Consider the following 56709-nt stretch of genomic DNA (forward strand, 5'->3'; position numbering starts at 1 on the left):
CCCCGCCGGCGCCCCCCGCCCCCCCGCGCGCCCGGCGCGCCCCCCCCCCCCGCGGTGCCCGCCCCCCCGCGGGCCCCCCCCCCCCCCCCCCCGCTCGTACGGGCCGCCGCCGTTTCGCGCCGGGCGCGGGCCCGGTCAGGCCTTCTTGACCACGCTCGACTTGAGTTGCATGGCGCCGAACCCCTCGATCCGGCAGTCGATGTCGTGGCCGTCGACGCCGTCGACCAGGCGGATGTTGCGGACCTTGGTGCCCGCCTTGATGCCGGAGACACTGCCCTTGACCTTGAGGGCCTTGACGACGGTCACGGTGTCGCCGTCGCTGAGCACGTTGCCGACCGCGTCCCGGATCACTCGCTCGCCCGGGCCGGCCGGTTCGGCGGCGCCGCCTGCCGCGGGCATCCACTCGTGGCCGCACTCCGGGCAGACCATGAGGGCGTTCATCTCATAGGTGTACTCGCTGGAGCACGACGGGCACGGGGGGAGGTGGTCGCTCATGCGCGCGGGCTGTCCTCTCGGGTCGGGCCGGGGGTCGGCGGCTCGCCAGCATGTATGAAGTTGAAGAATTTTTCAAATCGCTTGTTCGACGGCATTCGACCGCGGACGGTGACGTTTCCGGCGGGGCGTGCGCGCAGGCCGTGGACGCGGGTGTCCGATGACTGGTATCCAGGCCACTGGCAGCGCGACTGGCGGCCGGTCGGTTCCCACCGCCTCCTCGCGGGCTCACCGGCCCACAGGCGGACGGGTGTTGAGGCCGGGCCAGGACGTACAACCAGGAAAGCGGAGACGATGCGCAGAGTTCTGATCGTCGGCGCCGGGCAGGCCGGCCTCCAACTGGCCCTGGGGCTCCAAGCCCACGGCTACGACGTGACGGTGATGACCGACCGCGACGCGGACGCGGTCCGGGGCGGCCGGGTGCTGTCCACCCAGTGCATGTTCGACGCCGCGCTGCGGACCGAACGCGACCTCGGCCTGGACCTCTGGGCGGACACCGCACCCCGGATCGAGGGCCTCGGAGTCTCCGTCGCCGGGCCGGGGTCCGCGCGGGTGATCGACTGGGTCGGGCGCCTGGACGCGCCCGCGCAGTCCGTCGACCAGCGGCTGAAGATGCCCACCTGGCTGGAGACCTTCGCCGGGCGCGGCGGCCGGGTGGTGATCCGCCCGGTGACCGTCGTCGACCTCGAACACCTCTCCGGCTCCTACGACCTGGTCCTGGTCGCGGCCGGCAAGGGCGACCTGGCCGCGATGTTCGAGCGCGACCACGAGCGCTCCCGGTACGACCGGCCGCAGCGCGCGCTGGCCGCCAGCTACGTGTACGGGCTCGGCCCGCGCCCCGAGTACGACTTCCATGCCGTCCGCTGCGACGTGGTGCCCGGCGTCGGCGAACTGTTCGTCATGCCGGCGCTGACGGCCGCCGGCCCGTGCGACCTCCTGCTCTGGGAGGCCGCCCCGGGCGGCCCGGCGGACGCCTTCGACGGGGTCCGCGACCCGGCCGAACACCTGCGGGTGACGCTCGACCTGATGAAGACCTTCACTCCTTGGGAGTATGACCGCGCTCGGGCCGGAATCGAACTCACCGACGCCGGCGCCACCCTCGCCGGGCGCTTCACCCCCGTCGTGCGCCACCCGGTCGGCGAACTGCCCGGCGGCGGAGCGGTGCTGGGCGTCGCGGACGTCGTCGTCCTCAACGACCCGATCACCGGCCAGGGCTCCAACAACGCCGCCCGGTGCGCGGCCGGCTACCTCGACGCGATCCTCGCGCACGGCGACAAGCCGTTCGACCGCGACTTCATGCGGGCCGCCTTCGACCGCTTCTGGCGGACCGCGCGCCCCAGCACCGTCTGGAGCAACGCGATGCTTGCGCCGCCGCCCGAGCACGTGCTGCGCCTGCTCGGCGCCGCCGGTCGACTCCAGCCCGTTGCCGACCGGTTCGCCAACGCCTTCGACGACCCGGCCGACCTGGAGCAGTGGTTCCTCGACCCCGCGAAGGCGGCCGCCTACCTGGACTCGTTCGCACCACAGGACTGACCGGTGCGGACTGGCCGGTGCGGATCGGCCGGTGCGGATCGGCCGGGGCGCCCGAGCGGGACGACGGGCCCCGTCCGGTCAGCGGGAGTGGGCGGCGAGGCTGAGCAGCAGGTGGGCGGATTCGGGGTGGTGGAAGTCGGAGTGGGCGCCCGCCGGGTTGAGGCGGGTGGCCAGGCCGCCGCGGTAGACCCGGGCGGCGTCGATGTTGACGATCGGGTGGTCCAACTCGGCGTGCGGGTACGGGGAGGCGGTCGGGCGCAGCCGGGTGCTGAACTGGGAGACGGGGGCGGCGCCGGTGCCGGAGTGCCCGATGCCCGGGCGGCCCTCGGCGCGCAGGTGCCAGAAGCCGGTGGCGCGGTCCCAGCGGGAGTGGGTGAGCACCAGCGGGCCGCGCAGCGGGGCGCCGGGCCGGCCGGGGCCGAGGAACAGCCGGGGGAAGAGGTGGGTGAAGGCGTCGCGGGGCGCGGCCATCTGGAAGATCAGCGCGCTGTCGACGGTGAACGGCCGGGTGGGGTCGCCCGGCCGGCTCCAGCCCAGGACCGGCGGTCCGGCGGGCCGGTCGGCCGCGTACTGGACGGCCTCGCAGAGGAAGCGGCCGCCGAAGGAGTGGCCGACCAGGTGCAGGTACTGGCCGTTGCGGTTGGCCAGGACGCGGGCCGCGGCCGGGTCGCCGCGGTCGGCGTCCAGGTAGCCGAGCAGGTGGCCGAGGACGCGCCCGGCCTGCCCCTGGGCGCTCATGGCGTGCGCCCGGGCCCGGATCCGGCGGTAGCCGGCCGGCGAGGGCAGGCTGGAGGACGGCCAGCGCACCACCACGCACCACGGGCGGAACCCCTTGGCCAGCGCGGGGTAGGAGGTCGGTGCGGACCGGTGCAGGGCGGCGGCCTCGGTGAGCAGGGCGGCGGCCGAGCGGTCGGCGGCGGCGGGGCTGGTCTGCCAGCCGTGGACGTAGACGTAGACGTCGGTCGCCCGCGGGGGGATGCGCAGGTGCCGGGCGAGGTGTTGGGCGATCCGGGCCTCGGGCACCGGCGTGCGGGTGCCGGGGACGAGCAGCCGGCCCTCCTCGTCCAGGTCGACGGTGGCGGTGGCGATGGGCGTGGGCGCCGTCACGGGGTCAGCTCCAGGATGCTGTCGAGGCCGCAGTGCAGGGAGTAGGTGAGCGCCAGCGGGTTGCGGTACTCGCGGGCGAACCGCCGGACCAGCTGCTGGGTGATCTCGCCCGCCGTGAACTCCCCGGTGAGGTAGAGGTCGAGGAAGGCGAAGGCGTACTCGGCGGCGAAGACCTGCGGGATCTCGATCTGCGGGCCGAGCACGCCGTTGGCGCCGAGGTCGACCAGTGCCCGGCCGAGGTGTTCCAGTTCGGCGGCCGTGGACTGCCCGGTGTGGCAGGCGTTCAGCAGCACGAACGGCCGGAACATGGCGTCCGGCGCCTCGGCGTGCCGCCGGCGGTGGCGGCGCACCAGGTCGGCGTCGATCTGGCGGTCGTCGGAGAGCCGGACGGCGAGCTGCTCGTACGGGGAGTCGCCGGCGACGAACTGGCCGTGGCACCAGAAGTACATGACGTCCTCGTCCAGCACGGCGGAGGACAGCGCCTTGAGCAGCGGTTCGGACTCGGTGCGCACGGTCAGCTGGGAGCGGTCCTCCAGCAGTTTGCGGACCTCGGGGGCCCGGCCGACGTCGGTGAGCTGGTCGTCGGTGTTGAGGCTGGTGACGGGCCTGGTGCGGGCCGGGTACGGCGGCTGGATCGGCGGGTAGCCGGCGCCGGTCTGCTCGACCTGGTGGCGGTGGCCGAGGAAGTCCGCCCACGGGTCGGCGCGGCCGCCGTCGACGGCGAGCATCGGCCAGGGCAGGTGGAGGTCGGAGTCGAAGCTGATCCGCAGCGAGCCGTGTTCGGTGAGCGTCCGGGTGAGGTACTCGCGGAAGACGGTGAGCTCGCGCTCCGGACCGTCGAGCATCACCTCCAGGAAGTACCGTCCCTCCTCGGCCAGTTCGGCGACCTGCCGCTCGGCGACGCCGGCCAGCCGGTTGAAGTCGACGGCCTGGGCGAAGGGGTAGCCGCCGATCGGCTCGGGGTCGTACTGGACCAGGCGGTCGCGCCAGACGGTCCGCAGCCGGGAGGCCCGGGCGAGCAGGGCGGGGGCGGACACCTTCAGCTCCGCGCGGTGGGGGCGGGACCAGGGCGTGCGCTCGCCGGGCCGGAAGGCGGAGACGAACAGGTCGTCGCGGTGGCGGCGCAGCGAGACCACGAGGTCCAGCGGGGCCGGCTCCTTGGCCTGCGGGGCGTCCGGCGCCTGTTGCCGGGGGAGCCGGGTGAAGTCGGCGGAGGGGTTCTGGCGGATCTCGACGAGGAGGTCCCGGGCCACGCGTTACTCCTCGTCCTGGGCGGTGTCGGCGGTGTCGGCGATACGGGCGACGGCGGGGCCGGGCGGGACGTCGACGACGGCGGACAGGTCCTGGAGCACGGCGCCGTGCCCCCGGTCGTAGACGGTGATCCGGACGGTGTGCGGCCCCGGCACGGACGGGGTCAGCGCGAAGCGGACGGGTTCCCCGGCGGGGCTGTAGTCGGCGACGGGCGGATCGAGCACGGCGTCCGAGGCGGCGACGGCCACCAGGCGCAGGCCCGGCAGCTCGCCGGGGTCGCTCTGCGGCACCTCGGGTTCCAGCCGCAGTTCCAGGTGCACGGTGGCCCGCACCGCCGGCTCGTCGAGCAGAGTGAGCCGGGGCCGCCAGGCCGTCCTGGCCGGCGCGGGCGCCGGGGGGAGGTGCCGCGACCCGCGCGAGCGCCGGATCAGCGCGGCCGGTTCGGACGGTTCGGACGGTTCCGACCCCAGCTCCGCGCGGACGGGGGTGGACGGCAGCGACTCCGGCCCGCCGCCGTCGAGCGGGGCCGGCGACTGCGTCGCGCCGTCGTCGAGTCGGGCCAGGGCCGTCCGGCTCTCCGCGGCCAGCGGATGGCCGTGGCCCAGCAGGGTCCGGCGCGTGGTGTGGACGGCCGCCAGCAGCTCCCGGGCGGCGTCCCGGCGCCCGCTCGCGGCGAGCGCGGCGGCCAGGCCGACGGCCAGGGTGGGGAACACCGGGAGCAGCCCGGGACGCAGGGTGCCGAGGCTGACGGCGACGTCGTCGGCGTGCCGGTGCCCGGTCAGCAGTGTTCCGGCCGGGAGCCGGTCGGCGACGATGCCCTCGTAGACCCGTACCGCCCCGACGGCGTCGCCGGCCCGCAGCCGCGCGTGGGCGAGGCTCTGGCGGATGCTCAGGGTGAGGGGGTTGCGCGGGCCGTGGCTCGCGGCGCACTCCTCGGCGAGTTCCTCCAGCCGGACGACGGCGCGCAGCGGCCGCGGGCCGCAGGCCAGCAGCAGCGCGTGGGCCTCGCGGGCGATGAGGGTGGCGTCGTCGGTGCCGCCGAGGGCGTCGTCCGCGCGGGCGGCGAGGGTGGCGGCCAGGCGCACCGCCGCGTCGTGCTCCCCGTCGAGGTGGCGGGCGACGGCGAGGACGCACCCGGAGCGGACGAGGCCGGGCAGGGCTGGGCCGGCCGGTCTGGTCCAGTCCGCCGTCAGGGGCGACAGTTCGGCGATCGCGCCCTCGTGGTCCCCGGCGAGCAGCAGGGCCTGGGCGAGGCCGTACCGCACGGCGTGGGCGAGCAGGTGCTCCGGGCCGAGGGCCGATTCGGCGGCGGCCAGCGCCTCCCGGTAGCAGTCGGCGCCCTCCGCGTATCGGCCGGCCTCGACGAGGTTGAGCGCGATGCTGTCCAGGTCGTCGAGAGTGTCGAGGGCGTCGAGGGCGTCGGGGGCGTCGGGGGCGTCGGGAACGTCGGGGTGTTCGGCACCGAGGATCCGGGTGCGGTCGGCCAGCACGGCGCGGTAGAGCGCGTCGGCGCGGTCGTGCTCCCAGCGGCGGCGGTGGGCGTGGGCGAGGTCGGTGCACGCGGTGAGGGTGGCGGGGTGGTCCTGGCCGTGTAGGCGCTCGTGGTCGGCGAGCAGCATCAGCCGTTCGACGATCTCCTGCCGCTGCCGGCCGGCGCGGGCGTGGACGGAGGCGAGGCCGGAGCGCTCGCCGAGGGTGTCCGGGTGGTCCGCGCCCTGGACCCGGGTCCGGTGGGCGATCAGCTCGGTGAACAGGGCTGTGGCGCGGTCGAGTTCGCCGGTGGCGAGGACGGCCTCGGCGAGCTGGGAGAGCTGGAGGAGGGTGTCCGGGTGGTCGGGGCCGTGAAGGCGCGCGCGGTCGGCGGCCAGCGCCTCCCGTTCGGCCTCGGCCTGGTGCAGGAGGCCCGCGAGCCGGCGGTCCTGGGCGAGGCTGCCTCGACAGGCGAGGGTGTCGGGGTGGTCCGGGCCCTGGAGCCGGATCCGGTCCCGCAGCAGTGCCTCGTCGAGTTCCGTCGCGGGGCGGTGGTCGCCGCCCGACCGGTACGTCCAGGCCAGCAGGAACCGGGCGCCGAGGGCGTCGGGGTGGTCCGGTCCGAGCGCCCGCTCGGTGTCGGCGACCAGGGGCGCGGCCAGGTCGAGCGCGCGTTGGAGGTCGTAGCCCGCGCGGTACGAGGAGGCCTGCCACCAGCGGGCGTTGAGGGTGTCCGGGTGGTCGGCGCCGAGCACCCGGGCCCGGTCGGCGGCGACGGCGCCGAAGGCCTCGGCCGCGCGGCGCTGGTCGTCCGCGTCGCGGTGGGCGGCGGCCTGCCACCACCGGGTGGTGAGCGTGTCCGGGTGGTCCGGGCCCTGTGCCCGCTCCTGGTCGGCCAGCAGCGCCGTGTACAGCTCGGCGGCGGCGGGGTGGTCGCCCGTCGCCACCACCGACCGGGCGAGGCCGAGCCGCGCGTCGAGGGTGTCGGGGTGGTCCGGTCCGAGCGCCCGCTCGTAGTCGGCGATCAGGGCCCGGAACAGGCCGACCGAGCGGTCGTGCTCGGCCGCCTCGCGGCAGGTCCGGGCCAGGCCGAGCCGGGTGTCCAGGGTGGCGGGGTGGTCGGGGCCCTGGAGCCGGGTGCGGTCGGCCACCAGCGCGCAGTGCAGCTCCGCGGCGCGGCGGTGCTCGCCCGCCTCGGCGTGCGCCCAGGCCAGGGAACCGCGGGCGTCCAGGGTCAGCGGGTGGTCGGCGCCGTGGATCCGGGTGCGGTCGGCGGCCAGGGCCTCGTAGCGGGCGATGGCGCGGCGGTGGTCGTTCGCGCTGGAGGTGGCCCAGGCCAGGCCGGAGCGCGTGGCCAGGGTCTCGGGGTGGTCGGCGCCGCGGATCCGGGTGTCGTCGGCCACCAGTGCGTCGAACAGCTCCACCGCACGGCGGTGGTCGCCGGCCCGCTGGTGACCGTTCGCCTGCCACCAGCGGGCGGTGAGGGTCTGCGGGTGGTCGGCGCCCAGGATCCGGGTGCGGTCGGCCGCCAGCGCGTCGTACAGCTCCACCGCGCGGCGGTGCTCGCCGGCCCGCTGGCAGTCGTGTGCCAGCCACCAGCGGGCATTGAGGGTGTCCGGGTGGTCGGGGCCCTGGATTCGGGCCCGGTCCGCGATGAGCTCCCGGTGGAGCTCCAGCGCCCGGCGGTGCCGGCCGGCGGCGGTGAGCGCCTGCGCCAGCGCCAGGCGGGCGCCCAGGGTGGCGGGGTGTTCCGGCCCGTGGACGCGGGTGTGGTCGGCCACCAGGGCTTCGGACAGCGTGACGGCCCGCCGGTGGTCGCCCGCCTCCCGGCAGCTGTCGGCGTGCCACCAGCGGGTGTTGAGCGTCTCCGGGTGGTCGGGGCCCTGGAACCGGGCGCGGTCGGCCGCCAGCGCTTCGTACAGCTGCGCCGCGATCCGGTGCTCCCCGGCGTCCCCGTGCGCGGAGGCGAGCCACCACCGGGTGCTGAGGGTGCGGGGGTGCTCCTCGCCGTACAGCCGGACGCAGTCGGCGACCAGGTCCGCGTACAGCTCCAGGGCGCGCGGGTGGTTGCCGCTCTCGTCGTGGGTCCGTGCCAGCTGGAGGCGGGCGCCGAGGGTGGCGGGATGCCCGGCGCCGAGCACCAGGGCCAGGTCGGCCAGTACCTGTTCGCGTTCGGCGAGCGCCTCCCGGATCCGTCCCGCGCTCTGGAGGGCGTAGGCCAGGCCGGTGCGGGCGTTGAGGGTCTGCGGGTGGTCGGGGCCGTGGACCCGGCCGTAGTCGGCCACCAGCCGTTCGCGCAGTTCCACGGCCTGCCGGTGGTGCTCCGCCGCGCCGTGCAGCCAGGCCTGCCAGCCGCGGGTGTGGAGGACGGCGGGGTGGTCGGCGCCGAGCACCCGCAGCCGGTCGGCGACGAGTCGGTCGCACAGCTCCGCCGCGTGTCGGTGGTCGCCGGCGTCGCCGAGGGCCCGGGCCAGGCTCAGCCGGGCCTCGAAGGTCTCGTGGTGGTCGGGGCCGTGGACCCGCTCGCGGTCGGCGAGGAGCCGCCGGCAGTCGGCGAGCGCCGCGCGTGGGCGCCCGGCCAGCAGCAGGGTGCGGGTGAGGTTGGACCGTTCGTCCAGGGTGTCCGGGTGGTCCGGGCCCTGGACGCGGGCGCGGTGGGCCACCAGGCCTTCGAACTCGGCCAGTTCGCGGTCGGTCCGGCCCGCGACGCGCAGCGCGTAGGCGAGGTCGCTGCGCTCCTCCAGCGTGCCGGGGTGGTCCGGCCCCTGGGCGCGGGCGCGGTCGCGGACCAGCGCCCGGTGTTCGTCCACCGCCGTCCGGAGTTGGCCCGCCTCGCGGTGGGCGTGGGCGAGACCCCTGCGCGCGTCCAGCGTGTGGGGGTGGTCGGGCCCGAGGACGCGGGTGTAGTCGCCGACCAGATCGGTGAACCGGGTGACCGCCGAGGCCGGGTGCCCGGACTCGCAGTGGGTTGCCGCCAGCCGGCCGCGCGCGAAGAGGGTCTGCGGGTGGTCCGGGCCCTGGACCCGGACGTGGTCGGCGACCAGCGCCTCGTACCCGGCGACCGCGGCCCGGTGGTCTCCCGCGACGAGGTGGGCGGCCGCGAGCCAGTCGCGGCTGGTCAGGGTGTCGGGGTGGTCGGCGCCGAGCACCCGGGCCCGGTCGGCCACCGCCTGCTCGTACAGGGAGATGGCCAACCGGTGCTGACCGGCGGTGAGTTGGGCGTACGCGAGCCCGTTGCGGTGGGCCAGGATGTCCGGGTGGTCGGGGTCGTCCAGGACCCGGCCGGCGTCGGCCAGCAGCCGCTCGAACTCCGCCACCGCCGCCTGGTGCCGACCGGCCACCTGGAGGGCGTAGGCCAGGCCCGCGCGGCTGGTGAGGGTCTCCCGGCTGTCGGCGCCGAGCACCCGCGTCCGGTCGGCCACCACTGAGTGGAACTCCTCGACGGCACGGTGGTGTTCACCCGCCTTGCGGTAGGCGTGGGCGAGCGTGCTGCGGTCGGCGAGGGTGGCCGGGTGGTCGTGGCCCTGGAGCCGGGCGCGGTCGGCCACCACCGCCCGGCAGAGCGCGACGGCGCGGGCCGGGTCGCCGGCCCGGGTGTGGAGCTCGGCGAGCCGGCCCCGGGAGGCCAGCGTGTCGGGGTGGTCGGAGCCCAGCAGGCGGGTCTGGCCGTCGGCCATCGCGGTGACCAGCGGGATGGCGAAGACCCGCTGGGCCCGGTCGGTCAGCTCGCCGGCGGCCAGCCGGTACAGCGCGACGGTCTGCGGGGTGGGGTGCTCGGACGGGCCGCCGGCGGCCAGCTCGCGGATGTGCGGCAGCAGCGCCCGGCGCAGCCGGGGCCCGGCGGTCGGCCAGAGCCGGGCGGCGGCCTCGGCGAGCTGCTGTTCGGCGCGCCGGCGCAGTGGCCGGGCGCCGTCGGAACGGCGCAGCACGCCCTGGAGCAGGCGGTGCACGGTGACGGTGTCGCCGAGGGTGATCAGGTTGTAGTCGGCGAGCAGCCGCAGCGCGGAGTCGACCTCGGCCGGGCGGCGCGCGCCGAAGGGCGTCAGGACTTCGCGCGGCAGCGCCTCGGGGGCGTACCAGGCGAGCGTGCGCAGCAGCTCGACGGCGAACGGGGTGGTGGCCTGGACGGTGCGCAGGGTGGTGTGCCAGAGCCGGGAGACGGTGGCCACCGCGCCGGAGCCGGTACCGGAGCCGGAGCCGGAGCCAGTACCGAAGCCGGAGTCGGCGTCAGGGCCGGCCGGGCTGCTGGTGCGCAGCAGCTCGCGGTAGGCGGCGAAGGTCGTGCCGGTCTGCTGCACGTAGGCGCCGGCCTGGGCGAGGGCGAGCGGGAGGTGGCCGAGTTCGTCGGCCAGGGCGAGCACCTCGGCCTGTTCGGCCCGCGCCCCGGGGTGGGCGGTGCCGCAGAGCAGCCGGGTGGCTTCGGCGGCGTCGAGGACGTCGATCCGTACCGGGCGGATGCCGGGGTGCCAGCCGCCGGCGCGGCGGCTGGTGACCAACTGGTGGCCGCGGCCGAGCAGTCGGCCGAGATAGGGGGTGAGGTGGACCGGGTCCTCGGCGTTGTCGTAGACGAGCAGCCAGCGGTCGTGGGCGCGCAGCCAGGCGAGCGCCCACTCGACCTGCTGGCCGGGCGGGGCGGTGAGGGCCCAGGTGGGGTGGAGGTGGACGGCGAGGTCGGCGAAGGCCTCGGCGAGCTGCTCCTCGGACTCGGCGGCGATCCACCAGATCAGCCGGTAGTGCGCGGCCTCGGCGTAGGCGTAGTGCAGCGCGACGGTGGTCTTGCCGACCCCGCCGAGACCGTGCAGCGTGGTGGCCTGGGTGACCAGCCCGCTGCCGTCGCCGTCCGACAGCGCCTCGGCGATCGCCCGCAACGCGCCGTCGCGGCCCACGAGCCGGTCCGCGGCGCGGGGCGGCAGGTTGGGCGCGGGGGCGCTCGCCTCGACGGTCAGCGCGGCCCGCGCCGCCTCGGGCGGCAGTACGGCCGCCCGCTGCTCGGCGTGCGGGTTCCCGGCGGTGGCGGGCGAGGCCGGGCGGCGCCGCTGGTCGAAGGCCTCGTGGTCGGGCAGGCCGCCCTCGGGCCGGACATGCGTCGTCCTGGACATCAACACTTCGGCGCCCTCACCCCCACGTACGGTTCCGCCCGCCCACCGTAGTCGCGGGCGGGCGCCGTGTCATCGGATCCCGCCGCCCGCTCGGAGGCGGGTACGCGCCCCTGTCGGTACCGGACGGTAGCGTACCCGGATGATCATGCACACCGTTCCCACCTGGCAGGTCACCGAGACGGACGGCCTGGAGACGTCCTGGATCGAGCTCGGTGCCGCCGCCCTGCACGCCCGCGGCCGGGTCGCCGCCGCGCGGCCCGCGCCGTACTGGCTGACGTACGAACTGGAGACCGGCGAGGGCTTCGTCACCCGGCGGATGCGGGTCCGGGCCGAGACCGCCGACGGCGTCCGCGAGCTGGAACTGCGTCAGGACGGCGGCCGCTGGAGTGTCGACGGCGTGGAACGGCCCGACCTGGCCGGCGCGCTGGACTGCGACCTCGGGCTCTCCCCGGTGACCAACACCCCGCCGGTGCTGCGCCACGGCCTCCACCGGGGCCCGGGCGAGCGGCACTTCGTGATGGCCTGGATCCGGGTGCCCGACCTGACGGTGCACCCCTCCCGCCAGACCTACACCCACCTCGGCCTGGACGGCGGGCGGGCCACCGTCCGCTACGCCTCCGGGGACTTCCGCAGCGACCTCGTGCTGGACCGGGACGGCCTGGTCCTCGACTACCCAGGGCTGGCCGGCCGGATCGCCTGACGGCCGGGCGGGCGTCAGTCCGCCAGGCCCAGCGGGTCCGGGGCGGGGGCGAGCAGTTCCGGCCCGTTGGCGCGGACGCTGTTGACGGCGGGGGAGACGGCCCGCACCCGCAGGGCGCCGTCGGTGGGGCGGCGCAGCAGGTGGTGGAGTTCGCCGGAGTCCGTGAGATCGGGGGCGAGCCAGGCGGACAGGTCGGCGGGGGCGATGGTGAGCGGCATCCGGTCGTGGACGCGCCCGGCGCTGTCGGTGGCGTCGGTGGTGATGACGGTGACGGTGGCGAGCCAGGCCGCCGGGTCGTCCTCGGGCCGGGTGCGGTCGCGCCAGAACTCGTACAGGCCGGCCATCAGCATGACCGAGCCGGTGCTGAGGAAGTACGGCTGCTTGTACTTCTTCCGGTCGGCCGCGGCGGGGACCTCGCGCCACTCGAAGTAGCCGTCGGCGGGGATGACGCAGCGCCGCGTGGTGAAGGCCTTGCGGAAGGCGGGCTTGAGGTGGACGGTCTCCGAGCGGGCGTTGATCATGCGCGCGCCGCCGGAGGGGTCCTTGGACCAGGACGGCACCAGGCCCCAGCGCAGCGGGCGCAGCTGCCGCAGCAGCTCGCCGCTCTCCCGGTCGACGCGTTCCAGGACGGCGGGTACCGGGTCGGTGGGCGCCACGTTCCAGCTCGGCGCGAACGACTCGGCCGGATCCCAGCGCAGTTCCCCGAGCAGGGCGACGAGGTCCTGGGGCGTGGTGGTGGAGACGAAACGACCGCACATGCTCCCCACCCTGCCACCAGCGGCCGACAACGCACGGTCGGTACGCGGTCAGTACGCGGGGTGGCGGCCCGGGGTGTGGCCGAAGGTGCGGCGGAAGACGTCGATGAAGGCGCTCGCGGAGGACCAGCCGCAGCGGTGCGCGACCGTGGTGACGGGCAGGCCCTCGGCGAGCAGCACCAGCGCGTGGTGCAGCCGCAGCTGGGTGCGCCACTGCGGGAAGGTCATGCCGAGGTCGGCGCGGAAGAGCCGGGAGAGCGTGCGGTCGCTGGCGCCGACCTCCCGGCCCAGTTCGGCGAGGGTGCGCTGGTCGGCCGGGTCGGCGCGGAGCCGGTCGCAGACCGCGCGCAGCAGCGGTGTGGCGGGGGCGGGCAGGTGCAGCGGCTGCTGCGGGGAGGCGCGCAGCTGGTCGAGCAGGACGGCGCGCAGCCGGGCCCGTTCGGGGCTGCCGTCCTCGGGGGTGCGGGTGTAGGCGACGATCAGCTCGCGCAGCAGCGGTCCGACGGCGAGCACGGTCGGCCGGTCCAGGCCGAGCGGGTTCTCGGTGGCGGGCAGTCCGACCAGGTGGAGGTCCAGCTCGCCGTGGGCCTGGTGGGCGTGCACGGTGCCGGCCGGGACCCAGATGGCGCGGGTGCCGGGGGCGACCCAGGAGCCGGCGTCGGTGGTGATGGCGAGCACGCCGCTGGCCGCGTAGGCGATCTGGTGGTCGTCGTGGCGGTGGGCGTCGATCCCGGCGCCGGAGGCCAACAGCAGGACGCGGGTCGGGGCGACGGGGTCGTGGCGGATGTTCGGCATCACCTGGCAGATTATCGGAAGCCCGACAGGTGCCGCTGCGCCGAACATGTCGGCATGCCGAAGACAACGCCGGACAACCTGCCGATCACGACGCCCAGTGCGTCCACTACATCCAGCAGTACATCCAGTACATCCAGTACGCCGAGTACGCCTGACAATCCGAGGAGCACACCCGCCAAGCGGGACTCCTCGATCACCCTGCTGTCCCTCGGACACGCCTGCGTGGACGTCTACCAGGGCGCGGTGGCCGCCCTGGTCCCGTTCTTCGTGGCCGAGCGCGGCTACGGCTACGCCGCCGTCTCGGGCGTGGTGCTCGCCGCCTCCCTGCTCTCCTCGGTGGCGCAGCCGCTGTTCGGCGCGATCACCGACCGCCACCCGCTGCCCTGGCTGCTGCCGGTCAGCACCTTGGTGGGCGGCGTGGGCATCGCGCTCAGCGGGGTGAGCGGCTCGTACCCGCTGACCCTGACCTTCGTGGCGCTGTCCGGGGTCGGGGTGGCCGCGTACCACCCGGAGTCCGCCCGGGTGGCCCGGCTGGCCGCGCGGGACGGCCACCGGGGGATGGCCTGGTTCTCGCTGGGCGGCAACCTGGGCTTCGCGGCGGCCCCGCTGCTGGTCTCCGTGGTGGTCTCGGGCGGCGGCCTGCGGCTGACCCCGCTGCTGGTGCTGCCGGCGCTCGCGGGCGCCGTCCTGTGCCTGCCGGTGCTGCGCGAGCTGGAGCGGCGGCGGGCCGCAGGGACGGCTTCGGCGCCGGTGGTCGGGGCCGACGACCGGGCCTCGTTCGTGCGGCTGTCGCTGGCCGTGGTGTTCCGCTCGATCGCCTTCACGGGCCTGAGCACCTTCCTCGCGCTGTTCGCCACCCAGCGGGTCGGCGGCGGTACGGCGGCGGGCACCGCGGCGCTGGTGGTGCTGTACGCGGGCGGCGCGGTGGGTTCGGTGCTGGGCGGCGCGCTGGCGGACCGCTGGGGCCGGGTCGCGGTGGCGCGCTGGTCGTACCTGGTGGCGGCGGTGGCCGTGGCGGGCGTGGTGCTGGTGCCGGGCCCGGCGCTGTACGTCTTCGTGGCGCTGACCTCGGCGGGCCTGTACGTGCCGTTCTCGTTGCAGGTCACGCTGGGGCAGGACTACCTGCCGTCGCGGATCGGCACCGCCAGCGGGATCACGCTGGGCCTGACCGTCAGCATCGGCGGCCTGGCGAGCCCGGTGATCGGTGGCCTCGCCGACGCGACCTCGCTGCGCACCGCCCTGCTGCCGCTGGTGCTGATGCCGGTGCTGAGCTGGCTGCTGTTCCGCACCCTGCCGGAGCCGGTCGCGCCCGTCGCGCCTGCTGCTGCGGCCGAGCCCGAGCCGGGTCCGGCGGCTACGCGGTGACGGTCGCGACGACCGCGGCGTAGGCGTCGAACAGCCGGGGCGCGCCCGGCCCGGGGTCGGCGAGCAGCAGCGCCCAGCAGCGGGCGACGAGTTCGCGGGCCGCGGTGCCGGGCCAGGGCTGTGGCAGGAGTTCCGGCGGCAGCAGCGGGTCGGGCCCCATGGCCTCGGTGAAGGAGGCGGCCAACTCCAGGGCGACGGTGAGCAGTTCGGGGCCGTTGAGGCCCTTCTCCAGTCGGGCGAGGCGGTCGGCCGCGACCTCGGCGAGCCGCTGGTGGCCCTCGGCGACCTGGTCCAGCGGCCACCAGCGCCGGGCGAGCGCGCGGGGGTCGTCGGTCTCGCCGGTGCGCAGGCCTGGACATCTGCGACGACTGGGAACCCACCGTCGCCATGCTGGGGAGGTCAGGACACGACGCCCCAGCCCTGTCCGGGGGCGGCGCCGTCGGCCGCGTCCGTGGTCACGGTCGAACCCGCCGTGCCGGTACGGGCGTTGAGGACCAGGCCGGTGGCGACGTTGGTGATGGTGAGCGTGCCGGTGGCGCCGTCCTGGGTGACCCGCCACTCCTGCCAGCGGTTGCCGGGCGAGTAGTCGAGCAGGTAGGCGCTGTTGCCGGGGTCGGTGCCGGCGGCGAGCACGGTGTGCGCGTGGGTGGCGGTGGCGCAGTTGTCGGCGATCCGCACGGTGCCGTCCGGGTTGCTGGTGAAGGTCCACTGCTCGGAGGTGTGCGTGGGCCACCAGGTGTTGACGTCGGCGACGGCGCCGAGCGGCGAGCTGCAGGTCCCCGCCACTTCCAGCACCAGGCCGCCACTGCCGCCGGCGCCGATCGCGTGGTAGCGGCCGTCGTCGACCACCGCAGCCGGCCCGGTGGCCGGCCGGGCGCTGAGCCGGTACAGCGCCACGCCGTGCGGGGCCACCGAGGCGCCGAGCGTGCCGGTGACGGTCGAACTCGCGCCCGTCCACAGCTCCTTGGCGGTGTAGCCGGGCCCGGTGAGGCCGAGTTCGCCGAGGCTGGTGCTCACCGTGCGGCTCGCGGCCGGGTCCTGGTTGACGAGCAGCACAGCGGTGTCGCCGTTCGCCAGCCGCCGCTGGAGGACGACCGGCGCGGTGGCGTTCGCGGGCTTGGCGCCGACCAGGGTGGCGGGCTTGGCCAGCGCGTCCTGGTCGATGGCTATGACGTCGCGGTTCTTCAGGACCGCCAGGCTCGCGGCGTCGATCCCGGTGGACCAGGTGTGGCCGTCCGCGCTGTGCTGGGACTGCGCGGCGGTGCGCAGGTCGGCGCCGGAGACCAGCGGGGCGGCGAGCATCGCGAGGACGGAGGTCTCGGTGCGGGACTCGTCGTCGGTGAACGGCTTGTGGCAGGTGCAGGTGTCGGTGGTGCCCCAGGCGCCGTAGACGTCCTGCCAGCCGGTGAACATCATGTCGAGGTCGTTCCAGCTGCCCGGGCGCACGTTGCCGGGGTACTGCAGCGCGGTCTGCAACTGCCCGTTCCAGAGCACCCCGTCGAGCTCGCTGTCGCGGTCGCCACCGATCCGGCAGAGGTTGGCGACCTGGCCGCACCAGACGCCGGTCGGCGCGTAGCCGGGCGCCTGGAACGGCGCGGTGCCGGCGGCCCGCACCACCGGGTCGGTGCGCGCCGGGTCGTCGGCCGCGAGCAGGTAAGGGACGCCGGTGTGGGCGGGCTGGGCGGAGACGCTGAGGGTGACCCTGGGCCGGCCCTGCGCGGCGGAGGCGGCGTCGAGGGCGCGCTGGAAGGTCTGGACGCGGGCGTAGACCGAGCGGGTGAGTTCCTTTCCCTCGCCCTGCGTGAAGTAGTCGTGGCCGTCCGGGCCGGTGATCTGCGGGCCGTAGGGGCAGTCGTCGTACTTGACGTAGTCGACGCCCCAGGAGACGAAGTCGCTCGCGTCGGTGCTCTCGTGGCCGAGGCTGCCGGGGTGCATCTGGCAGGTGAGGTAGGTGTCGGTGGCGTAGAGGCCGAACTTCATGCCCTTGCCGTGCGCGTACTGGGCGAGGTACTCGATGCCGTTGACGGTCCGCCCGTTGACGGTCTGCGCGGGGAAGTGGTCCGGGCGGGGGAGGAGGTGGCCGGAGGTGGGGTCGTCGCCGGTGCCGTCGGTGCCGCTGACGGGGTTCCCGGCGGTGTCCTGGAGCTGGAGGCCGCCGTCGGCGTTGCGGACCAGGTCGGTGCTCTGACCGTCGCGGTGCCAGAGCGACCAGCCGTCGTCGATGGTGACGGTGTCGTAGCCGGCCGCCACCAGGCCGTTGGCGGCCATGAAGTCGATGGTCTGGACGACCTGGTCCTCGGTGACCTCGGTGCCGAGGGAGTTCCAGGAGTTCCACCCCATGGGCGGGGTGAGGGCGTTGCCGTTGCCCAGGGCGGCGGCGGGGGCGGCCGTGCCGAGCGTGAGGGTGCCGAGGCCGGTGGCGGCGAGGGCCAGCGCGAGCACGGGTGCCGCGAGGCGGTGGGGGATGTGGCGCATGCGTGCTCCTGAGGGTGTGGGGGAGGTGACGGTGTGCCGGGTGGAGCCGGGGTGTACGGCCTGGGGGTCAGTCCGTGACGGCGGCGCGCGCGGTGCGCCCGGGGGCGACGGTGACGGTGGCGTAGGTGTAGCTCACGCCGTCGACGGTCCTGGTGCGGGTGGGCCGGGCCTTGCCGTCGACGGTGATCCCGCCGTGCGGGCCGGCGAAGCGGGCCTCCCAGGTGAGCGGTGCGCGGCCGGTGTTGGTGACGGTGCTGCTGCGATGGCCGTCGTGCCGGACGGTGACCGAGCCCGCGCCGACCGGGATGTCGGCGACCTCCAGCCAGCCCATCGAGGTGGGCAGCCGGGAGGCGGTCACGAGGGTGTGCGCGGCAGCGTCGGGCTCGACGCCGAGCAGGCCCTGCACGGTCTGGCCGAGCAGCGTGAACGGGACCTCGGGGTAGTCGCCGTTGAGCAGCCGCCCGGTGGCGTGGAGCTGGTCGACGCCCTGGTAGATCTGCCGCATCCACTTCCAGGCGGTGTCGCCGTCCTGGTTGGCGAAGAAGGCGTCGGGCAGGTAGGTGTAGGCCTCCAGGTTGGTCGATCGCTGCGGGCCCGAGTCGGCGGCGTCGATGGCGGCGAGGAGGGCGTCCCGGCGCGGGCCGGGGTCGAGCAGCTGCTTGACCGGCATCAGCACGCTGGACTCGTAGCCCCAGCCGGTCACCGGCTTGCCGGTGGTGTCGTAGCCGTGCACGACCTCGCCGGGCTGCTGCCGGTCCACGCTCCAGGTGGTGTTGACGTAGTCGCGCAGCGCGGTGGCGGCCTGCCGGTAGCCGGTGGCGGTGGCGGTGTCGCCCTTGGCGGCGGCCAGGGTCGAGGCGGCGAGGTACGCCTGGTACTGGGCGCCGATCGCGTCGCCGGCCTCGGCGTAGGTGCTGGTGGCGTTCTCGGCGTAGCTCGCGGTGCCGGCGAAGATGCTGCGGCTGGTGGCCTGGGGGATGGGGAGGCCGCCGTTGTCGACCGGGCCGGGGTGCTGGGCGATGAAGGGGCCGAGGGTGTTGCGGACGTAGCCGCTCAGCGCGGGGTCGTCGGCGTAGTCGCGGTCCCCCGTCCACCGGTAGGCCTCGCCGGCCTTCTCGACCAGCTCGAACGGCGCGGGCAGCTCGCGCACGAAGCGGTCGGGGCTCCGGTAGTCGATGCCGCCGTACGTCCTGGCGTCGAAGTTGAGCGCCCAGACCGGGTAGAGCTTGTTGGTCTCGGTGGCGGAGGCGGCGAAGCCGCGCAGCATGGTCTTGTTCTCGGCGTCCAGGCCGAGCAGGTGGGCGCCGACCAGCTGGTGGGCGAAGTCGCGGCTGTAGAAGCCGGAGCGGAACGGGTAGCCGGCCCAGTAGGTGGTGTCGTAGGTGGTGGTGCCGGTGCCGCCGGGGTTGTTCTCGTCCTGGTTGAGCACGCCGGTGGTGCCGGCCTGCTGCACCCAGCTGTTGGCCTTGGTCTTGGCCCAGTCGAACAGGGCGACGACCTCGGGGTCCGAGGAGCTGATCCTCGGGTCGCTGGGGGCGGACGGGGCGACGGAGACGTCGTCCGCGTTGATCCAGCCGGTGGGGGAGGAGCCGATGCCGAGGGTGAGCCGGTCGCCGGCCGCGACGTGCACCCGGGGCAGGGTGTACTTCGCGTAGACGGGCTGCTCGGGCAGGGTCAGTGAACGGACCGCGGTGCCATTGACGCTGACGGACAAGGTGCCGCCGGCGCCGCCGGTGGCGATCCAGGCGGACAGGTCGTAGCTGCCGGCGGTGACGGCGGTGACCTGCTGGGCGATCCGGTGGCCGGAGCCGGCGTCGAGGTAGGCGAGGCGGGTGCCGCCGTGCGGGTTGTTGGTGGCGACGCCGGTGTGCTCGGTGAACGTCCAGCCGTCCGTGCCCTGTTCGAAGCCGGGGTCGGTGAGGGTGAGCGGTTCGCTGCGGGTGAGGGTCCAGCGGTGGGCGGGCCGGGCGTCGCAGCGCCGGCGGTCGGCTGCGCGGTCCTGCTCGCGGTCGGCGGCGCCGTCCTGCTCGCGCCCGGTAACGCTGTTCTGCTCGTGGTCGCCTGCCGTGGTGAGGCAGGCGCCGTGTGCGGCCAGGGTGTGACTCCCGCCCGGTGCCGGGGAGATGGCGAAGGTCTCGGCGGCCGGGTCGGTGCCGCAGTCGGCCGTGCCGGGGTGCCGCCCGGTGCCGTCGAGGGTCAGGCAGCGTCCGCTCGCGGCGTTGACCAGCCGGTAGCCGTCGGTAGTGCGGTGCAGCTGCCAGCGCTGGCTGAGCAGGCCCTGGCAGGCCGTGCCGACGACGGGAGTGCCGGCCGCCGGTCGCGCGTACTGCGGGCCGAGGCAGCCGCCGTCCAGGGCGGACCCGAGGACGTAGCCGCCGCCGTCGACCAGCGGGGCCGGGCCGTCGGCTCGGGCCGGTCCCGCGCCGACGGCTTGGACGGCGAGGACGGCCAGGACCGCCAAGCCCGAGGGCAGGGCGCGGACCGGTCGGCGGCGCGGGGCGCGGGTGGGGGGCATCGGGGCTCTCCTGTCGGACGGGTGGCGGTGCGTCAGGGGGTGGGGCGGCGTGCGCCGGCGGGGAGTTTGAACGTTCAAATCCTCGGAGCAGCGCCGCGTGACATGTGCAATGTCACATGCCTATCCGAGTCGCGTCAACGGTCGGCGCACGGCCGGCTGCCACCTGCCGGACTCGTCCGCACTCGTCCTCCGGGTTCGCGTGCCGGCAGCCGGGGCCCGCCCGGCGTCAGCGCAGGGCGGTGACCAGCATCAGCGCGGCCACGCCGAGCAGGGCGAACGCGAAGGCCCGTTGCAGGGTGCGTCCGCTGAGCCGGTCGGCGAGCCGCTTGCCGTCCCAGGCGCCGAGGATCGCGGCCCCGGTGAAGGGGGCGGTCACGGCCCAGTCGATGGCGCCGGTCGCGCCGAGGCGGGGCAGCAGCGCGGCCAGCGCGTTGGCGGTGATCACCAGCAGGCTGGTGCCCACCGCCTCGGCCATGGTGAAGGCGAGCACCGAGACCAGCGCGGGGACGGCGAGGAACCCGCCCCCGACGCCCAGCAACCCGGTGACCGCGCCGAGCCCGGCGCCGGTCGCCGTCGAGCGGCCCCACCCGGCGGCGGAACGTTCCTGCGGGACGGCCTTCGGCGGCACCAGCATCCGCCAGGCGGCCAGCCCGGCCAGCACCGCGAACGCGCCGGTCAGCAGCGCCCCGGGCAGGTGTGCCGAGAGCGCCCCGGCGGCCGTGGCGGCGGGCAACCCGGCGGCGGCGAACAGCGTGCCGGTGCGCCAGCGGACCCGGCCCGCCCGGGCGTGCGCGAGCAGGCCGGTCAGCGAGGTCGCGGCGACGATCACCAGGGCGGCGGTGGTGGCCAGGGCCGGACTGAAGCCGAGCAGGTAGACCAGCGCGGGGACGGCGAGCATGCTGCCGCCCCCGCCGAGGCCGCCGAGGGCGAGGCCGACCACGGCCCCGGCGGCCAGTGCCAGGATCAGCGCGGTCATATCGCGTCCCCGGCGGCCCTGGAGCCCCCGGAGTCTCCGGCGCTGCCGGTGTCGCCGCTGCTGCTGCCACTGCCGCCTGGCACGGTGACCGGTAGCCCGGCCCGCTCCCAGGCGGCCATGCCGCCGACGACGTTCAGCACCTCGACGCCGCGTTCGGCGAGCAGCTGCGCCGCCCGTGCGGAACGGTTGCCCGAGTGGCAGATCGCCAGGACGAGCCGTCCGCCCGCCTCGGGCGGCAGCGGTTCGCGGGCGGCCAGCGCGATCAGCGGCAGGTGGAGGGCGCCGGGGGCGTGGCCGGCCGTGAACTCGCCGCGCTCCCGGACGTCGAGCAGGACGGCTGCGCCGGCGCGGGCGAGCTGGTGGGCCTGGGCGGGGGTGGTCTGCCCGGGGTTGGGCGGCAGTGGGGGCATGCGGTTCTCCGATGGTGTGGTGTGGGCCGGGCCGCCGAGGGGGTGAAGGCGTGGGTGCCTCCTCGGTGTCGCCCGTCTCCGACGGCGACGACCGGTCCCGCGCACTGTCCACCATAGTACCCCGGGGGGTATTATTGACCTCGTTCGGCGATACCCCACCCCGTACCGACCGTGGGGCCGTATGCTGACACGTATACCGGTGGGGGTATCTAGATCGCGCCGAGGCGCCCGACGCCGCCCAGGAGGTTCCCCGTGTACTTCGCCCAGTTCTACCTCGACTGCCTCTCCCAGGCCTCGTACCTGATCGCCGACGAGCGCACCGGCCGCGCCGTCGTGGTCGACCCCCGCCGCGACGTCGACGAGTACGTCGCCGACGCCACGGCGCGCGGCCTGACCGTCGTCGGCGTCATCAACACCCACTTCCACGCCGACTTCCTGGCCGGCCACCTGGAGTTGGCCGACCGCACCGGCGCCTGGATCGGGTACGGGCGGCGGGCGGAGACCGAGTACCCGATCCGCCACCTCGCGGACGGCGAGCGGATCGAGCTGGGCGACGTCACCCTGGAGATCATGGAGACCCCCGGGCACACCCCCGAGTCGATCAGCATCCTGGTCTACGAGCAGCCCGACGACACCGTCCCGTACGGCGTGCTCACCGGCGACGCCCTGTTCATCGGTGACGTCGGCCGTCCCGACCTGCTCGCCTCCGCCGGCGTCACCGCCGACGAACTCGGCGCCATGCTCTACGACAGCGTCCACCGCAAGCTGATGGGCCTGCCCGACGAGACCCTGGTCTTCCCCGCCCACGGCGCCGGCTCGGCCTGCGGCAAGAACCTCTCCACCGAGAAGCGGTCCACCATCGGCGCGCAGCGCCTGACCAACTACGCCTGCCGGCCCATGGACCAGGACACCTTCGTCCGCATCGTCACCGCCGGCCAGGCCGCCGCCCCCGCCTACTTCGGCCACGACGCCGACCTCAACCGCCGTGAGCGCGAGCTCTTCGACCGCGAGAACGCCGCCCGTCCGCTGTGCCCCGAAGGCTTCAGGGAGGCCCGTACCGCAGGCGCCGTCGTCCTCGACGCCCGCAGCCCCGAGGACTTCGGCGCGGGACACCTGCGCGGCGCCGTCAACGTCCCCCTCGACGGCCGCTTCGCCGAACAGGCCGGTACCGTCCTCACCCCCGACAGCACCATCGCGATCATCGCCCCCCAGGACCGGGAGGACGAGGTCATCACCCGCCTCGCCCGCATCGGCTTCGACCACATCGCCGGCTACCTGCGCAACCCCGGCAACGCCCTGCCCGCCCTCGCCGACGACCTCACCCCCGCCAACCGCCTCACCGCCGACCAACTCCGCACCGCCCTCACCGGCGACCGGCCCCCCACCGTCCTGGACGTGCGCACCTGCGGCGAACGCGAAGCGGGCTCCGTCGAAGGCTCCCTGCACATCGCCCTCGCCGAACTCCTCGCCCGTCTGGACGAGATCCCCACCGACCGCCCCCTCGTCGTCCACTGCGCAAGCGGCCACCGCTCCTCCATCGCCGCCAGCCTGCTCCGCCGCCACGGTCACCCGCAGACCTACGACCTCATCGGTGGCTACTCCGCCTGGGAGACCTCCCCGGCGGAGTAGCCCCGTGACCGCCCGGTGCGCGGCCTCGCCGGCGCACTGGGCGGGGGTGTCAGCTCGCGCCGCAGCACGCCGCCCGCCGACACCGGTCGGGGCCGCCCGTGCCGATGTTCGGCGTGGTCCAGGGGGCGAAGTCGTACTGGGACAACTTGTCCTCGCAGGAAGCGAGATGCTGCTTCATCTCGGTCTTGTTCCGGTGTCGCAGCGCGCCGTAGTGGTGCCGGAACCAGTCGCGTCGGTCGGTGTTCCGGAGGTCGCGCCCGGTCTTCTCGATCCTGGTCTCGAAGCCGAGGATCATTCGTGAGGGCATCATGCGGGTGTCGAAGCCATCGTTGGGCCAGTCGCGATGGAGTTTCTGGTCCCGAAGCCACAGCTTGGTGCTACGTCCCCCCTTCCAGTCGTTGCAGGGCTTGCACGCGGGCAGGAGGTTCCACCAGACATCCGCGCCATGGGCGGCGACAGGTTCCTCGTGGTCCAGGGTCGTCGCCCGGCCGGTGGCGCAGTAGACGCATCTCCCGCCGTTGACGGTGAGGGTCGAGATCCAGACGTGGGTGGGCTGGGGGCGACGCTCGCCCCGCCGGATGGGCTGTTCGGCCGTCATCTCTCGGTCGTCCTTCGCGGTCGGTTCCTGTCGATGGGCCTGACGCTAGCGGGGACCACTGACAACGCTCCGTGTAAAGACCAAAGCTGTTCGGTCAGTTCGCCTGTTGAGTGACCATGACCGTTTCTGGCCGTCAACCTGGCGTGATGGTGATCGACGGGGCGTCCTCGAAGGAAGTGGACGCGTTCAGAGTTTTGGGCTAGACCGATTCCGAGTAGCCGAGGCGCGAGGGGGAGCCCGTGAAGATCGTCACTCCCGGTGGGTCGGGGGGCTCGGGACGCTCAACCTTGCCGGGCGCAGCGTCGACTACCGCTCCGCCGAGGAAAATCGGCAGGAGATGCTGGACTCTCGGATGCGCTCCACCCGGGTCGTCGGCGAGGCCATCGCGGCCGCCCGGAGGTCGGCCGCCCACTGGTTCCAGATCAGCGCCGCCACCGTCTACGCCCACCGCCGCGATGCCCCGAACGATGAACTTTCATAGGATCGGCAGGACATTGTGCGGAACTTGGCGGATCGGCAGAGTGCGGCCCGAGGTGTCGTGGCTGCGACGGCGATCCGTTTGATTCCTTCACAGGCGGCCAGGTCGATCAGCACATTGAGGTCGATCGCCGACGGGCTCCTCGTTCGCCGGGGCCGACATGGTCTGATGGGAAGGGACGTCGGCAGGCTCTGTGCGCTTGAGCACGCGGCCTTCCCAAGTGTTGGCCTGGAAAGTCGAGTTAGGGTCGGTGAGTGGGTCGCCGGCGTCCGATGATGGCGCTGTTCGAGTGTGGGACTCAAACGGGTCACCTCCGAGCGAACCCAGGTCGAACGAGGACTTTTCGAGCACGGCGGCAGCGCTGGCCAGTGCGTTTTCCAGTCGGTCACGGAGGTCGGTCGGCATGGCGCCGGAGCCGAGCGCACAGGCAGCGAGAGCCTGTTCGAGTGCGGCCGTCCGGCCGGGTTCGAGGCGATCGTGCACACCCTGGTGGGTGAGGAGGTCGCGCAGAGCGTAGCCGTCGCCGGCCTCACTCGTTCGGTTGGCCAGGTGGCCAAGGAGGTCTCGGCCGGTGACCGAGGCCAGGCCGCAGATGTTCAGGATGGTGAGGGCGAGGCGGGTGGTGAACACGGCCAGGCCCTCGGTCGGTTGCAGGGAGAGGTAGTGATCGGCCGCAGTGCCGGCCGCCTTCAGGTCGCCTGGGCGGCACAGAGCGGTGAGCACCGCGGTGACGGCGTCTTCCCAAGGGGCGCCGGGCTCGGTGGCAGCCAGTAGAGCGAGGGCGGCGGGCAGGTCGCCGGTAGTCGCTGCGGCGAGGACGGCGGTTTGGCGGCCGTCGAGGATGCGTTGGCCGATGCCGTGGTGCGCCTCGATGTGGCGCAGGGCGTCAGTCCAGCGGCCAGCGGAGGTGAGGGCGCGGGTGCCGTCGGCGATGACGACTCGCCACAGCCACGCGATGAGTTCGGTGCGCTGTTCGGAGGGTTCGGTGAGGTGGGCGGGGATGGTGATGCCGTCGAGCGTCGTCTCGGTGGCGGTGGTGACGGCGCGGTAGAGGTCGAGGAGGAGTTGGTGGCCGCGTTGGTGGTGGCCGGCGCGGATGTGGAGGCGGGCGAGGTTGACGATCGGCTCCAGGCCGCGGATGGCGCTCGTCGCGGAGAGTGGGCCGCGGGTGAGGTAGAGGGCGGCGTGGCGGTGGCAGAGCTCGCGGGCGTAGGTGGGCAGGGCGAGGTCGGAGGCGAGGAGGGCGGCTTGGTTGAAGACGGTGGAGGCGAGGCCCGGGTCGTTCTGCCGGGAGGTCGTGTCGGCCAGCTCGGAGAGCCGGCCGACACGGTCGTTCAGGGGCAGGCACGCGGGCCGGTGGCGGGCGACCAGTGGGAAGCGCTGGGCGATCGGTCCGGTCGGGTGCACGCGGGCTACTCCCAGGTGACGGTGATGGGGTGGTGGGGGCGGTCCAGAACGAAGCGGCCGGCGGTCGGGTCCGCGGTGGTGGGGGCGTTGGGGAGTTCGATGCGCAGGGTCCGGTCGCGGAAGCCGGTGTTCCAGGTGCGGATCTGCTCGGCGACGAGGTCGGCGAGGGCGGCGCCGGCTGGGCCGTGGCCGATGACGCCGGTCTCGTAGGTCTTGCGGCCGTCGGTGTCGAGCTCGCCGGGGCGCAGGGTGAGGTAGGCGAGAGAGCCGGCGTCCACGGTGGCCATGGCACCCCAGCCGAACATGGGGGTGATGCTGCGTTCACGGGCAGTGCCGGTCACGCCCATGCGCATCAGGGAGTTGGGCAGGGTGAGGGCCAGCCACAGGTCCTGGTACTCGTAGGTGGTGCCGGCCGGGATGGTGACGCCGGTCCAGACGCAGTGGCGTTCGGTGTCGAGGACACCGAGCAGCAGGTCGGCGTCGACGGCGTCGTGCTGGTCCTTGTGGACCTGGAGGGTGACGTCGCCTTCGTGGGTGAGGGTGACGGTGCGGCGGGCGTCGTCCATGCTGCCGCGCAGCGGCATGAAGACGGCGAGCTGGTCGTCGACCGACACCCAGCCGTTCTCGCCGCGCTCGAAGGCGATGGTGCGTGAGGCGGTGCCGCGCAGGCGCAGGGGCAGGACGATCCGCCCGGTGGGCTTGACCTGCCGGAGCCAGGCGGCGGGCATCTCGCTGGTGCTCACCGTGGCGATCACACGGTCGAACGGGGCGGCGTCGGGGTGGCCGAGCGCGCCGTCGCCGAGGACCACGTCGACGTTGGTGAGCCCGGCGTCCGTGAGGTGCTTGCGGGCGCCGTCGACGAGGTCGTCGTTCACATCGACGGTGACCACGTGCCCGTCGGGGCCGACGATGCTGGCCAGGTAGGCGGCGTTGACTCCGGTCCCGGCCCCGGCCTCGAAGACGCGCTGGCCGGGCTGGGCGCCGAGCTGCTCCAGCATCAGGGCGACGATGGCGGGTTGGGAGGCGGCGCTGGTCTGGGTGCCGGACCCATCAGTCTTGGTGTAGGTGGGGTTGTCCGCGTAGGCGGCCTCCAGGGGGAAGCCGGGCAGGAAGTGCTCGCGGGCGACGGTGCGGAAGGCGGCCTCGACCGCGTCGGAGCGGATGGCGTCCTGGTCGATCAGTCGGTCGGTGAGGCTGTCGCGCAGCTGGTCGACGAGGATGGAAGCGTTGTTGCTGAGAGTAGTCACGTGGGCGACCCTAGTGGTTGTGCGGATGGTGGGCTGCGAGGGCTTGAGGCCCTCGCCGGAATGGAAGACGGCGTCCAACGCGCGTGCGGCGGCTGCGGATTGGTGCTCGACCGGTAATCCAGCTCGGTTGGCGTGGAAGATCATCAGGTGGGCGAGGACGGCGCGCAGTCCGCGGGTGAGAAGGCCGTCCCGTGCGAGACGGACGAGGTCCTGTCCGGTCTGCTCGAAGGCGTCTACCCAGCCGGCGTGCCCGGCGAGCGGTTCACCGGGGCGGGAGAGTCGGCGGGTGTCCACGGTCATGAGGCGGCGCATCGCGGCGGTCAGGGCGGCGGCGCGTTCGGGTGCGAGGGCGGGCGGCGCGGGGCGTTCGGCAGCGAACTTGGCCCAGACGTCGCCCTGTTCGTACCAGTCGAGGCCGGCGGAGCGGAGCATGGCGGAGACGAGGACGACGAAGGCCTCGGTGCTGCGGAGTGCAGGCGGGTCGGGCTTGGCGGCACGGGCCATCAGGTGCCGGCTGTCGGTGTGGAAGAGCCGGTGGGTGATCTCCATGGCCTCGGGGCCGCCGAACGCCTCGGTCTCCGGCTCGTAGACCGCGGTGGCCCAGCCCTTGACGAGTCCGACGTCGACGAGGGTGTCGAGGAGCGCGGTGACGACGGGGGCGGAGGCGGCGGCGCGGTAGCGCAGCCGTAGCCCCTTCTTGCGCATGTACCACCAGTCCTCCAGCGCGCCGGAGTTCTGGGCGTGGGCGAGGACGGGGGTCAGGTGGTGGGCGGTGATCTGTTCGACGGTGGCGGGGTTGGTGAAGGCGAGGTCGTGCTGGATCCAGCCGGTGGTCATCGAAGGAGTCCTTGGTCAGGAGGTCAGGAGGCAGGCGTCCCAGCTGGTTGTGGGGGTGGTGCCGGCGGCGGGGGCGAGTAGGGCGAGGGCGGTGCCGGCCGCGCCCTCCAGGAAGGCGGGCCCCGCTGTGGTGAGGAGGAAGCGGGCTTGCACGTCGGGGTCGGTGCGGGGCGGGTGGGCGGTGTCGAGGAGCAGGGAGGTGGCGGAGTGCAGGCGGTCCGCGTTGCGGGGGAGGGCGTCGGTGGCGGCGCGGTGGGCGATGTGGGCGAGACCGGCGTAGCCGTGGCAGACCGACAGGTCGGTGATCGCGGCGAGAGCCTTCGGGTCCGCCAGCGCAGTGGTGAGGGCTTGTTCGGCGTCGTTGCGCAGGTGGTGGTCGCCGAGGGCGAGGGCGGCGAGCTGCTGGGCGCGCGCGATTCCGGCGGTGCCGTAGCACCAGCTCGGCCGCTGGGGCGGCAGCGGCCGCCTGTGCCCGGCGTCGTCCAGGTGGGCGGGGGTGATCCAGTACGGCCAGGCGTGGTTTTCGCGCCAGCGCTCCAGCCAGGCCAGGGTGGTGCGGATCGCTTCGCGCTGGCCGCCAACCTCGATGCCGAGGCGCAGGGCCAGGGCGAGCAGTGCCAGGGGGCCTGCGATGCCGTGTGCCACGCCGGTGTTGGCGTGCCCGCCCGGGAACCGCTCATCCGGCCTGCCGGAGGGCCCGACCAGCGTCCACCAGCCCGGCAGCGTTCGGCTGTCGTGCTTGACGTCGTCGGTGAGGCGGACCAAGCAGTCCAGGACCCGACGGATGGCCTCGCCGCCGGGCGACCGACCCAGAAGTACGGAGCCGATGCCGGCCAGGCCCCGGATGGCATCGAACTCCGCGAGCAGCGGCAGGTCGCCGTGGTCGAACCGGGCGAGGGCAGCGTCGCAGCGCCGCATCGCGTCGTCCGCCACGACCTGGTCGAGGTGGACGAGGGCACGCTGGTAGGAGCCTGGCCGGGCCTGCGCGGTGCAGTCGAGGGCGTGCGCGAGCGCCGGCGCACCGTAGTACAGGTAGCTCTCGGCGCCGCTCGTCACCGGGGTCGCGGCGGCGACGGACAGCCAGGCGCGGACCGGTTCCCACGGGCCTCGGCCGGTGGCGGCGCGTTCGATGTGGAGCAGAGCGATGCCGGGGGCGCCATGCGCGAGGGACTGGCGCCACTGCGGACGGGACGACCAGGCGGGCGGCACGGCCTCGGGGTTGGTGAGCAGCTCGGCGATCCGGTCGGACAGACGGAGAGCGGGGTGTGGGGTGGTCATCGGTCACCGTCCCGGGAGAGGCGGGCGAGGGCGGCGGCGCGCGCCAGGTAGAGGACCTGGGTTTCGTCGTCGAAGTCGATGCGGTGCGCCCGGACGAAGGAGCAGTGGAGGAGGGACCCGAGGACGTCGTCCGCCTGCACGCCTTCGGTGTGCGGGCTGAGGAAGAAGCGGCGGTAGGCGTCGAGTGCCTGATGGCGTACGGGCCAGGCGTCCAGGATTGCGGCACCGGTGGGCTCGGCACGAAGGGCTGCCCAGTCGTGAGCCGGATCGGCCAGGCGTACGGCCTCGCGGAACACGGGCCGCGGCACGGCAGCCGGGGCCTGGGCGGGGACGTTGTCAACGAGCCAGCGCAGCCCGGCAGTGGCCGAGCCGGCGAACCCTGCCGTGATGGCGACGGCGTGGGCTGCCAGCAGCGCCTGCCGGTCGGGCAGCGTGGGTTGGGAGAGCTGAGCGAGAATGGTGGCGGAGTCCGCGCGGAAGACTTTCTCTGCTGCCGCCCAAGCGGGTCCTTCGCCCCACCGGCCGGTCTCCGGGTATGAGGTGGGGTACACGACCTCCGCGAGCAGTCCGGCTTGGTTGAGGTCGGAGGTCCAGGTGCTGATCACGGTGACGGCGGGCCCGAAAGCGGCTGGCTCGGGCAGGGCGATGCGCAACCGCAGGTGGTGGCGCGGGTCGCGGAAGCGGACGAACCACCACCTCGGGTTGCCGAGCCGCTCCAGGAGGTCGGGAAGGTGGCGGGCGAGGACGATGTCCTGGCGTTCCAGGTCGCCGTAGAGGGAGGCGAGCAGTACGCGGGAGGTGCCCGGCGCTTCGCCGTGGCCCCGTCGCAGGATTCGGCTCGGGGTGGGCTTGGGCAGGCGCGGCCACGCCGGCGCCCGGGTGACGGTGACGGGAACGACGATCTCGTGGGCTCGACCGCCTGCCCAGCCGAGGCCGGCAGGCCCGGGCTCCTCGACCAGGACAGCGTGCGGGGCGGAGCGGAGGTGGTCGCGGAGCAGGGCGAGGTGGCCGGGGTGGTCGAGGTCGAGCGGCAGGCCCTGGCTGTCGGCGGCCAGCATCAAGTGCCGCGGGGCTCGGCGCCGCTCCGCCCACGACGTGAGGGTCTCATCCCACCGTCGCTGCGAGGCGTCGTCGGAGGGAAGTTCGGCGGCGGTGAGGCGCCAGCTGGCGGGGGAGAGGATGACCCGTCGGTGCCGCAGCCGAGGCCGGAAGGGCAGTGCGTGGAGCGAACCCCAGTCGAATCGGGTGACCTGTGCGCTCTGGGCGCGGGACAGCTCGGTGATCAGCCGGGCGAGCGGCGGGGTGTGGTGGCGGAGGTTGAGGGCATGGGTGGCGGCGGCCTCGATCCGTACACCGAGCGCCGGTGCCGCCAGGTACATGCGCCGCCCGTCGCAGCCCACCGCCAGGTCCTGCGGGCCGAGGACGCCTTCGGAGACGGGGCGGTGTTCGGCGAGGCTGATCACCAGCTGGCCGGTGGCGACGCTGCGGGCGACGTGCCGGCTGGACGCGTCCAGCGGGGGGAAGGAAAGCTGGGTGGTGACGGTGTGCTCGTCCATCGTCGGGAGGTCCGCCAGCAGGGTGGTGAAGGCAGTCCGGTTCCCGGGTTCGAGGAGATGGAGGAAACGGCCGACCGAGACGCCGGCGGCCCGGGACACCGAGACCACCTCCAACCGGAACTCGCCCCGGCCGAGCGTCGCCCGACTGCGGGCGTGGACGCGCGTGATGACCTCCAGGTGCGGAGGAAAACGGGGTTCGTCCGGGCCCAGCTGGAGGGAGGCCAACAGCGCTTCGTCAAGGACGACCTCACGCGCGCCATCGAGAGCTGCTCGCTGGGCGAGCGCGGCGAGCAACTCGTCGCGCTCGTCGAAGCGCGGCTTCTCGACGGGCCGGGCACCGGGGTAGCCGTCGGGCCAGCCGATTCCGCTGTCGGCCACCATGTCGAGCAGCGGGACCAGGGTGCCGCGGCCGTAGCGCTCGTAGAAACGCTGGTGGTAGGCCCGCCATGCTGCCGTGCCGTTGGGCGCGGCACTGAGCCGGGCCAGCAGGTGGGCGGCTCGGGCGGCCTCGTCAGCCACCGAACGGGGGAGGACCAGGTCGGCGTCCAGTCGAAGGTCGACGGCGGCCACCGGCGGACGACTGCCGGCGGTCCGGAGGTCCGTCAGGATCTCGGCTGCCTCGGGGACGTGGTCGGCGCTGATCTTCGACAAGACCGTGAGGAGGTGCCCGAGCGGGTCGGGGTCGGTCGCCGGAGCGTGCAGGTTCGTGATGAGCACTCGCTGGGCGATGAGCTCGGACAGGATGCCGGTGACCTGTTCGGCCGATGCGGCGGGGAACTCGGTGTGGACGGCTTCGGCCAAGTCCCGGAAGGGGAGCGGAAGACGGGCAGCGGAGAGGGCGAAGGCTACGGGACGGGTGCGTCGTAGGGTCGTCTCGGCCGTGGCCGTGCTGCCGCCGGCCCGGGGGACCGATCGATGGGGGACGACGAGGCGATCGCCCCGCACCTGGACGGTGTTGTTTGCCGTCACGTCCAGGAGTGCCAGCATGGCGGGGCGGCACTCCAACAGTCCGACAGCCTGTGCGAGCAGGGACTCCGAGGCACTGGTGGCAGTGCGGTGCCGGTCGCCCCAGCGCACCGTGCAGGACGGTCCGAACGATGCCGCCTGCACACCCGCGAAGCGTCCGAACGGGGTGGCGCGGCCGGCCGCGCGCAGGAGGTAGCGGGCGGTGGAGAGCGCGGCACGCCGCACTTCGCGCGGGGCGGGTTGCGAGTGGCCGAGCAACTGGGCAACGCGATCGGAGAGGGCCGGGCTGGCCAGTTCAAGGGCGCGGGCGAGGTGGTCGTCGGCCCACAGGGCCCGCAGCCACTGTGCCTGCTGGAGGGCCTCGGCAGGTCCGGCGGCCGAGAGGTCGGGCCAGGCCGGCACTCGCAGGTCGGGGCGGGCGACGGCGCGTACGAGCGCCACGTCGGCGGCGCGGTAGGCGGCCTTGGGGTTGGGTGGGCGCATCGCTGCGGACCTCGGGATTCGGAGATGGGGCGGGGGCGGGTGGTTCCCCGGGAACAGGTCCCGGGGAACCGCCCGGGGAGGTCAGTGCACGCCGGTGGTGCAGGCGCCGCAGGTGGAGCCGCAGCCGTCGTCGGTGAGGACCTGCAGACTGGCCGCGTCGGTGGTCTCGACGGTGCGCACGTCGAGGTCGAACTCGTCGCCGACGACGACGGCCGTGGTGGCCTTGGTCTCGGCCGGGATCATCTGAGCCATCGTGGCTCCTCCTTGAGGGTTTCCCTTACGGGTTCCTGGAGCCGCGGCGCGGGTGCGCCCCGCATCACCAGGAGTCGGTGGGTCGGCAGCGCCGCGATTCGACGGCCGACTGCCCGGCGGGGGCGGGCGGTTCGACGGACTCTGCGGCGTGGGCGCCCCCGTGCGGGGTGGAGAGGTTGGTGGGGGACCACGGTTGGCGGAAGCCGGGGCCGAGACCGAGCGTGGGGTGCGGCTCGCCCAGCGCGCGCAGTATCAGCCGCCCGCCCGAGAACGCGGTGCGGCCGTGCAGCAGACGGTGGTTGTCCAGCACGACGCCCTGCCCGGGGGCCAGCCGGAGTCGGTGAGTGTTCCGTTCGATGGCCTGGCGCAGGGCGGGCAGGTGGGCCTGGGCGTCGGGGGAGAACCGGGCCAGGCCGTCCTGACGCAGTCGCAACCGCCACCACCCGGCGGGCAGTTGCTGGAACACCGAGGCGAAGTGGCCACTCGACCCGCCGAAGTACGCGGCTCGCTCCGCGGAGAATGCCTCGATGGCGGCGGGGTGGTGCGCGGCCAGCTCGGCGAGGACGGCCCGGCCGTCCACCAGCAGGCTCTCACCTCCCGCGTCGCCGGCCCGCGCACACGCCAGCAGAAGCAGACGGGGCGGATCCGGGTGTTGCGCGCACTCGGTGTGCAGAGCCAGCGCGCCGCGCCCCAGGCCCGCGAAGCCCGGCCGCCCGCTGTGGCGGCCGGTGTCGCGGATGACGGTCAACCCGTCCGGGTCGGCATCCCGGTGTTGCCACAGCGAGGACATCAACCGGCCGGTCGCGACGAGCACATCGTCCCGACCGCCCAACCTGGCGAGCCTCAGCAGGCCGTCCTCACGCAACACCTCACCGGCCTGCTCGCGCGCCGCTCCGTCAAGTCCGCCCGTGACGAAGTCGTCTCCGCTGGTGCCACTGGTGTTGAACGACGGCATGGTGAAGCTCCCTCGTGGGACCGAGTGGGTGGGAGGCGACACACTCTCCACGCCCCACCCGCCCGATGGAAAGTGACAGATTGTCAAAGCGCGATCACCGCACCGTGGGGCATCGTGGAGGCCCGCGACTGCTACCTTCGACAGGCCCGTGCCCGTCTGCGTGCCTCGGAAGAAGCGATGAACGAGACTGAACAGCCCTACGTGCCAAAGGCCTTCCCGATCTCCATCAAGGGTGTCGTGCTCGACCCGCAGCGGCGGGTGCTGCTGCTGAAGAACGAACGCCAGGAGTGGGAGCTGCCCGGGGGAAAGCTGGAGGGCGACGAGACCCCCGAGGAGCGGGTCGTCACCGAGATCCACGAGGAGAGCGGCTGGACGGCCACCGCCGGTCCCCTGCTGGACGTGTGGATGTACGAGCCGATCCCCGGCCGCCAGGTCTTCATCGTCACCTACGGCTGCACCGCCACCGACGCGCACCAGGCCCCGGTCGTGAGCCACGAACACAAGGAAGCCGGCCTCTTCCACCGCGACGAGGTACCCGGACTGGCCATGCCGCAGGGCTACAAGGACTCCATCGCCCGCTGGTACGAACTGCACCACCAGGCCTGACCGGTGACCCGGATCGACCCCCACGGCGGCATCCGCTGGCACTGGACCACCCCCAGAGCCCAGGACATCCTGTGCCGCCGAGCCCTGCCCGAGATCCTCCAGCTCTACCGCGAACTCCACGGGCTGCCGCAACAAGAGCTCGCCGACGTCCTCGGCTACTCCACCAGCTACGTCTCCCGTATCGAGACCGGCTCGCGTACCATCACCGACCTGGGCGCCCTGCGTCACATCGCCGAACGCCTCGGCCTCCCGCCGCACTGCCTCGGTATCACCGACGACGCGGACGGAGACCACCAACTTGTGATCCAGCTCGCCGAATCCGTGCTGCGCCTGGCCGAGATCGCCCGCCAGGCCGGCCAGGCCACCACCGCTGTCGCGGAACTGTGGCCGTTGGTCGCCCGCCTGGAGGCCCGCACCGCCGACGGTCACACCGACCTCGACACCTTGTGCCTGCTCGCCCGGGCCCGAGTCGGCCTCGGCGTCGCCCTCGGCCATGTCCTGCCGGAGGAGCGCCTGGCCACCGCCGCCCGCTGGACCGGCAAGGGCCTGAACGTCGCCCGGCGCCTGGGCGACCCCGGCCTGCACGCCAACGCTCTGCGTCACCACGGCAACGAGTTGCGCAAAGCGGGGTTGCACCTGCGGGCGCTGGACCGGCTCGGGCAGGCCCGTGACACCGCCCGCACCGCCACCGAACGCGCCGAGGCGGTCGTCCTGCTCGCCCGCGCCGCCGGGGCCGCAGGCAACGCCGTCGTCTTCGACACCGCGATCGAGGAGGGTCACCGTCTCCTGGACGAGGCGGCGCCCACCGCCCTGTTCTCCGAGTTCACCCTCCACGAGGTCCGCCTCCGCGGTCTCATGAGCACGGGCCGCGTCGCAGAGGCTGTCCGGCAGCTCGACCGCGCGCCCGTCGTCGGACTCGCGGCGACCTCCCAGTGGCGGATCATCGCGGCGATCACCGCGGGCGAGGTGCTGCTGAGGAAGGGGGATTCCACCGGAGCGGCGCAGCAGCTCGGCGCGGCGGTCGACGGGGCGACCATCCACCACCTGCCGCACCAGCTCCAGCGCGTCCTGCGGGCCGGCCGCAGCCTGCCCGAGGTCCGGGAGCGCGCGGGCGACGCCTTGGCACTGCTGCGGGCCGAGATAGCGGCCTGACCTCTGGCCCGGCAGCGAGGCGGCGATGAACATGGCGGATTCACATCCCCTGAGCTACGGCTGAACCGTCTGGGACGGTGTGGTGGGCGCTGTTGAGTGTGTGGAGCGGCGTCCTACGTTGCTCACTGGCCGGAGGCGGTTCAGATCGGGATGTCCTTGGCGTCCGGAGCCGTCCAGAGCGGCGCACCGACCTGGCCGGCCTGGACGGCGTGGCGGACCGGGGTGCCGTCGATGTGGTTGGAGACGGTTGGCATGAGGTCGTCGTCAGAGCGAGGCAACGGCGCCGGTCCGGGAACGCGGAAGGACGGGAACGGACGGCACGCCGAGGGCGACGGCGGCGTTGACTAGCGCCAGGTGGCTCAGTCCCTGCGGCGTGTTGCCGAGCTGGCGGCCGGTGGCGGGGTCGTACTTCATCGACCATGCGAGGAAGTCGGGAAATAGGCGCCTTGATGACGAGTTTGCGGACGGTTACAACGAAGCAGCCAATATAAGTGTTGAAATCCTGGCGAAGACGATCGGCGACTTGCAGAAGCGAGCCGCATCAGGCGATTTCCTGTCGGAGCATGAGCAGTTTCTGTCGGGGAAGCTGTACGAGCTAAAGGCCGACATGGAAAAGGCGCTGTACGATTTTTGGGAGCAGGGCGGCCCGTCCAGCGTTCGCGCCGATGAACGCCCGTAGCTGCTTGGCGGGATAGAGGCAGGACTGGTCCCGAGCCGGCACGATCGGGTCGCGCGAACCAGGCTCAGTTCGAAGGATCAAGGCCTGGAAGTCGAGCATTCCGCGCGGACCTGGGCTCCTCGCGGCCTGACCCCAATCAGCTACTTCGCCAGCAGAGTCGCCGGTCCGACGTCCCGTGCTCCCGCACGAACGGGCGGGGCAGGGCGGGGCGTCCGGCAGAACGGATCCACCGGCCGCGGAACCGGTACGACGCACCGGCAGCCGCTCCCGCCGATGGGCGGGCCGGGACCGGGGAGCAGGGTGCCGGGCCGGGGCGGGAACGGGAGCCTGGTCCTCGTTCCGGTGGGTGACGCCCGGTGGCGAGAGCGCTTCGTAGTGTCGGGGGCGTGACCTGGTGGTTCGTCCGCCGGGCGGCTCGCCCGTGGGGCGGGCCGCCGTCACCTTCGACTCTCATTCCCGTACTGCCCCCGTGCCGCCTTCGTGGCGCCGTGTCCAAGGAGCCTGCCCATGGCCGATCGTCATTTCCGCCACCGCCTCGACATCTCGGCTTCCACCGGTGCCGGTCCCGCCGGGCTGGGCGGTGCGGAGCACGGGACGGCCCGGTGGGGCCGGCAGGAGGCGGCGATGGCCGACATCGGCCGCGCGGGCCTGTCCCGGCGGCGGGTGCTGACGGCGGGTGCGCTGGCCGGGGCAACGCTCCTGGGCACCGGCCTGACGGGAGGCAAGGCCTCGGCCGCGTCCGCCCCGGCGATCTTCTACTCGCCGCACCAGGACGACGAGGTGCTGGGCCTGGCCGGGTCGATCCTGGAGCACAAGGCTGCCGGACGGCCCGTGTACCTGGTGCTGGTGACGCTGGGCGAGAACGACGGGCTGGCGAGGATCATGAACGAGAAGGACGAGGAGGGCGAGAAGATGGAGTGCGAGCTGCGCAAGAAGAACCATTGCGCGGCTCACGGCCCCCATGGGCTGGACTGGCCGACCGACGGTGTCGGCATGATCGTGCCCTCCCGGACCGCGGAGTTCATGGCCTCGGCCGCCGTCCTCGGCGTCGACAAGGTGATCAACCTGAAGATCTCCGACTCCGCGTGGAACGGGGACGACGCCTTCGAGAAGTTCACCAAGACGGTCAAGTCGAAGATCGCGTCCATCGCGGATCAGTACCCGGGTGCCTCGCACAAGTTCACCGCGGGCTGGCTGGAGGTCAGCGCGACCCACAAGGCGATCTCCGACGCGGCCGTGCAGCTGGCGAGGGCGGGCAAGCTCACCGATGTGCGCTTCAACTTCGTCTACGCCTACGACTACCCGCTCGCCTCCCGCGGCAACGGCGCCGCCTACGTGCTGAACATCCCCGCGGCCCACATGCAGACCAAGCTCAACGCCATCGCCTGCTACAACACCTGGAAGCCGTCCAAGAACCTCTACGCGCTCGGCTACCACAGCGCCTCGGAGAAGCTGGAGGGCGCGGCGGCCGACCCGCACGAGTACGTCTTCGCCGTCCCCAACGACGACTACGAGTACGGGGACATCGGCTTCAAGAAGGGGGGCAAGTACAGCGGCAAGCCGCAGTGGGGGTGGTCCTGACGGACCGCCGGGCGCGTGTCGGCGCCGCACCGCCGACCGCCCCGGGCGGTTCGTTTCCCAACCGCCGGTCGGGTCGTCGAGCGCTGCACCACGCCTCGACGGAAAGCCCGTTCATGCCCGTTCACCCCCGGCGCGCGGCCGCCGCCGTCGCCACCACGGCCGCCGGGCCACCTGCGACCTGCTCGGCGGCTACGCGGTCTGGGGGTCCGCCTCGGCCGGCTGAACGGTGGGGGAGGGGCGGGCCGTCAGCCGGTGGCGCGCTGGGCCCGGTGGGCGGCGACCCGCACCCGGGTGGCGCAGCGCGGGGTGCAGAAGCGCTGCGGGGTGCGGCGGCCGGTGTCGATGAAGAAGCGGTCGCAGTCGGGGGCGGCGCACTCGCCCCAGGCGCAGGTGCCGCGCTCGCTGAGCCACAGGCCGAGGGCCAGGGCGGAGGTGGAGAGCAGCCAGTGGGTGAGTCCGGCGGTCGGGGGTGCCTGGGTGTGCATCGACCAGGGGCGGCCGGGGAGGCGGACGAGGCGGGGGCGGGCCGGGTAGTGGTCGAGCAGGGTGTTGATCGCTTCGGCCGCCTCGTCCTCGTCGTGGAGGGCGAGGATGCCGATCAGCGGGGCGGTGGCCTCGCGCAGCTCGCGGGCGTCGGCGTCGGTGAGGCGGAAGGGCGGGCCTCCGTGGCGTTCCAGGAGGGCTTGCAGGTCGGCGGCGCCCGCCTCGGGGTCGGCGCGGACGGTGTTCGCGAGCTCGGTGACGAAGTGGAGGCCGCGGGGGTTGCCGCCGTCGTGGTCCTGGGTCATGGGGTGCGCCCCTTCCGATCGTTTGCGCACCCCATGGTAACGTCGAAATCCAAGATTAGGCGTTACGAAGGAGTGGCATGCGATTCCCGGCAACGACGTCCGTCCTGATCGTCGGCGCAGGCCCGGTCGGCCTGACCATGTCGCTCCTGCTCTCCGGGTACGGCGTGCCGCACCTGCTCGTCGAGGCGCACCAGGGCACCTCCCGCCACCCCAAGGCCCGTGGCGTGTCCGCGCGATCGATGGAGATCTTCCGCAGGCTCGGCTTGGAGGCCGACGTCCGGCAGGCCGGGCTCCCGGCCTCGCACGTCTTCTTCTACCGCGGCCGCGACCTCGTCGACCCGGACTTCGTACGCACCGGCGTGGCCGCCGCCCCGGACGGCGGCGCCGAGCGCACCCCGTCGCCGGGGCTCATCTGCTCGCAGGACGCCCTGGAGGCCGTGCTGCTGCGCCGAGCCCGTGAACTCGCCCCGGACGGCGTGCGGTTCGCCACCCGGCTGCTCTCCTTCACCGAGTTCACCGAGTTCACCGAGTTCACCGAGTTCACCGAGTTCACCGAGGTGACCGAGTTCACCGAGCCCGCCGCCGCCGGCGCATCCGCAGGCGGCGGCGAGGGCGTGCACGCGGTGCTGGAGGACCGGGCCACCGGCGACCGGCACACCGTGCGCGCCGACTGGCTGATCGGCTGCGACGGCGCCGCGAGCACCGTCCGCACCGGCGCCGGAATCGCCATGGCAGGGCCGACCGGCCTCGGCCACTTCCTCAGCATCCGCTTCGAGGCGCCGCTCGGCGAGGTCGTCGCCGACCGGGCCAGCGCCTCCTACTTCCTCACCGAGCCCGGCCGCGGCGGCTTCCTGGCCGTGGACAACGACCGGCACTGGATCTACCAGCACCCCTACGACCCCGGGCGCGGCGACCTCGCCGACCTCCTCGGCGGCCACCGGCAACTGGCCCGGCTGGTGCGCGACGCCGCCGGACTGCCCGACCTCGACGTCACCGTCCGGGACACCCAGACCTGGCGGCTGGACGCCCGACTCGCCGACACCTACCGCCGGTCACGGGTCCTGCTCGCGGGCGACGCGGCCCATGTGACGCCCCCCACCGGCGGGCACGGCATGAACACCGGCATCGGCGACGCCGACAACCTGGCCTGGAAGCTCGCCGCGGTCGTGGCCGGGTCGGCCGGCGAAGCGCTGCTGGACACCTACCAGGCCGAGCGCCGCCCCGTCGCCCGCCAGGTCATCGACCTGTCCCTCGCCAACTCCCGTGCCCGCACCGGCTACCGGATCGACGACGAACTGCTGCTCACCGCGGCCTACCGCTCCACCGCCGTCCACGCCGACCCCGACGCCCCCGCCCGCCCGCCGCTGGACCCGGACGGCGAGCACCCCGACGGCGGGCCCGGTGGCCGCCTCCCGCACCTGCGCCCGGCCGGACTCCCCGGGGCGGCGTCGACGCTCGACCTCGTCGGCCCCGGCTTCGCCCTGCTCACAGCCGCCGGCGATCCCGCCTGGCAACACCAGGCCGACACCGCCGCGGCGGCAGGCCTGCCCGTCGTGCTGCGGCCACTGCCCGCCGCCGACTGGCCCGGTCTCTCCGGCCTCCCCGCCACCGGCGCGCTCCTCACCCGCCCCGACGGCCACATCGCCTGGCAGGCGCCCCACCCGCCCGCCGACGGCGCCGAGTTGCGGGAAGTCCTGCGGCGGATCCTGTCGGCGTAGGCGGCCGACCCGACGCCACCGGCCGACCCGACGCCACCGGCCGGCCCGGCGCCACTGGCCGGGCCCGCCACCGAACGCCGGCGGAGCACGACCGCGTCACGGTCGACGGCGACCCGCGCGGGTACGTCCGCCGGCCGTGACGGCTCCGGCGCGACGTCAGGCCGCAGCCGCCGCCCCCGGCTCCAGCAACCGGTCCAGCACCCGGCCGAAGACCAGGCGCCCGGCGCGGGCCACGAGCGGGTCGAACAGCGCGGGCAGGCGCGCGACCCGGAGCTCCTCCGTCCAGGTCACCTCGGATCCGCCGGTCTCCCCGGCCTGCCCGGTGTCCGGGCCGGGGGCCCGCACGCGCAGTTCGGCCCAGCCGAGTACCAGCCGGCCCCGCTTCTCCAGCCGGCACAGCCCGTCGCGCCCGGCCGAGGGGGCGGTCAGGCCGACGATCTCCATCGGGTCGTCGAACCGGAAAGGCCCGATGACCGTCCGGGCCAGGATGGCGTCCCCCGCCCGCCCGCCACCGCCCCGCACCACGGTGACCCGGGTGAACGGCACCCGGTCCCCGTGCCGGGGCCAGGCGGTCAGCTGCTCCCAGCAGACGGCCGGGGACAGGGGCGAACGGCGGGTCAGGACGAAGCGGGCCATGCCTCACGGTACGGCTGCGGGCAGGGTGTCACGGTACGACCGCCAGCGGCGCGTCACGGCGGGGGCGTGCCGCCGAGGAGGGGGGCCAGGGCGAACAGGTCGGACGGGGCGGCGTCGTCGGGGAGCAGGACGACCAGCGGGGGGCGGGCCTGCGGGCCGAGCCGGGCGACCTCGTAGGCGGTGACGCCGCTGCCGGGCGCGGCGACCAGGGCGACCGGGGCCGGGGACTCCAGCAGCGGGGCCAGGACCGGGCGGTAGGCGGCCGGTGACGGCGGGCCGGCGGCCGGGCGGAGCACGCCGAGGGCCTGCGGCCCTGGCCAGCCGCGCGCGGTGCCGGGGTAGCGGGTGTGCGGGGCGTCGGGCGGGGGCAGCAGCAGCACCCAGCCCGCGCCGGGGCGGGCGGCCCGGCGCAGCACCTCCAGCCGGACGGCCGGGCCGTCCGTCGGGCCGTCCGGGCCCGGCGGGTGGTCGGCGGGCCCGCCGGGCCGGGGCGCCGGGTGTCCGGCGAGGGTGGAGCGCAGCACCTCCGAGGTGCTGAGCCCGCTCGGCAGGTCGGGGAAGGTGCGCAGCAGGTGGGCGCTCTGGCTGAGGAGTTCGACGGCGTCCCGGTCGGCCAGCAGGGCGCGGTCGTGGGTGGTGGTGAGGACGAGTCCGCCGGTGGCGTCGTAGTGGGCGGCGAGGGTGATCGGGTACGAGGTGAAGGTGCCGGCCGGCACGGGGTTCTCCACGTGGATGCCGTGCGCGGCCAGGTCGGTCTCCAGCCGCAGGTGGTGCGGGGCGGTCGGCTGGTGTTCCAGGACGACCAGGCTGTGCGGCTGCTGCCCGCGCGGGGTGGCGCTCCAGCGGTGGGCCTGTCCGGGCGAGACCCACTCGTAGGCGGCGAGGTCGAGCACGCCGTCGCGCAGGGCCGCGAGCAGTTGCGGCACCGTCGTGCTCGGGTGCACCCGGACGGAGATCGGCAGCGGGTTGCGCAGCGCGCCGGGCAGCCGGTCGATGCCGTCCAGCGGGATGCCCCGCCCGGAGACCGTCACCGCGAAGCCGACCCGCACCGCCCGGGCCGGACGGCTCTGCTCGTGGGGCTGCGCCGCGCGGTAGAGCAGCAGCGCCCAGGCGGCCTGGAGGGCGCTGCTCTCGCCCGCCCCCCAGCCGGCCGCCCAGCCGCGCAGCCGGACCGCCTCGTACGGGGTGAGCCGGCGCCGGGCGCGTCCGCTGCCGTGCCGGGTCGGGTCGGGGGCGAGCGGGAGGACGGCGCCGGCGGCGGTCCGGGTGGCCCAGAACTGCCGGGCGGCGTCGCTCCCTTGGGCGTCGAGCCAGCGGGCGTGGTCGCGGACGTCGGGGCGGCGCTCGCCGCCGGGCAGGACTCCGCCGGTCAGGTAGGCGCGGTAGAAGGCCTGGAGGAGCAGCCGCACGCTCCAGCCGTCGAGCATCGCGTGGTGGTAGGTGAGCAGGACCCGGGTGACCGGCCCTTCGTCCGCGTCCTGCGGGCCGGAGTCGAGCAGGGTGGCGCGCAGCAGGGCGGGTCGGCGCAGGTCGAAGCCGCGGTGCCGGTCGGCTTCCAGCAGGTCGTCCCAGCCGACCGCGCCGTGCGGGTGCCGGGTGACGTCGGGGACGGCCCGTTCGTGCAGCACCATCCAGGGGTCGCCGGTGGTGTCGTCCCAGTCGAAGGCGGCGCGCAGCACCGTCTCGTGGTCGAACACGGACTGCCAGGCGGCGGTGAACCGGGCGGTGTCCAGCGGCCCGTGCCAGTTCCAGGACAGCTGTTCGACGTGCCGCCCGCCGTGGTCGGCGCGCCCGATGACCTGGCGCAGCATCTCCCGTTGCAGCGCGCTGGTCGGCACCGTGACGGGCTCCGGCGGGTGCGCCAGGGCCTCCCGCAGCCGCTCCACGAGTGCGGCGGCGCGCGCGGACGGTCCGGCGGCGATGCCGACGAACAGGCGCCGGAGGCCGTGCCGGCGGTCCTCAACCAGGACGGCGCGCAGCCGCACTCCGGCGGCGAGGGCGCGTCCGAGGTCGGCCAGGACCCGGTCGAGCCCGTCGGGGCCGTCCACCGTGCGCTCCCAGAGCGCGTCCGCCCGGTCCTGGGGCGTGGGACCGGCCCCGTCGACGGCGCGCAGGGCGGCGCGCAGCACGTCGGCCTCGTACGTCTGCTGCAGCTCGATCAGCAGGAACTCCGGGGGCCGGCCGGCCCCGCGCGGCTGCGGCGGCCGCCACCGGCGGGTGGCGGTGCGGGCCAGCGCGGCGTTGACCGCGCCGGTGTCGAGCCGTCTCGGCGGGCGGGCGGCGGGCAGGCAGGGCTCGGGCGACGGGGCGCCGGCCACCAGCAGGGTGACGGGTGCGCTGGAGAAGTGACGGTTCGTCATCGCTGATCAGCGGGCACCGGAGCCCGGTTCCTTCCCGTGGGCCGGCCAGGGTTTGCGCCGGGGTTACTGGGTGGCGAGGCCGCCGCAGACGTTCAGCGCCTGGGCGGTGATGCTGGCGGCGGTCGGGGAGGTGAGGTAGCCGGCCAGCGAGGCGACCTCCTCCGGGGTGGTGTAGCGGCCGAGCGGGATGTGCGTCTGGAAGTGCTGGTGGATGGTCTCGGGGGTGGTGTTGTAGGCGGTGGCGTACTCGTGGTGGATCCGGGTGGTGTGCGGGGTGTGCACGTAGCCCGGGCAGATGGCGTTGACGGTGGTGCCGGTCGGGGCCAGTTCCTTGGCGAGTGCCCGGGTGAAGCCGATCACGGCGTGCTTGCTCGCGGTGTACGGGGCGCCGAGGGTGACGGCCTGCTTCCCGGCGGTGGAGGCGATGTTGATGATCCGCGGGTGCGCGGTGCCGGTGAGGTGGCCGTGCTTGAGGGTCTCCCGGGTGACGAGGAAGACGGCGTTCAGGTTGGTGTCGATGACGTCGTACCAGAGCTCGTCCGTGGTGGTGGCGATCGGCCCGCCGCCGGTGCGGCCGGCGTTGTTGACCAGCACGGTGATCGGGCCGTGCTCGGCCACCACGCGCCGGATCAGCGCGCTGACCTGGGTGGGGTCGCGTACGTCGCAGGTGGTGCCGTCGGCCCGGTGGCCCTCGCCGCGCAGGGTGGCCAGCGCGTCGGTGATGTGCGGGCCGGTGCGGGCGCAGATGAAGAGGCGGTGGCCGCGGCTGCCCAGCTCGCGGGCGATGGCGAGGCCGATCCCGCGGGTGCCGCCGGTGATCAGGGCGAGGGGTTGCTCGGGTGCGGTGGTCATGGCGGGTCCTGGGGGTGAGGGCGGGCTGGGAGCTCGGGCCGGTGGTGGGTGGTCGGGGTCGGTGGGGTGGTCGGGGCGGGAGCTCAGGCCGGGTAGAGGTTGTAGGTGGTCGGGTGGGCCGTGGTCGGGGTGTTGAGGGCGGGGTCGAGGGTGAGGATCGCGTGGTGCACGTGTTGCAGGTGCGGGGAGGGCTGGATGCCGAGCTCGGTGGTGAGGCGGTGCCGCAGGTGGTGGTAGGTGGCGAGGGCGGTGGTCTGCCGGCCGGCCCGGTAGAGCGCGACCATGGCCTGGGCGTGCAGGCCTTCGTGGTGCGGGTGCTGGTGGGTGAGGTGGGTGAGTTCGGGGATGAGCTCGTTGTGCCGGCCGAGCCGCAGGTCGGTGTCGATGCGGCGTTCCAGGGTGATCAGGCGGCTCTCCTCCAGGCGCATGATCTCGATGGCGAGGATCGGCCCGGGCCGCACGTCGACCAGGGCCGGGCCGTGCCAGAGCGCGAGGGCCTGCCGGAAGTGGGTGGCGGCCTGGTGGTCGTGGCCGTGGTTGAAGGCGTGCTGCCCCTGGGCGGTGAGCAGGCTGTAGGTGTGGACGTCGAGGTTGTCCGGGTGGGTGGTGAGCTGGTAGCCGCCGTGCCGGGTGGTCAGGATGTCCTTGGCGGTGATGTGCGGGGTCGGCCCGAGGCCCTGGGTGATCCGGCGGCGCAGCTGCAGGATGTACGTCTGCATGGTGGTGAGCGCCTGTCTGGGCGGGTCGTCGCCCCAGATCTCCTCGATCAGGGTGGCGGTGGGCAGGATGCGGTTCGGGTAGAGCGCGAGGAGGGCCAGGATCTGGCGCTGCTTGGCGGCGGTGGGGACGACGGAGATGCCGTTGAGGTCGGCGGTGAGGGGGCCGAGGACCTTGAGGTGCATGGCGGTTCTCCTCTCGGGCGCGGGGCGTCCGCTCGGGTGGGCGTCATTCGGCTGCTTGTTCGGGTCGACGGAATGGTGGGGCGGACGCGTCGCACCCTAGTTGGGCCGAGGGGTAAGGGCCGGATTCCTCAAGTGCCCGTCGAGCGCGGTTCCGGGCGCTCTGGTGGGGCGCCTCCGGGCGGCGCGGCGCGGCGGGCCGGTGCGGCGGGCCGGCGCTCGACGGTGTGACGGGCGGGGCGCCCGGCGCGGACGGGGCCCGGGAACGTACGATCGGCGAATGGCTGACATGACGGAAACCACGCCAGGCTGGCTCGCCCCCGAGGAGCTGGAGACCACCCGCGCCAAGATGCCGATCCTGTACGTCGAGGCCGTGCCGGTCCGCGTCGACGACGCCGGCGAGGTCACCCAGATCGGCCTCCTGCTGCGGATCGGACCGGACGGGACGGTCAGCCGCACGCTGGTCTCCGGCCGGGTGCTGCACCACGAGCGGATCCGCGACGCCCTGCTGCGCCATCTGGAGAAGGACCTCGGCCCGGTGGCACTGCCCCGGATCCCCGCCTCGCTGCAACCGTTCACGGTCGCCGAGTACTTCCCGACCCTGGGGATCACCGAGTTCCACGACCCGCGCCAGCACGCGGTGTCGCTGGCGTACGTCGTGCCGGTGGCCGGCGACTGCCGGCCGCGCCAGGACGCGCTCGACCTGGTCTGGTTCAGCCCGCAGGAGGCCGCCTCCCCGCTGGTGCAGCAGGACATGCCCGGCGGTCAGGGGGCGCTGCTCAAGCGGGCCCTGGCGCACGTCGGCTGCCTGAGCTGAGCACTCCGGCCGGGGCCCGCACCTCGCCGGATGCGGGCCCCGGCCGGGAGTCGGTCGGGGCTGGTCGGGGAGCCCGTCAGGCTCCGGTGGATGCCAGTCGCGCGGTGCGCCGGGCGGTCGCCTCGACCGGGTCCAGCACCGGCACGGCCGCCAGCAGGCCCTTGGTGTACGCGTGCTGGGGGGAGTCGTACACGGCGTCGGCGTCGCCCTGCTCCACGATCCGCCCGGCCCGCATCACCGCGACCCGGTCGCTCACCTGCCGGACCACGGCCAGGTCGTGGGCGATGAAGACCAGCGCGAGGCCGAGGTCGCGCTGCAACTCGCCGAGCAACGCGACCACCTGGGCCTGGGTGGTGACGTCCAGTGCGGAGACCGGCTCGTCGCAGACGATCAGTCGCGGCCGCGGTGCGAGCGCCCGGGCGATGCCGACCCGCTGGCGCTGTCCGCCGGAGAACTCGTGCGGATAGCGGTGGTACCAGTCGGCGTCGAGGCCCACCCGTTCGAGGAGCTCGCCGACCCGGGCACGGATGCGGCGCTCGTCGCTCTCGCCGGCGATGCGCAGCGGGTCGGCGATGGACTCCCCGATGCTGCGGCGCGGGTTGAGCGAGGACACCGGGTCCTGGAAGACCATCTGCAACTCCCGCCGGAGCGGGCGCAGTTCCTTCTCCCCGAGCGCTCCGATGTCCCGGCCGCGGTAGTGGAGCCGGCCGCCGGTCGGCTCCAGCAGCCGGACCAGCATCCGCCCGAGCGTGGTCTTGCCGGAGCCGGACTCGCCGACGATGCCCAGCGTCTCGCCCGCGCGCACGGTGAGCGAGACGCCGTCCACGGCGGCCACGGGGGCCGCGCGGCGGGTGAGGCCGCCGCGGGTGGCGAACTCCCGGCGCAGGTCGGTGGCTTCGAGCAGAACGTCGCTGTCCGTGCGCTCGGCGACTCCGTCGGCGGCGGTGCCTCCGGCAGGTCCGGCAGGTCCGGCAGGCCCGGCAGGCCCGGTCAGGGCGCCCGGAGCGTCGACCCGGGGCACCGCCGACAGCAGCGCGCGGGTGTACGGCTCGCGCGGCGCGCCCAGCACCTCGGTGACCGGGCCGTGTTCCACCGCCCGGCCGTCCTTCATCACCAGCACCCGGTCGACGCTCCCGGCGACCACCCCCAGGTCGTGGGTGACGAGGACCAGCCCGGCCCCGGTCTCGGCCCGCAACTCGTGCAGCAGGTCGAGGATCTGGGCCTGGACGGTGACGTCCAGCGCGGTCGTGGGCTCGTCGGCGACCAGCAGCCGCGGCTCGCAGGCCAGGGCCATCGCGATCAGCACCCGCTGGCGCATGCCGCCGCTGAACTCGTGCGGGCGCGAGCGCGAGCGCCGTGCCGGATCGGGGATGCCGACGCGGCCGAGCACCTCGACGGCCCGGGCCCTGGCGGCCCGGCGGGAGACGGCCCGGTGGACGCGTACGACCTCGGCGATCTGGTCGCCCACGGCGTAGTACGGGTCGAGGGCGGAGAGCGGGTCCTGGAACACCATGGCCGCCAACCCGCCGCGCAGTCGCCGCAGTTCGTCGCCCTCGGCGGTGACGGCGTCGACGCCGGCGACCCGGACGGAGCCGCCGACCCGGGCGCCGGTGCCGCGGTGCAGGCCGAGCAGTCCGTAGGCGACGGTGCTCTTGCCCGATCCGGACTCGCCGACGATGCCGAGCGCCTGCCCGGCCTCCAGGGTGAAGCCCACGCCGTCGACGGCGCGTACGTGCCCGTCGCCGACCGGGAAGTCGACGACCAGGTCCCGGACGTCGACCAGGGGAGGAGTCAGGGGTTCGGCGCTCACGTCAGGACCACCCTTCGATCGGTCACCGCGTAGAGCACGTCCGCGACGACGTTGGCGAGGACCACGGCGAACCCGGTGACGAGGGTGAGGCCGACGACGGTCGGCAGGTCGATCAGGCTGACCGAGCTGACCAGCAGCTTGCCGAGCCCGGGGAGCCCGAACAGCGACTCGGTCAGCACGGCGGACCCGAACATCGTCCCGAGGTCCATGGCGGTGAGCGCGATCACCGGGGTGAGCGCGCCGCGCAGCGCGTGCCTGGTCACCAGGCGCCGCTCGCTGACGCCGTACGCCCGGAAGGTCCGGATGTGGTCGTCGGCGAGGATCTCCAGCATGGACGAGCGGGTCAGCCGGGCGTACTTGGCGGACTCGATGAGCGCGAGCGAGACCCAGGGCAGCAGCAGGCCCCAGAACCACTGCTGCGGGTCCTCGGTGAGCGGTACGTAGCTCGGGAACGGCAGCCACTGGAGCTGGGCGCACAGGACGATGAGCAGCACCAGGCCGATGACGAAGACCGGGACGGAGTTGCCGGCCAGCGTCAGCGCGGTCAGCAGCCGCTCGCCGAGCCGGCCCCGGCGCAGCGCGGAGAGCAGCCCGGTGCCGACCCCGAGGGCCAGCCAGAGCACCATCGCGCCGAGTGCCAGCGAGGCCGTCACCGGGAGCCGGGCGGCGATCATGTCGGTGACCTGCTCGCCGCTGCGGTAGGAGACGCCCAGGCACGGCGCCGGGCAGTGCAGCAGGCCCGTCCCGGCGCTGAAGTCGCGGCCGGCGACGACGCCCTGGAGGAAGTGGGCGTACTGGAGGTAGACCGGTGCGTCGAGGCCGAGGCGTTCGCGCACCTGGAGGACCTGGGCGGGGCTGCACTTCTCGCCGCAGGCCAGCTGGGCGGGGTCGCCGGGGGCGATGTAGAAGACCGCGTAGACGATCAGCGAGATGGCGAGCAGGACGCCGACCATGCCGATGGCCCTGCGGAGCAGGAAGCGGGTCATGCGGGGGCCTCCTCGGCGGTGGTCGACGGGCCGGGGCGGGCGGGGTCCGGCGTGCCGCTGCCCGGCGATGCGGTGCCCGGCATGTCGCTGCCCGACGAGCCGGCGCCGCGCGCCGTTCCGACCCGCAGCCGGGAGGCCGCGCGGGGGTCGAGCTCGGTGCGGACGGCGTCGCCGAGCACGGTGAAGGCGAGCACGGTGGCGAACAGCAGCGCGGACGGGAGCAGCACGTACATCGGGTCGGCGCGGAACCAGGTGGTCGCGCCGGAGAGCATCTGGCCCCACGACGAGGTCGGCGGCTTGACGCCCACGCCGAGGAAGGACAGCCCGGCCTCGGCGATCACGTTGGACGGCAGCAGCACCGCGGCGTAGGTGATGACCGGCGCCGCCAGGGACGGCAGCAGCTCCCGGCGGGCGATCCGCCACCGGGTGGCGCCGGCGAGCCGGGCCGCGGCCACGTAGTCGAGCTGGCGGAGGCTGAGCGTCTGCGCCCGGACCAGCCGGGCGGTGCCGGCCCAGCCGAGCAGCCCGATGACCAGGGTCAGCAGGAGCGGGCGGGGGAAGTCGGAGGGCACGACGGCCATCAGCGAGATGGCGAAGACCAGCGTGGGCAGCGCGAGCATCACCTCGGTGGTGTTGCCGATCAGCTGGTCGAGCAGCCGGCTGCCGAGGCCCGCGGCGAGGCCGACCAGGACGCCGATGGTGACCTGGACGAGGGTGGCGCCGACGGCGACGAGCAGCGAGATCCGGGCGCCGTGGACCAGCCGGGCGAACACGTCGCGCCCGGTGCCGGGTTCGACGCCGAGCCAGTGTTCGGCGCTGACGCCGCCGAAGGAGCCGGTGGGCACCCCGCCGGCCGCCGAGTCGAGCAGGTCGTTGTGGTAGCTGGTGGGGTCCTGGCCCTCGATCGCGCTGAGCAGCGGTGCCGCTGCCGCGATCAGGGCGAGCAGGGCGATGACGAGGCCGGCGGCGAGGACGGCGCGCCGCGCGAGCAGCCGCCGCCACACCGTCCGGCCCCCGGCGGCCGGGGAGGCCGCGAGGGCCTCCCCGGCCCGGGGTTCCTGTGGAGCCATGGTTGTCTGACCGATCCGTCCGATCCCGTCCGCTACTTGACCGCGACCTGGGAGATGTCGAGCACGCCCGTCCAGTCGCTGATGACGATGTTGCGGACGTCCTTGCCCGACAGCCGCTTGTAGACGGGGTGGAACAGCGGGACGGTCAGGGCCTGGTCGCCGATCCGCTTGTCCAGGGCGCCCCAGCGCTTGGCGGCCTCGGCGTGGTCGGTGATCTTGTTGATCTGGTCGATCTCGTCGTTCACCGACGGGTCGTCCAGCTGCGCGGAGTTGAAGTTGTAGCCGTCGGTGACGATCTGCCGGCCGTCGAAGATCGGCGCGAGGAACGGGCCGCCGGAGGGCCAGTCGGCGCCCCAGCCGGAGAGGAAGAGGCCGGGTTCGGTGCTGACGGTGTGGATCGTCTTGGAGTACCTGGTGGAGTCCAGGGCGTCGAGCTGGACGGTGATCCCGGCCGCCTTCAGGCCGTCCTGGACGGCGGTGGCCAGGTCCGGGCCGTAGCCCTTCCCCGCGGCGCTGGAGTGGGTGAGCGTGATGGTCAGGCCGTCCGGGTAGCCGGCCTCCTTCAGCAGTTCCTTGGCCTTCTCCGGGTTTCCGGTGGGGCCGGCCGGGAACGGGTCGTACGGCGTGTACCCGAAGGTCTCCTGGGTGGGCAGGTAGGTGGTGGCGGCCTCGGCGAGCGAGGAGCCGCCGGCGGCGTTGACGACCGAGGTGCGGTTGAGCGCGTAGGCGACGGCCTGCCGGACCTTGGGGTTGTCGAAGGGCTTGACCTTGGGGTTGAACGCCAGGTAGTTGACGTAGCCGAAGTGGCCGGTGCCGACGCGCGCGGCGAGGGCCTTGTCGTCCTTCACCTGGGCGAGCTCGGAGGGGCCGAGGTTGGTGTCGGTGGTGACGGCGGCCGCGTCGGCGCCGGTGCCGGCGGTGAGCCGCTGGTTGATCACCGCCGGGTCGAGCCCGGACTGCACGTCGACGGTGTCCGGGTACGCCTTGCGCTGGTCGTCGTTGGCCGCGGACCAGTTGGGGTTGCGCTTGAGGACGAGGTGTGCGCCGTCGTTCTCGTTCTTGACGACCTGGTAGGGGCCGGAGGAGACGGGGTGCTCCTGGTACTTCGTCCCGGTGTCCTTGGCCTTCGGGACGGGGGCGAACTGCGTCTGGGTGGCCAGGTACGGGAAGTCGCCCTCGGGCTTGTTGAGGCGGAAGACGATGGTCTTCTCGTCCGGCGTCTCGATCGCGTCCAGGGTGCGGCCGTCCTTGTACGGGCCCTGGTAGTCGGCGGCGCCGACCAGCCAATCCCTCAGGAACGGTGCGCCGCCGGAGAGTTCGGGGGCGAATGACCTTTCGATGCCGTACTTGATATCGGCGGTGGTGATCGGCGAGCCGTCCTCGTACTTCAGGCCGTCCTTGAGGTGGTACGTCCAGACGGTGGCGCCCTCGGAGGGGGTGCCGGTGTCGGTGGCGAGGTCGGGGACGACCTTGGTGCCGGCCGCGCCGTCGGCGCGGTTGCGGGTGGTGAGGGTGCGGAAGACCAGGGAGGGGACGTTGCCGCCGCCGGAGGTGTAGAGCCGTGCGGGGTCGAACTGCTCCTGGGGGAGCTGGTTGAGGACGGTGAGGGTGCCACCCTGCTGCGGTGCGGCGTCCTTGCCGGCGCTTCCACCGCCGTCGCCCTTCGGTCCGCACGCCGCCACTGCGACGGCCAGGGCGACGGTGACGGTCGCCGCGGCGAGGTGGCGGGGGGTGAAGGTGGTTCGAGACATCGGAAAGGGGGCCTTTCGCTACCGATGGTGTACGGAGGAAGGCGGGCGACAGTGAGGCCGTGAGGAGAGTGAGCGGCACCGCGCCCGCAGGAAGGGGCGACGTCCCGGGGCGGCGATCACCGCTACGCGTCGGGACAGGCGGATTCAGCGACAGAGATTGTCGGAAACGCAGTGCGCGGCCACGCCGATCAGCGCCAGCTCAATGGCGGCGCACTCGATCGGGTGACGGTCAGACATGCCGAGAAGACTGTATGACTTTAAGCGGAATGTCAAAACTCCGGATAACATCCGGCCGCCACGGGAACGCCGGGAACGGATTACGGCCCGGGCGCCGGGAGATCGCGCGGAAGCGGGGGGAAACCCGGGGCCCGTGCCCGCCGGACCGGCGGGCACGACATCACCCGAGTGGGTGCCGCGACCCTTCGGGGCGCCGGCGCCCCGAAGGCCCGCAACCGCCCGCCGGGCGGCCGTCCAGGGCCCTCGCGCACCTCCGTCTGCGGGTTGCCGCGCGCGGGCGCCTGCCCAAGCATGGGTGAACGTGATCGGCGATCGCGCGCAGCGCGGCCGCCCTACCGAGCGGAGCCGGACGTGGCCCCTTACCTCGAAACCGATCAGGACGCCCTGGTGGCGAGCGCACTCGCCGGATTCGCCCGGGCCCACCCATCGCTCGTCGTCCACGACCCCGACCTCGGATTCGTCCGCGCCCGTGACCGGGCCCCCGGACGCCGGGTCGGACTGCTCTCCGGTGGCGGCTCCGGGCACGAGCCCCTGCACGTCGGATTCGTCGGCCGGGGCATGCTCGACGCCGCCTGCCCGGGCCGGATCTTCGCCTCACCGCACAACCGGCAGATCTTCGAGGCCTCGCGCGCGGTCGCCGGCGAGGACGGCGTCCTGCACATCGTGAAGAACTACACCGGCGACCGGATCAACTTCGGCATCGCGGCCGAACGGCTGCACCGCCAGGGCATACCGTGCGCCAGGGTCCTGGTGGACGACGACCTCGCCTCCGAGTCCGAGTCCGTCGCCGCCGGCCGGCGCGGGACGGCGGCCACCGTCCTGGTGCAGAAGATCCTCGGAGCGGCCGCCGACCTCGGCCTCGGACTGGCGGAACTCTCCCTTCTGGGATCCGAGTTGGCCGGGCGCTGCCGCAGCATCGCGGTGGCCGGCGCCGCACACACCTCCCCGGCCACCGGCCGGCCGGCCTTCGAGGTGTCGGACCGGACGGTCGAGTTCGGCGTCGGCATCCACGGCGAACGGGCCGAACTCTCCCTGGAATGCGAACCACTGGCCGTCCTGGTGGGCCGGATGGCGCTGCGCCTGCTGGAGGCGCTGCGCCCGGCCCGCGCCCCCCTCGTCGCGCTGGTCAACGGGCTGGGCGCGACCACCGGCCTGGAGCTGTACGCGGTCCTGTACGAACTGGCCGCCGTCCTGGACACCGGCGGGCGCCGCCTGGCGCGCAGCCTGGTCGGCGACTACGTCACCGCTCTCGACATGCGGGGGTTCTCGATCACCCTGCTGGCCGCCGACGAACAGACGCTCGCGCTGCTCGACGCCCCCGCGTACACGGCGGCCTGGCCGGTCGCGCAATCGGCGCCGGCCCCCGGTCACCAGGAGGTCAGGAGATGACGGGCACGAAGGCCTTCGACGGCGTCTTCACGGCGGGCTGGATGCGGCGGTTCGCCGAGACCGTCGCGGTCACCGAGGAGGAGCTCACCCGGCTCGACCAGGCCGCCGGGGACGGCGACTTCGGCGTCAACCTGCTCACCGGCGTGCGGTGCGCCCTGGCCGCGCTGGACCGGCTGCCACCGGGGCGTCAGGCCGCGGCGGTACCGCTGGGCGCGGCGGCGGGCGCGTTCCTGGACGAGGTCGGCGGGACGAGCGGGCCGCTGTTCGGCCTGGTGCTCCAGGAGCTGGCGGCGGCCGTCGGCACCGGCCCGCTGACCGGCCCGGCCCTCGCCCGGGGAGCGACGGCGGCGCTGGAGGCCGTCCAGCGGGTGGGGGAGGCGCGGCCGGGTGACAAGACGCTCGTCGACGCCCTGCACCCGGCCGCCCTGGCCCTGCGCGGCTGCACTCCCGATGCCCGCCCGGACGACTGCCTCGCGGCGGCCGCCGCCGCCGCCGCGGCGGGCGTCCGCCGGACCAGGGCCCTGCGGGCCCGCCGCGGCCGGGCCAGCTATCTCGGCGAACGGGCCTCGGGAGTGCCCGACCCGGGCGCCGTGGGCATCGCGCTGCTGTTCGCCTCGGCGCACGCGGTGCCGCGGACGCTGGACGGCGTGCTGCGCGATGACAGCGCTGCTGACAGCGCGTCCACCGACGCCGCGCCGACCGACGCCGCGTCCACCGACACCACGTCCACCGACACCGCGTTCGGCGGACCCGATCCGCTGTGCGGCCCCGAGCCGGCCCCCGCCGGACCGTGACCGCCGGGCCCCGGCCGGGCGGCGCCCAGCCGGCTCCCCAGCCGGCTTGCGCTCCGCCGGGCGCTGCTCGGGCAGGGGCTGCCCGGCCAGGGGCTGCTCAGCTGGTGAGGGCGAGAGCGCTCCGGCGCCGGACCCAGTCGAGCAGTCCCGGCTCGCCCAGGGTGGCGACCCACAGGTCGACCGCCTCCCGGGCCTCGGCCGACGGGTGCGGTCCGACACCGATCACCCGCAGCCCCGCCAGGACGGCCGAGCGGATGCCGCAGAAGGTGTCCTCCACGGCGAGGCAGTCGGTGGGCTCGGCGCCGCACAGCCGGGCGGCGGTCAGGTAGACGTCCGGCGCCGGCTTGGGCCCGATCCCCTCGGCCGGGACCACGATGTGCTCGAAGTGTTCGAGCAGTCCGGCGCCGCCGAGTCCGGCCTCGATCACGTCGCGCGGGCAGTTGCTGGCGACCGCCAGCGGGACGAACCCGCTGAGCCGGCCGACCAGTTCGGCCGCGCCCGGCATCGGGACCGGGTCGGCGTCGACGAGGGCCCGGAAGCTCGCCAGCAGCCGGTCGGTCAGCTCCGGTGCGAGCGAGGGGTCGCCGGCGGTCTCGGCCATCAGCCGCCCGCAGTCCGAGTAGTGCAGCCCGGCCGCGCGCGCCGTGAACTCCGGTCCGGCCGTGAGTCCGTAGCCCCGCAGCACCTCCGCACGGGCCTGGTGCCAGTGCGACTCGGTGTCCATCAGCGTGCCGTCGCAGTCGAAGACGACGGCTGCAGGGGTCCAGTCGTTGATTCTCTCCACGGTCATGCCTACGCCCTTCAGGTGGGATTGGCTCTGTGGGATTCGCCGGAGTGCGCGTCGGGACGAGGGGGGCGGCCACGGCCTGGGGCCGTCGCCGCTTGCCGACCTGTCCGGGGCCGGAATCTGGAGTGCGGCACAACGACGCGCCTCGGCGTCCGGGCCGGAGAAAACGACCCGGAACATAACGATCGCAACGTTACGATCGATATGTTTCGCGGTCAAACTTGGCGGCCGTAGATTTGCCGGGTCTTTACTTCAATAGCCCAACGACCCTGCGGCGGTGATATGACCGTTCTGACGAATATGAAAAACGCACAAATGCTCGTACTCGGTGATGTCGACTTCCGGGAGGGGGGCGAACTCGGTGAACCGCACGGCCTTCATCCGGTAGTCGACGGGGTGCGACAGCCGCCCCGCGCTCCGCAGTGCCGCGGCCTGCCGGGCCGCCTCCAGCAACACCATGCCGGGCATGTGGTCGGACGGGTGGTCGAAGAAGAACGGGTGCGCCGGATCGGCCGGGCAGATCAGGAGCGCATCGTCCGCCTGCGAACCGCTGCCCGTGCGTGAACGGCCGCCCGCGCGCGTCACCAGCACGTCGGAGGGCAGGGCGACGCCGACCTCCGTCGGTGACGGGGGGTCGGGGGGCGGGCCGGAGTCCGCGGGATCCCCGGCCAGCGCGGTGCCGCGCAGGACCGGGTAGACGGGCCGTTCGACGAAGCGCGTGCCGCCCTCGATCCGGGCGAACACCACTCCCCGCGCGGAGCAGTCGACCCGCAGCCGCATGCTGGTGGGCCGGTGGTTTTCGGCCGAGGTCCGCAGGTCGTGCACCTGGGCCCGGCAGAGGACCGCCGCCGGGCCGTCACCGCGCGGTTCGGCCGCCGGGTCGACCCGGCAGGACACGTCGGTGATCAGCAGGTGCGTGTCGGCCGGCACGCCGTAGTGGCGCAGCGGCAGGTAGATGCCCAGCTGACGGGCGGTCTCCACGGCGATCAGCGGGTCGTGCCGCTCTCCGCGTCCGCGCGGGAAGGTCGGGTGGGAGCGGGGCCACTGGGCCGCTGCCTCGAAGCGGTCGCCGCCTCGGGCCCGTACGTCGGTCAGCAGCACCTCCGCCACGGCGGCGCGGTGGACCAGTTCACGGGGGACCGTGCGGGACCAGCTGAGCGGTCGGGCAGGATGCCGGGCCGCCGAGGAGGGGAGGAAATCCAGCATCTTCATATTTACAGAAAATATCAATCTCCTTGGTTTCGCATGTCGTCAGTTGGCGCTCCGGCCCGCGGATCACTACAGTGCGTGCGAAAAGCCGGGGTGATCTTGAAAAGGCAGAGGCGCGTGCAGAATCGGGCGGAGACGACACGGAGGTCAGTCCTCGAATCAGCTGCGCGTTTGTTCGACGAACGCGGGTACGCGGGCACCAGCATCAGCGACATCAGCGCGGCCTCCGGCAGGACGAGCGGGGCCATCTACTTCCACTACACCAGCAAGGAGAACCTGGCCCGTGCCGTGATCGAAGCGCACTTCGCCACCTGGCCGGAGCTCGTCGCGCGCCACACCCGCACGCCGGTGCCGGCGCTGGAGCAACTCGTCCGGCTGAGCTTCGCGGTGGCGCGGGCCTTCCGCGACGACGTCGTGGTCCGGGCCGGCGCCCGGCTCTGGTCCGAGCGGGCGGCCATCGACGCCGACCTCCCGGTGCCGTTCGTGGGGTGGATCGACACCGTGCGCGTCCTGCTCGAACGGGCGGGCGGCGAGGGCGAGCTCGCCGCCCGGGTCGACCCGTCGACCGCGGCCCACGGCGTGATCTGCGCGTTCTTCGGGCTGCACACCGTCTCCGACGCGATCGACGGACGGCGCACCATCGAGGAGCGCCTGTGCGACCTGTGGGAACTGCTGCTGCCGGGGCTCCAGAAGAACCCCGACCCGGCCGCCCTGCTCGCCTCGGTCCGGCCCAGGGCGTCCGTGCGCGCCGACGGGTGGGGAACCGGCGGGAATTGACGCGGAATCGACCCCCCGTCTTCCGGGAGGAGGCCGCGCCGTCGGGTACCGGGCCCTAGCATGAATCACCACGTCCGGGGCCGGCGGTAAGCGGCGGAGAAGAGGCGTCAGGGCTATGGCAGCGGTTCAATGGGCGGCCGGGCCGTCCGGTCAGGGGTCGGTCCAGGTACTGGAGTTCCTGTTCGCCTTCCTGCTCTCCGGCCTGATCGGGGTCGAGCGGCAGATCCGCCAGAAGTCCGCCGGCCTGCGGACGTACACGACGGTGGGCAGCGGCGCGGCGCTGTTCACCCTGGTGAGCAAGTACGGTTTCGCCGACGTGATGCGCGCGGGCACCGTCGAGCTGGACCCGTCGCGGATGGCCGCGCAGATCGTGTCGGGGCTGGGCTTCATCGGCGCCGGGGTGATCTTCGTGCACCGGGGCTGGGTGCAGGGGCTGACGACGGCGGCCACGATCTGGCTCACCGCGGCGGTGGGCTCCGCCGCGGCCGCGGGCCTGCCGCTGCTCGCGGCGCTGACCGTCGCGGCGTACTTCCTCGCCTCCTACGCGATCAGGCCGTTGCTCAACCGCCTGCCCGCGCTGCACCGGCCGGCGGTCTCGTACCGCATCGTCTACCGTCCGGGCAGGGGGGTGCTTCGGGACGTGCTGGACCAGTGCACCCGGGCCGGCTTCGCCGTCTTCGAGCTGCGCACGCTGTCCGGCACGGACGGGGAACTGCCCGGCGAGGCCTCCGAGAAGCCCGTCGAGATCGCCCTGTCGGTGCAGGGGCAGGGCGACGCCGGCGGGCTCACCGCGCAGATCGCGGCCGTGGCCGGAGTGCTGACCTGCGTCCGCGGCCGGTCCGACGAGGAGTGACGTCCCGGCCGCGGGGGAGAGCGCGTCAGCGGACGCCGAGGGCCGGCAGGCGCTCCATGATCCGCTCCATGCCGCTGGTCCAGTTCGCCTCCAGGGCGGCGACGGCCTGTTCCACGTCGTCGTCGAGGAGGCACTGGGCGATCCGCTCGTGCTCCTCGGCGGCGCGTTCGAGGATCTCGTGGTCACCGACGACCACCCGCTCGTAGCGGTGGAGGGTGAGTTTGAGCGAGTCGATCAGCTCGCGCAGCCGGGTGTTGGAGCAGCCGGAGAGCAACAGCGCGTGCCAGGCGTCGTCGTAGCGCTCTATGGTGCCGTGCGGGGCCTGGGGC

Annotated in this window: 45 protein-coding genes and 2 pseudogenes (1 of these 47 only partly in view); 15 read left to right on the forward strand and 32 right to left on the reverse strand. The window is 74.0% G+C overall.

The window, feature by feature from the left end; all coding sequences use genetic code 11:
* Window positions 1–135: 135 nt before the first annotated feature.
* Window positions 136–495: a zinc ribbon domain-containing protein YjdM gene (locus ABT015_RS30585; protein WP_063345891.1), complete on the reverse strand. Its 360-nt coding sequence runs from the start codon at window positions 493–495 to the stop codon at window positions 136–138.
* A 291-nt stretch (window positions 496–786) separates the two neighbouring features.
* On the opposite strand from ABT015_RS30585, the gene ABT015_RS30590 reads away from it, so the two are divergent.
* On the forward strand, window positions 787–2025 hold the full coding sequence (locus tag ABT015_RS30590) for a styrene monooxygenase/indole monooxygenase family protein (protein WP_350884831.1): 1239 nt from the start codon (window positions 787–789) through the stop codon (window positions 2023–2025).
* A gap of 78 nt (window positions 2026–2103) precedes the next feature.
* On the opposite strand, the gene ABT015_RS30595 is transcribed toward ABT015_RS30590, so the two are convergent.
* The 3 genes from ABT015_RS30595 to fxsT are packed head-to-tail and all read right to left on the reverse strand — an operon-like array spanning window position 2104 to window position 10952.
* On the reverse strand, window positions 2104–3132 hold the full coding sequence (locus ABT015_RS30595; protein ID WP_350884833.1) for a hypothetical protein: 1029 nt from the start codon (window positions 3130–3132) through the stop codon (window positions 2104–2106).
* Window positions 3129–4385: a CHAT domain-containing protein gene (locus tag ABT015_RS30600; protein ID WP_350884835.1), complete on the reverse strand. Its 1257-nt coding sequence runs from the start codon at window positions 4383–4385 to the stop codon at window positions 3129–3131. Before ABT015_RS30600 ends, ABT015_RS30595 begins: the two co-directional genes overlap by 4 nt.
* A gap of 3 nt (window positions 4386–4388) precedes the next feature.
* Window positions 4389–10952 carry an FxSxx-COOH system tetratricopeptide repeat protein gene (fxsT, locus tag ABT015_RS30605; RefSeq protein ID WP_350884837.1) on the reverse strand — a complete coding sequence of 2188 codons (6564 nt, stop codon included), beginning with the start codon at window positions 10950–10952 and terminating at the stop codon, window positions 4389–4391.
* 139 nt (window positions 10953–11091) lie between these two features.
* Between fxsT and ABT015_RS30610 the strand changes: the two genes are divergently transcribed.
* Window positions 11092–11652, forward strand: a complete 561-nt coding sequence (locus tag ABT015_RS30610; protein ID WP_350884840.1) for a putative glycolipid-binding domain-containing protein — start codon at window positions 11092–11094, stop codon at window positions 11650–11652.
* A gap of 14 nt (window positions 11653–11666) precedes the next feature.
* On the opposite strand, the gene ABT015_RS30615 is transcribed toward ABT015_RS30610, so the two are convergent.
* The 3 genes from ABT015_RS30615 to ABT015_RS30625 are packed head-to-tail and all read right to left on the reverse strand — an operon-like array spanning window position 11667 to window position 13399.
* Window positions 11667–12410 carry an SOS response-associated peptidase gene (locus ABT015_RS30615; RefSeq protein ID WP_350884842.1) on the reverse strand — a complete coding sequence of 248 codons (744 nt, stop codon included), beginning with the start codon at window positions 12408–12410 and terminating at the stop codon, window positions 11667–11669.
* A gap of 48 nt (window positions 12411–12458) precedes the next feature.
* Window positions 12459–13202 (reverse strand): AraC family transcriptional regulator, encoded by a 744-nt coding sequence (locus tag ABT015_RS30620; RefSeq protein WP_350884845.1) that lies wholly within the window; start codon window positions 13200–13202, stop codon window positions 12459–12461.
* 11 nt (window positions 13203–13213) lie between these two features.
* Window positions 13214–13399 (reverse strand): hypothetical protein, encoded by a 186-nt coding sequence (locus ABT015_RS30625; protein WP_350884981.1) that lies wholly within the window; start codon window positions 13397–13399, stop codon window positions 13214–13216.
* A gap of 25 nt (window positions 13400–13424) precedes the next feature.
* Between ABT015_RS30625 and ABT015_RS30630 the strand changes: the two genes are divergently transcribed.
* On the forward strand, window positions 13425–14567 hold the full coding sequence (locus tag ABT015_RS30630) for an MFS transporter (protein ID WP_502897439.1): 1143 nt from the start codon (window positions 13425–13427) through the stop codon (window positions 14565–14567).
* Here ABT015_RS30630 and ABT015_RS30635 read toward each other — a convergent pair.
* The 5 genes from ABT015_RS30635 to ABT015_RS30655 all read right to left on the reverse strand — a co-directional run bounded on the left by ABT015_RS30635 (window position 14557) and on the right by ABT015_RS30655 (window position 20943).
* Entirely contained in the window at window positions 14557–14985 is a 429-nt protein-coding gene (locus ABT015_RS30635) for a PaaX family transcriptional regulator C-terminal domain-containing protein (RefSeq protein ID WP_350884969.1), read from the reverse strand. The two genes, ABT015_RS30630 and ABT015_RS30635, sit on opposite strands and share 11 nt — an antisense overlap.
* Window positions 14967–17042 carry an RICIN domain-containing protein gene (locus ABT015_RS30640; RefSeq protein WP_350884848.1) on the reverse strand — a complete coding sequence of 692 codons (2076 nt, stop codon included), beginning with the start codon at window positions 17040–17042 and terminating at the stop codon, window positions 14967–14969. Before ABT015_RS30640 ends, ABT015_RS30635 begins: the two co-directional genes overlap by 19 nt.
* A gap of 67 nt (window positions 17043–17109) precedes the next feature.
* Entirely contained in the window at window positions 17110–19557 is a 2448-nt protein-coding gene (locus tag ABT015_RS30645) for an RICIN domain-containing protein (RefSeq protein ID WP_350884851.1), read from the reverse strand.
* Window positions 19558–19783: 226 nt separating this feature from the next.
* Entirely contained in the window at window positions 19784–20533 is a 750-nt protein-coding gene (locus ABT015_RS30650; RefSeq protein ID WP_350884854.1) for a sulfite exporter TauE/SafE family protein, read from the reverse strand.
* Complete coding sequence (locus ABT015_RS30655; protein WP_350884857.1) at window positions 20530–20943, reverse strand: rhodanese-like domain-containing protein; 414 nt, start codon at window positions 20941–20943, stop codon at window positions 20530–20532. The genes ABT015_RS30650 and ABT015_RS30655 overlap by 4 nt, the downstream gene beginning before the upstream one ends.
* 252 nt (window positions 20944–21195) lie before the next feature.
* Between ABT015_RS30655 and ABT015_RS30660 the strand changes: the two genes are divergently transcribed.
* Complete coding sequence (locus ABT015_RS30660; RefSeq protein ID WP_350884860.1) at window positions 21196–22572, forward strand: rhodanese-like domain-containing protein; 1377 nt, start codon at window positions 21196–21198, stop codon at window positions 22570–22572.
* 49 nt (window positions 22573–22621) lie between these two features.
* Here the strand turns inward: ABT015_RS30660 and ABT015_RS30665 are convergent, their stop codons facing one another.
* A complete protein-coding gene (locus ABT015_RS30665; protein WP_350884863.1) occupies window positions 22622–23170 on the reverse strand; it encodes an HNH endonuclease in 549 nt (182 codons plus the stop codon).
* Window positions 23171–23450: 280 nt separating this feature from the next.
* On the opposite strand from ABT015_RS30665, the pseudogene ABT015_RS30670 reads away from it, so the two are divergent.
* Window positions 23451–23642 (forward strand): annotated as a pseudogene (locus ABT015_RS30670) (epimerase); the annotation flags it as partial.
* Between the two features lie 96 nt (window positions 23643–23738).
* Here the strand turns inward: ABT015_RS30670 and ABT015_RS30675 are convergent.
* From ABT015_RS30675 to ABT015_RS30700, 6 genes are all read right to left on the reverse strand, one after another.
* Entirely contained in the window at window positions 23739–25055 is a 1317-nt protein-coding gene (locus ABT015_RS30675; protein ID WP_350884866.1) for a hypothetical protein, read from the reverse strand.
* A 5-nt stretch (window positions 25056–25060) separates the two neighbouring features.
* Complete coding sequence (fxlM, locus tag ABT015_RS30680) at window positions 25061–27139, reverse strand: methyltransferase, FxLD system (RefSeq protein WP_350884868.1); 2079 nt, start codon at window positions 27137–27139, stop codon at window positions 25061–25063.
* Window positions 27140–27154: 15 nt separating this feature from the next.
* A complete protein-coding gene (locus ABT015_RS30685; RefSeq protein WP_350884871.1) occupies window positions 27155–28417 on the reverse strand; it encodes a lanthionine synthetase C family protein in 1263 nt (420 codons plus the stop codon).
* Window positions 28414–31422, reverse strand: coding sequence for a lantibiotic dehydratase (locus tag ABT015_RS30690; RefSeq protein ID WP_350884874.1), 3009 nt, complete (start codon window positions 31420–31422; stop codon window positions 28414–28416). Before ABT015_RS30690 ends, ABT015_RS30685 begins: the two co-directional genes overlap by 4 nt.
* Window positions 31423–31503: 81 nt before the next feature.
* Window positions 31504–31674 (reverse strand): FxLD family lanthipeptide, encoded by a 171-nt coding sequence (locus tag ABT015_RS30695; RefSeq protein ID WP_402456022.1) that lies wholly within the window; start codon window positions 31672–31674, stop codon window positions 31504–31506.
* Between the two features lie 64 nt (window positions 31675–31738).
* The gene (locus ABT015_RS30700) at window positions 31739–32629 is read right to left on the reverse strand and encodes a TauD/TfdA family dioxygenase (protein ID WP_350884877.1); all 891 of its coding nucleotides are present in this window, start codon (window positions 32627–32629) and stop codon (window positions 31739–31741) included.
* Between the two features lie 177 nt (window positions 32630–32806).
* Here ABT015_RS30700 and ABT015_RS30705 point away from each other — a divergent pair, with 177 nt between their 5' ends.
* The 4 genes from ABT015_RS30705 (at window position 32807) to ABT015_RS30720 (ending at window position 36647) form a co-directional block, all read left to right on the forward strand.
* Entirely contained in the window at window positions 32807–33235 is a 429-nt protein-coding gene (locus tag ABT015_RS30705; RefSeq protein WP_350884880.1) for an NUDIX hydrolase, read from the forward strand.
* 3 nt (window positions 33236–33238) lie between these two features.
* On the forward strand, window positions 33239–34387 hold the full coding sequence (locus ABT015_RS30710; RefSeq protein WP_350884883.1) for a helix-turn-helix domain-containing protein: 1149 nt from the start codon (window positions 33239–33241) through the stop codon (window positions 34385–34387).
* Window positions 34388–34760: 373 nt separating this feature from the next.
* Window positions 34761–35066 (forward strand): hypothetical protein, encoded by a 306-nt coding sequence (locus tag ABT015_RS30715; protein WP_350884886.1) that lies wholly within the window; start codon window positions 34761–34763, stop codon window positions 35064–35066.
* Window positions 35067–35573: 507 nt separating this feature from the next.
* A complete protein-coding gene (locus ABT015_RS30720; protein WP_350884889.1) occupies window positions 35574–36647 on the forward strand; it encodes a PIG-L deacetylase family protein in 1074 nt (357 codons plus the stop codon).
* A gap of 245 nt (window positions 36648–36892) precedes the next feature.
* On the opposite strand, the gene ABT015_RS30725 is transcribed toward ABT015_RS30720, so the two are convergent.
* Window positions 36893–37435 (reverse strand): CGNR zinc finger domain-containing protein, encoded by a 543-nt coding sequence (locus ABT015_RS30725; protein ID WP_350884892.1) that lies wholly within the window; start codon window positions 37433–37435, stop codon window positions 36893–36895.
* 77 nt (window positions 37436–37512) lie between these two features.
* Between ABT015_RS30725 and ABT015_RS30730 the strand changes: the two genes are divergently transcribed.
* Window positions 37513–39153 (forward strand): FAD-dependent monooxygenase, encoded by a 1641-nt coding sequence (locus ABT015_RS30730; RefSeq protein WP_350884895.1) that lies wholly within the window; start codon window positions 37513–37515, stop codon window positions 39151–39153.
* Between the two features lie 156 nt (window positions 39154–39309).
* Here the strand turns inward: ABT015_RS30730 and ABT015_RS30735 are convergent, their stop codons facing one another.
* From ABT015_RS30735 to ABT015_RS30750, 4 genes are all read right to left on the reverse strand, one after another.
* Entirely contained in the window at window positions 39310–39789 is a 480-nt protein-coding gene (locus ABT015_RS30735) for an SRPBCC family protein (protein ID WP_350884898.1), read from the reverse strand.
* A 53-nt stretch (window positions 39790–39842) separates the two neighbouring features.
* Window positions 39843–42149, reverse strand: coding sequence for a condensation domain-containing protein (locus tag ABT015_RS30740; protein ID WP_350884901.1), 2307 nt, complete (start codon window positions 42147–42149; stop codon window positions 39843–39845).
* A gap of 63 nt (window positions 42150–42212) precedes the next feature.
* Window positions 42213–43001: an SDR family NAD(P)-dependent oxidoreductase gene (locus ABT015_RS30745; RefSeq protein ID WP_350884904.1), complete on the reverse strand. Its 789-nt coding sequence runs from the start codon at window positions 42999–43001 to the stop codon at window positions 42213–42215.
* 83 nt (window positions 43002–43084) lie between these two features.
* Window positions 43085–43903, reverse strand: coding sequence for an AfsR/SARP family transcriptional regulator (locus ABT015_RS30750; protein WP_350884907.1), 819 nt, complete (start codon window positions 43901–43903; stop codon window positions 43085–43087).
* 286 nt (window positions 43904–44189) lie between these two features.
* Between ABT015_RS30750 and ABT015_RS30755 the strand changes: the two genes are divergently transcribed.
* On the forward strand, window positions 44190–44717 hold the full coding sequence (locus ABT015_RS30755) for an NUDIX hydrolase family protein (RefSeq protein WP_350884975.1): 528 nt from the start codon (window positions 44190–44192) through the stop codon (window positions 44715–44717).
* 76 nt (window positions 44718–44793) lie between these two features.
* Here ABT015_RS30755 and ABT015_RS30760 read toward each other — a convergent pair whose 3' ends face one another.
* From ABT015_RS30760 to ABT015_RS30780, 5 genes are all read right to left on the reverse strand, one after another.
* Complete coding sequence (locus tag ABT015_RS30760; protein WP_350884978.1) at window positions 44794–46512, reverse strand: ABC transporter ATP-binding protein; 1719 nt, start codon at window positions 46510–46512, stop codon at window positions 44794–44796.
* An 11-nt stretch (window positions 46513–46523) separates the two neighbouring features.
* The gene (locus tag ABT015_RS30765; protein ID WP_350884910.1) at window positions 46524–47513 is read right to left on the reverse strand and encodes an ABC transporter permease; all 990 of its coding nucleotides are present in this window, start codon (window positions 47511–47513) and stop codon (window positions 46524–46526) included.
* Complete coding sequence (locus tag ABT015_RS30770) at window positions 47510–48583, reverse strand: ABC transporter permease (RefSeq protein ID WP_350884913.1); 1074 nt, start codon at window positions 48581–48583, stop codon at window positions 47510–47512. The genes ABT015_RS30765 and ABT015_RS30770 overlap by 4 nt, the downstream gene beginning before the upstream one ends.
* Window positions 48584–48615: 32 nt before the next feature.
* Entirely contained in the window at window positions 48616–50334 is a 1719-nt protein-coding gene (locus ABT015_RS30775; protein ID WP_350884916.1) for an ABC transporter substrate-binding protein, read from the reverse strand.
* Window positions 50335–50478: 144 nt separating this feature from the next.
* Window positions 50479–50571 carry an Ms4533A family Cys-rich leader peptide gene (locus tag ABT015_RS30780; protein WP_317620150.1) on the reverse strand — a complete coding sequence of 31 codons (93 nt, stop codon included), beginning with the start codon at window positions 50569–50571 and terminating at the stop codon, window positions 50479–50481.
* Window positions 50572–50922: 351 nt separating this feature from the next.
* Between ABT015_RS30780 and ABT015_RS30785 the strand changes: the two genes are divergently transcribed.
* Window positions 50923–51960: a dihydroxyacetone kinase subunit DhaK gene (locus tag ABT015_RS30785; protein WP_350884919.1), complete on the forward strand. Its 1038-nt coding sequence runs from the start codon at window positions 50923–50925 to the stop codon at window positions 51958–51960.
* Window positions 51957–52613: pseudogene (gene dhaL / locus ABT015_RS30790) on the forward strand (dihydroxyacetone kinase subunit DhaL); the annotation flags it as partial. The gene ABT015_RS30785 and the pseudogene dhaL, both read left to right, overlap by 4 nt.
* Window positions 52614–52851: 238 nt before the next feature.
* Here dhaL and ABT015_RS30795 read toward each other — a convergent pair.
* The gene (locus ABT015_RS30795) at window positions 52852–53544 is read right to left on the reverse strand and encodes an HAD family hydrolase (protein WP_350884921.1); all 693 of its coding nucleotides are present in this window, start codon (window positions 53542–53544) and stop codon (window positions 52852–52854) included.
* A gap of 249 nt (window positions 53545–53793) precedes the next feature.
* Window positions 53794–54753, reverse strand: coding sequence for a ScbA/BarX family gamma-butyrolactone biosynthesis protein (locus ABT015_RS30800; RefSeq protein WP_350884923.1), 960 nt, complete (start codon window positions 54751–54753; stop codon window positions 53794–53796).
* Between the two features lie 114 nt (window positions 54754–54867).
* On the opposite strand from ABT015_RS30800, the gene ABT015_RS30805 reads away from it, so the two are divergent.
* Window positions 54868–55527: a ScbR family autoregulator-binding transcription factor gene (locus tag ABT015_RS30805; protein ID WP_350884925.1), complete on the forward strand. Its 660-nt coding sequence runs from the start codon at window positions 54868–54870 to the stop codon at window positions 55525–55527.
* Between the two features lie 115 nt (window positions 55528–55642).
* Window positions 55643–56380, forward strand: a complete 738-nt coding sequence (locus ABT015_RS30810; protein WP_350884927.1) for an MgtC/SapB family protein — start codon at window positions 55643–55645, stop codon at window positions 56378–56380.
* Between the two features lie 25 nt (window positions 56381–56405).
* On the opposite strand, the gene ABT015_RS30815 is transcribed toward ABT015_RS30810, so the two are convergent.
* Window positions 56406–56709, reverse strand: partial view of a GntR family transcriptional regulator gene (locus tag ABT015_RS30815; RefSeq protein WP_350884929.1) — the final stretch only. The gene runs 350 nt beyond the window's last position; only the last 304 of its 654 coding nucleotides appear in the window; its start codon lies beyond the right edge, outside the window — the gene reads right to left on this strand; its stop codon occupies window positions 56406–56408.

This window comes from Kitasatospora sp. NPDC094016 (genome assembly GCF_040304045.1).
Taxonomy (GTDB): Bacteria; Actinomycetota; Actinomycetes; order Streptomycetales; family Streptomycetaceae; genus Kitasatospora.

Excerpts from the sequence above, each read along its gene's own strand:
- ABT015_RS30585 (WP_063345891.1), bottom strand. The coding sequence starts at position 495 with ATGAGCGACCACCTCCCCCCGTGCCCGTCGTGCTCCAGCGAGTACACC.
- ABT015_RS30590 (WP_350884831.1), top strand. The coding sequence starts at position 787 with ATGCGCAGAGTTCTGATCGTCGGCGCCGGGCAGGCCGGCCTCCAACTG.
- fxsT (WP_350884837.1), bottom strand. The coding sequence starts at position 10,952 with ATGTCCAGGACGACGCATGTCCGGCCCGAGGGCGGCCTGCCCGACCAC.
- ABT015_RS30610 (WP_350884840.1), top strand. The coding sequence starts at position 11,092 with ATGATCATGCACACCGTTCCCACCTGGCAGGTCACCGAGACGGACGGC.
- ABT015_RS30615 (WP_350884842.1), bottom strand. The coding sequence starts at position 12,410 with ATGTGCGGTCGTTTCGTCTCCACCACCACGCCCCAGGACCTCGTCGCC.
- ABT015_RS30620 (WP_350884845.1), bottom strand. The coding sequence starts at position 13,202 with ATGCCGAACATCCGCCACGACCCCGTCGCCCCGACCCGCGTCCTGCTG.
- ABT015_RS30640 (WP_350884848.1), bottom strand. The coding sequence starts at position 17,042 with ATGCGCCACATCCCCCACCGCCTCGCGGCACCCGTGCTCGCGCTGGCC.
- ABT015_RS30645 (WP_350884851.1), bottom strand. The coding sequence starts at position 19,557 with ATGCCCCCCACCCGCGCCCCGCGCCGCCGACCGGTCCGCGCCCTGCCC.
- ABT015_RS30650 (WP_350884854.1), bottom strand. The coding sequence starts at position 20,533 with ATGACCGCGCTGATCCTGGCACTGGCCGCCGGGGCCGTGGTCGGCCTC.
- ABT015_RS30655 (WP_350884857.1), bottom strand. The coding sequence starts at position 20,943 with ATGCCCCCACTGCCGCCCAACCCCGGGCAGACCACCCCCGCCCAGGCC.
- ABT015_RS30665 (WP_350884863.1), bottom strand. The coding sequence starts at position 23,170 with ATGACGGCCGAACAGCCCATCCGGCGGGGCGAGCGTCGCCCCCAGCCC.
- fxlM (WP_350884868.1), bottom strand. The coding sequence starts at position 27,139 with ATGACCACCGGCTGGATCCAGCACGACCTCGCCTTCACCAACCCCGCC.
- ABT015_RS30685 (WP_350884871.1), bottom strand. The coding sequence starts at position 28,417 with ATGACCACCCCACACCCCGCTCTCCGTCTGTCCGACCGGATCGCCGAG.
- ABT015_RS30690 (WP_350884874.1), bottom strand. The coding sequence starts at position 31,422 with ATGCGCCCACCCAACCCCAAGGCCGCCTACCGCGCCGCCGACGTGGCG.
- ABT015_RS30695 (WP_402456022.1), bottom strand. The coding sequence starts at position 31,674 with ATGGCTCAGATGATCCCGGCCGAGACCAAGGCCACCACGGCCGTCGTC.
- ABT015_RS30700 (WP_350884877.1), bottom strand. The coding sequence starts at position 32,629 with ATGCCGTCGTTCAACACCAGTGGCACCAGCGGAGACGACTTCGTCACG.
- ABT015_RS30705 (WP_350884880.1), top strand. The coding sequence starts at position 32,807 with ATGAACGAGACTGAACAGCCCTACGTGCCAAAGGCCTTCCCGATCTCC.
- ABT015_RS30720 (WP_350884889.1), top strand. The coding sequence starts at position 35,574 with ATGGCCGATCGTCATTTCCGCCACCGCCTCGACATCTCGGCTTCCACC.
- ABT015_RS30725 (WP_350884892.1), bottom strand. The coding sequence starts at position 37,435 with ATGACCCAGGACCACGACGGCGGCAACCCCCGCGGCCTCCACTTCGTC.
- ABT015_RS30730 (WP_350884895.1), top strand. The coding sequence starts at position 37,513 with ATGCGATTCCCGGCAACGACGTCCGTCCTGATCGTCGGCGCAGGCCCG.
- ABT015_RS30735 (WP_350884898.1), bottom strand. The coding sequence starts at position 39,789 with ATGGCCCGCTTCGTCCTGACCCGCCGTTCGCCCCTGTCCCCGGCCGTC.
- ABT015_RS30740 (WP_350884901.1), bottom strand. The coding sequence starts at position 42,149 with ATGACGAACCGTCACTTCTCCAGCGCACCCGTCACCCTGCTGGTGGCC.
- ABT015_RS30745 (WP_350884904.1), bottom strand. The coding sequence starts at position 43,001 with ATGACCACCGCACCCGAGCAACCCCTCGCCCTGATCACCGGCGGCACC.
- ABT015_RS30750 (WP_350884907.1), bottom strand. The coding sequence starts at position 43,903 with ATGCACCTCAAGGTCCTCGGCCCCCTCACCGCCGACCTCAACGGCATC.
- ABT015_RS30755 (WP_350884975.1), top strand. The coding sequence starts at position 44,190 with ATGACGGAAACCACGCCAGGCTGGCTCGCCCCCGAGGAGCTGGAGACC.
- ABT015_RS30765 (WP_350884910.1), bottom strand. The coding sequence starts at position 47,513 with ATGACCCGCTTCCTGCTCCGCAGGGCCATCGGCATGGTCGGCGTCCTG.
- ABT015_RS30770 (WP_350884913.1), bottom strand. The coding sequence starts at position 48,583 with ATGGCTCCACAGGAACCCCGGGCCGGGGAGGCCCTCGCGGCCTCCCCG.
- ABT015_RS30775 (WP_350884916.1), bottom strand. The coding sequence starts at position 50,334 with ATGTCTCGAACCACCTTCACCCCCCGCCACCTCGCCGCGGCGACCGTC.
- ABT015_RS30780 (WP_317620150.1), bottom strand. The coding sequence starts at position 50,571 with ATGTCTGACCGTCACCCGATCGAGTGCGCCGCCATTGAGCTGGCGCTG.
- ABT015_RS30795 (WP_350884921.1), bottom strand. The coding sequence starts at position 53,544 with ATGACCGTGGAGAGAATCAACGACTGGACCCCTGCAGCCGTCGTCTTC.
- ABT015_RS30800 (WP_350884923.1), bottom strand. The coding sequence starts at position 54,753 with ATGAAGATGCTGGATTTCCTCCCCTCCTCGGCGGCCCGGCATCCTGCC.
- ABT015_RS30810 (WP_350884927.1), top strand. The coding sequence starts at position 55,643 with ATGGCAGCGGTTCAATGGGCGGCCGGGCCGTCCGGTCAGGGGTCGGTC.